Raw genomic sequence first — 56,013 nt, 5'->3', positions numbered from 1 at the left:
GGCGAGGATGAGCACGATCAGCACGACGAGCACCAGGCCCATCGCGGCGGCGTAACCGATCTCGCGGTTCTTGAAGGCTTCGAGGTAGATGAAGAGCACCGGGACCATCGTCTTGCCGCCCGGCCCACCGGCGGTGAGCACGTAGACCAGTGAGAACGAGTTGAAGTTCCAGATGAAGTTCAGCGACGTGATCGAGGTGACGATCGGGCGCAGGCTCGGCCAGGTCACCGCGGTGAACCGCCGCCACGCGCCCGCACCGTCGACAGAGGCCGCTTCGTGCAGCTCCGCGGGGATCTGCTGCAGGCCGGCCAGGAGCGTCACGGTCGTCTGCGGCATGCCGACCCAGACGCCGACGACGATCACCGCGGGCAGCGCGACCGAGAAGTCGCCGAGCCAGTTGATGTCGTCCGGGAGGCCGAGGCTGCCGAGGAAGGCGTTGAGCGGGCCGCCGTTGGCGGAGTAGATCATCTGCCACATGATCGCCACGACGACCGGCGGCATCGCCCACGGCACGAGCGCGAGCACCCGTGTCAGGCCTTGCAGCCGCAGGCCGGAGTTCAGCAGCAGGGCCAGGCCCATCGCGGCGGCCAGCTGGAGCACGGTGACCCCGACGGTCCAGATCAGGCCGATCCGCAGCGAGTCCCAGAACAGGTCGTTGCCGACGAGCTTCGTGAAGTTGTCGACGCCGGCGAAGCCGTAGTCCGGGTGGCGGACCAGGCGCGCGTCGGTGAAGGCCAGGAAGATCCCGACGACCAGCGGCGCCACGCTGAGCACGAGGATCGGGATCAGAGACGGCAGCACCAGCGCGATCGCCTCGCGCCGCCGGGTGCGCGCCAGCACCGGCTTCTTCTTGCCCGGCGCGGGCGCCGGGCGGGTCAGGGTCGCGGTCACGGGGCACCTCCGGTCGACTCGCGCACCACCAGCTCGGGGCCGACAGCGACCTGCTGGGCCTCGTGGTCCGGGTCGTCGGCGAGCTGGAGCATGATCCGGGCCGCCGCACTCCCGCGTTCGGTCGAGCCGAGGGAGACGCTGGTCAGGCTCGGCTGGAAGACCCGGCCGAGCTCGGTGTCGTCCATGCCGGTGATCGCGACGTCTTCGGGCACCGAGCGGCCGGTTTCGCGGACCGCCCGGATCGCCCCGATGGCGAGCAGGTCGTTCGCTGCGACGAGCGCGTCCACCGGTCCGCGGGCGAGCAGCGCCCGGGCCGCTTCGAGGCCGGCGGTGACGGTGAAGTCGGCGGCGATCTCCTGGTCCACCCGCTCGAAGGCGGTTTCCTCGATGGCGGCGTGGAAGCCACGCTGCCGGGACGCGCCGGGCGTGGTGTCGAGCGGGCCGTTGAGGAAGCCGATCCGCCGGCGGCCGATGGTGTGCAGGTGCGTCACGGCCGCGCCGATGCCGCCCGCGGAGTCGGTGGACACGGAGCTGATCCCCCGGCCGTCCATCGCCCGGCCGATCACCACGACCGGCACGGGGGCCTGCTGGATCTCGCGGATCAGCCGGTCGTCGGTGCGCAGCGGGCTGACGATCATGCCGTCGACGAACCCGCTGTTGAGGCTGCGGACCAGCTCGGTGGTCGAGGTCGCGGTGTCGCCGGTGGTCATCACGACGACGCGGTAGCCGTGCGGCTCGAGGACGGCGTGGATGGCCCGCATCATCTCGACGTAGACGGGGTTCCCGATGTCGGCGACGGCGAAGGCGACCTGGAAGGTCTTCTTCAGCCGCAGCGATCGCCCGATCGCGTCGGCGCTGTACCCGAGCTCGGCGGCCGCGGCGCGGACCCGCTCGACCATCGCCGGGCTCGCGCCGGTGCCGTGCAGCGCGCGGGAGGTCGAGGCCAGGGAGACCCCGGCGCGCTCGGCGACCTGGAGCAGCGTGGCGCGTGTGGACGTCATCGGCTTCCTCGGTGTGCGTTCTTGGAAACGTTTCCAGGTGCGGATGCGGCGGTTGGAAACGTTTCCAATCAGATTAATCCAGATACTTGCACCGGTGAGCGGGGCGTGTCAACACAGCACGGAACGCGCCCGGCCGGTCACCGGGAGGTCCCTCAGCCGGGATGAGCGCGTGTTCGGCGGCCGCCGGGGGCCGCCGGGCACATCTCCCGCATCCTGGTACGCACTCGCCGCGGTGGCCGCGAGTGCCGATAGTGGTCGGGTGCTCACTTCCCGCGCCCCGCTGACCCTGCCCCGGGCCGACCGGAGCGAGACGCGAGTGTCCTATCAGGACGCGTTGGTCGCGCCGCTGGCCGGCTACCGGCCACTGCTGCTGGACCTCGTCGTGCCGGTGGCCGCGCACCCCGTGCCCGTGGTGGTCTTCCTCTACGGCGGCGCGCCGGCGGCGGGGTCGCACAAGCACAGCCGCGTCGGCGACCAGGTGACGGAGTGGCTGCTGGCGGCCGGGTTCGCCGTCGCGCGGGCGCAGTACCGGCACGGGCGCGAAGCCCCGTTCCCGGCGCAGGTCCACGACGTCAAGGCGGCAGTGCGCTGGGTCCGCCACCACGCGGCCGAGCTGGCTCTGGACGCGGGCCGCGTCGCGGCGTGGGGGCACTCGGCGGGCGGTTACCTGGCGGCGATGCTGGCGGTGACGGCGGACGACCCGGCCCTCGAGGGCGACCTCGGCATCACGGGCCCGTCGAGCGCGGTGTCGGCGGCGGTGGCGTGGAGCCCGCCGACGGACTTCACGCACATCCCGCCACCACCACCGGGCTTCGCCCTGCACAACACGGGCCACGACCCGCACGACTGGCACCCCGGCCCGACGGCGAGCCCGCTGCTGCACGTGACGTCGTCGGCGGCCCCGCTGCTGCTGGCCCACGGCACCGACGACGTCGGCATCCCGATCGCCCACAGCGAGGCGCTGGTCGCGGCGTACTGGCGAGCGGGCGCGGACGCCGACCTGATCCGGCTGCACGGGGCGGGCCACTTCTACGGCGAGCGGAAGCTGCGGCAGGTGACCGAGGACGGGATCGCGTTCCTGCGGGGGCGCTCCGCCTAGCCGACCACGTCGATCTCGAAGGCCTCCGCCGCGCTGTACTCGACGTCCGCCCACAACGCTCCCGGCAGGTCGAAGCGGCGGTGGGACGTCATGCGGTCGTTGTAGTGCGGGTCCGACTTCGGGTTGTGGCCGACGCCGGTCTTGTCCGAGCCCCACGCGTAGATGTTGCCCACCCACATCGGCTTCGCCAGGCCCTCGCCGTTGATCCGCGGGCGGACCACCAGCGCGGCGCCGGCGCTGCCGGAAAGCGTGACCCGGACCGTGTTCTGTCCGGCGTTGGGCGGGGTGACGGTGATGCGTTCCATGATCTCCACTCCCGGTTGGCCGGCCAAGGGTGCCGCCGTGTCGACACCCGGCCAGAAGTCGGCGACGACGGAGATGTCGATTCCGGGCGCGACGTCGAGCAGGTACTGCGCGGCGATCGCGCCGGTGGGGATTTCGGGTCTGCCGGTGGCCGTGGCGATCCAGTACAGGGGCGGCTCGACGCCTTGGCGCGAGAACGCCGCCTTCACCTTCGGCCAGGTCGACCGGTTGCAGTAGACGACCGGGTGGGCGAACCCGGACCGGCGCCGCATGGCCGCCCAGCCCGGCGCCTGCTCGGGCGTCGCGTCGCCGGGCTCGACGTCGAGGACGTGCCCGTCGTTCGTGGACGCCTTCTTCACGATCCGCACGTGCAGGGAGTCCGGGAAGAGCGCCCAGTCGGCGGCGGTCCACGGCGCGAGCCTGATCCGGTCGATGTAGCCGGCCACCATCGCGGGCCGGCGGTCCTTCTTCAGGATGTTCCGCGCGGTGAGCGCGTCGTACATGGTGCGCATCGGCTGCCTCGGAATCGAAGATCGGGCGGATATCGGCTCCCCCACGATCTCGAGCCCCGGAATTCCCCGGAACGGCGGAAAGTGCGCCTTTCCGGGCACACTGCCGGTCACTCCTCCCGCAGCTGCTCGACGCTCGTGGTGCGCCACAACGCCGGCAGCGTCACGGCAGTGACGACCAGCACCGCCGCGGCCGCGGTGCCCGCGAGGGTCGCGATCGTCGCGACGTCGACGACCATCGGGCGGTGCACCACCAGCGTGAGCAGCAGCCAGTCGAGGCCGAGCCCGGCGAGCACGGCGACGGCCATCGCCACCGCGACCGGGATCGCCAGCTGCCACACCAACGACCGGGCGAGCACACCGCGCCCGACGCCGTTCGCGGTCAGCACCGCGAGGCTGCGCCGGCGTTCCCGCAGCTGCTCCCCCGCCGCGACCAGCAGGCTGCCCGCGGCGAGCAGCAGCACCAGGATCGAGCCCACCGACAGCACCCGGGTGATCAGCGCGTACGTCCCGTCGCGCTCGGTGCCCAGCGACGACACGGTTCCGTGCCAGCCCACGGTGTTCCGGATCCGCTCCAGCAGGTCCGGGCCGGCGGCGGGCAGCGTCACCGACAGGCTGAGCCCGGCACCCGACGTCGTCGCGAGCGCCCCCGGCGTGACCAGGATGCCGCCGCCGTGGTCGCCGGCGGGCGGCACGTCGCGCAGCGGCGGGACTGTCCACTGTGGTGGGACGTCCCGCACGCGCGAGAACCACACGCCTTCCCCGGCCACCGGCCGGAAGCCACCGGGATCACCCGCCACGAAGACGTCGCCGTCGCGGCAGCCGGCGAGCCGCCCGAACTCCCGCAGCTCGTCGCACGTCCCGACGGTGACCGACGTCCGGGCGCCGGCCGCGTTCTCGAGCAGGGCAGCGGTCCGCACCGGCAGGGCCGCCTGCCCGGGCAGCGCGTGGACGGCGTCGGCGAAGACCTGCCCTTCGGCGACGCTCGAGGCGAAGTAGCTCGCGAACACGCGGGCGTCCGGCGAGGCCGGCCGGTCGGCCTCGGCCCGGGCGTAGACGCCTTGCAGCGCAATGGATCCGGCCAGGACGACGGCGATGCCGCTGACCAGGCGTGCCGCCGTGGCGCTGTCCAGCTGGAGGCGGCGGACGGCCAGGAGCCACGCGGGCGACCCGCCGCCGAGCCGGCCCGCGACGCGTTCGACGAGCCACGGCAGCAGCAGCGGGACGGCGGCGAGCACCAGGACGACGCCGGCGATCAGCAGCGGGTCGCGGGTGTCTTCGCGGCCCATCCGCGCGACCAGCAACGCACCGCCGGCCGCGAAGGGCAGCAGCCGCCACCACAGCCGGCGTCGCAGGCGGACGCCCCGCCGCATGACACCAAGGGGCTCGATGACGACGCGTCGCAGCGCGAGCACGGCCGCCGCGCACGCCAGCATCGGCAGCACCAGCAGGGCCGGGACGCCGAGCCGCCAGTCGGGCACGATGTCGGCACCGAAGAGGCCGCCGCGGAAGGCGGTCACGGTGATCTCCGGGACCAGGACGCGCACGAGCAGGAACAGCCCGATCCCGATCACCAGGCCGGCGAGCGAGCCGAGGAGGGCTTCCCCGGCGGCGATCCGGCGCACCTGGCCGCGGTCGGCGCCGATGAGCCGCAACGCGGCGAGCCGCCGGTCCCGCGACGCCGCGGCGAGCCGGGTGCTGGTGACGACGAAGACGAACACCGGGACGAGGCACGTCGTCGCGCCGACCACGACCAGCAGCAGCTCGAGCGAATCGAGCCCCCGCCGGATCGGCGCGCCGCCGAACCCGCTCACCGGCGCGGCTTGGGGTTGCGCGGCAACGGAATCCGAGCCGAGGTAGAAGAAGAGCTCGTTCGGCCCGGTGAGCCCGGCCTCGCCGATGGTGCCGAGCACGCGCTCGGTGAACCGCGGGCGCAGCAGCTCGCCTTCGGGCGACTTCAGGAGTTCCGCCAGCGCCGGGGAAAGCACGGCTTCGCCGGGTCCGGGCAACCGCTCGACCCCGGGTGCGGCGGGCAGCCGCGGCCCGGTGGGCTGCACGAGGTAGCCCTGCACGCCACGGCCCCGGAACTCGTCTTCCCGGCCGACGGCGTACACGGGGTCGACGTCGGCGCCGGCCGGCCGCAGGTCGAGCATCCGCGCCGCGGCCCGGTCGTCACGAGCGCCGAGCAGGTGCGGCACGGAGGTGGCGGTGAGCAGGACGACCACCCCGAGGCCGACGCCGATCGCGGTGAGGCCGAGGCGCACCAACGCGGTTCGCGCGCCGCCGCCGCGGAGTGCGAGCCGCATGCCCAGCGCGAGGTCCGCGCTCCAGCGCCGGATCACCGAGCCACCGCCGGGCCGGCACCGCCCGGCACGCGGCCCGCGCGCCCGCGGCGGGTTTCACCGCCCAGCCCGGGACCGACCGCGGCAAGGTCGAGGCACCCCGGCACGAAACGCTTCGCCGGCCCGAGGCCCGCCGCCTGGCACCAGGCCACCGCCGACCCGGCACCGGCCGGCACGCGCCCCGCGCGCCCGCGGCTAGTTTCGCCGCCCAGCCCGGGATCGACCGCGGCAAGGTCGAGGCGCCCCAGCACGAAACGCTTCGCCGACCCAGGGCTTGCCACCGCCGGCCCGGCACCGGCAAGCATCCGACCGGACCACTGCTCTGTCCGGCTCCTGCGCATCCCCGGCACGAAACGCCCGCTCACCGGGTCACCTCCAGCTCGCGCGTCCGGCCGTCACGCACGACGACTTCGCGATCCGAGTACGCCGCCACCCGGGCCTCGTGCGTCACCAGGACCACCGCGGCCTGCCGCTCGCGGGCCGCCGTCGTCAGCGCGCCCATCACCTGCTCGCCGTTGAGCGAGTCCAGCGCTCCCGTCGGCTCGTCCGCGAAGATGACCCGTGGGCCCGTCACCAACGCACGGGCCACCGCCGCCCGCTGCCCCTGCCCACCCGACACCTCGCCGGGCCGCCGGCCGGCGATCGCGGTGAGGTCCAGCTCGGCCAGCATCTCCCGGGCGCGGCTCGTGGCGACGCGGCCGCGCTCGCCGTTCAACCGCAGCGGCAGCGCCACGTTCTCCAGGCAGGTGAGCTCCGGGACCAGCTGTCCGAACTGGAACACGAACCCGAAGTCCGTGCGCCGCAACGCCGATCGCGCGCGGTCACCCATCCCGGCCAGGTCCGCGCCCTGGTACCGGACCGTCCCCTCGTCCGGCCGGACGATGCCGGCCAGACAGTGCAGCAACGTCGACTTGCCCGCCCCCGATGGCCCCATCAGCGCGACGACTTCGCCCGCCACCACCCGGATGCTCGCCGCCGCCAGCGCGTCCGTCGGGCCGAACGACTTGCGGAGGCCCGTGGCTTCCAGCAACACGCTCACGAGATCTCCTCCGCCAGCCGGTCGAGCCGGGCCGCGGTCAGCTCCAGCCAGCGGAGGTCGGCCTCCAGGTGGAACAACGCGTGATCGCAGATCAGCTGGTCGACGAGGTCACCGCCGGTCTTGCGGCGGGTCAGCTCGCGCATCGCGTCCAGGTGGGCCGCCCGCTGGACGTCGAGAACGTCGGCCGCCGGGCGGCCGGACAGCAGGGCGAGCACCACCTTGGTGTAGAGCGTGTTGTGCAGGTAGACGTCGGGCTTCTCCGGCGTCGACAACCAGGAGCCGACGTCGGCGACCCCGGCGTCGGTGATCGCGTAGCGCTTGCGCTCCGGGCCGCCGTCGACCTCGACGCCGTCAGCCTCGACGAGCCCCTGCTTCAGGAGCCGGGCCAGCGTCGAATAGACCTGGCCGTAGTGGACCCGGCGGTCGTGCCCAAAGCGGTCGTCATAGGCGCGTTTGAGGTCGTAGCCGTGCCGCGGGCCGCTCTCCAGCAGCCCGAGCAGGGTCAGTCCGATCGACATGCCGAGGACTGTACACGGTGTGTATAGCCAGAGTTCATAGTGATCACTCGAGGAGCGATCGCAACGGCGTGGCCGGCCGTCCGAGCAGGTCTTCGAGGTCAGGCCCGGTGGTCGCGAACTCACCGCGACGCGCCGCGCGGAACATCCCGAGCAGCAGTTCGGCCTGCGCCGCCGGGACGCCGAGCCCGGCCGCCCACTCCTCGTCGTCGACGACCACCCGGCGCACGGGCCGGCCGCCGAGGTCCGAGAGCAGCCGGGCGACGTCGTCGAGGTCCAGCGCGACCGGCGCGGTCAGCGGCGGGGTCGGCCCGTCGAACCGGCCTTCGCCGGCGAGGATGATCGCCGCCGCTTCGGCGAGGTCGGCGTGCGCGGTCCAGGAAACCGGGCCGTCGGCGGGCGCCACGAGCTCGCCGGTTTCCCGTGCCCGGCCCAGCAGCAGCGGCACGGTGCTCGCGTAGAAACCGTTGCGGAGCGCGGTGAACGCCGGCCCCGACACCGCCAGGCGCCGCTCGGTCGCGGCGTGGTCGGGCATCGGCGCGAAGAGCGAATCCGCGGCCGCGCCCTGGTGGCTCGTGTACAGCACGCGCTTCACCCCGGCGTCGCGCGCGGCGTCGATCGCCGCGGCGTGCCCGGCGAGGGTCGCCTCGCCCGTCTGGTCCGTCGAGACGACGAGCACCTGCGTCGCCCCTTCGAACGCCTCGGCCAGGGAGTCCGGGTCGGCGAAGTCGCCCCGGCGCACGCGCACCCCGCGTCCGGCCAGGCCCGCCGCCCGGCCGGGGTCGCGCACGCTGACGCCGATCTCTTCGGCCGGAAGGCGGCGAAGCAGCTGGTCGACGACCTGAGAGCCGAGCTTGCCGGTGCCGCCGGTGAGCACGATCATGGTGGATCCCTTCGTTACGTTACCGCCGATATTAACCACGTTAGCACCACTGTTAGCAACCATGAGTTACCATCGGAACCATGAGCCGGGACGAGACACGCACGAAGATCGTCGACACCGCCGCGCGCCTGCTGCGCGAGGAAGGCGAGGTCACCATCCGCACGGCCGCCGCGGCCGCGGGCCTGCAGGCGCCCGCGATCTACCGGTTCTTCGAGGACAAGGCCGCGCTGCTGGACGCGGTCGCCGAGCACGCGTTCACCACCTACGTCGCCGAAAAGACCCACGCCGAGCCGGGCGACGATCCGGTCGCGGACCTCCGCGCGGGCTGGGACGCGCACCTCGGCTTCGGCCTGGCCCATCCGGCGCTGTTCGGCCTGCTCGTCTCCCCCGGCCGCGTTTCTCCGGCCACCGAAGCCGGGTTGGCGGTGCTGCGCGCCCGGGTCCACCGCGTCGCCGAAGCCGGCCGCCTGCGGGTGCCGGAGCGGCGTGCCGTCGACCTGATCCACGCCGCCGGCACCGGCGCGGTCCTGACGCTGCTCGCGCGCAAGCCCGAGGATCGCGATCCCGGTCTGGGCGAGGCGCTGCGCGAAGCCGTGCTGCGCGAAATCCTCACCGACTCCCCGGCGCCGTTCGCCGAAGTTCTGCCCCGGCTGACCGAGGCCGAGCGCGCGCTGGTGCGGGAATGGTCGAACCGCCGGTGAGTTATTCACTGCCACCGCGTTTGCGCGATCCGTGTGCACTTTCGCGTTGCGGTGTAACACCTTTCGGACTTCTCGCGCCATAGGGGACGCAGACCCTGTCCCCGCGCACCAGGAGTTCGTGTGATGCTTCCCGGATTGTTCCGAAGATCCCGACGTGCCCTCGCGACGGCGGTGGTCCTTCCACTGGCCGGTGCCCTCGCGGTGGCCGTCGTCGCCGCGACCCCCGCGGCCGCCGTGCCCACCGGGTTCGTCGACACCGTCGCGATCGGCGGCCTCAGCTCCCCGACCGCCGCGGCGTTCGCGCCCGACGGGCGGGTCTTCGTCGCCGAAAAGAGCGGCCTGGTCAAGGTCTTCGACTCCCTCGCCGACCCGACCGCGACGGTGTTCGCCGACCTGCGGACCGCGACCCAGGACTTCTGGGACCGCGGCCTGCTCGGCCTGGCCGTCGACCCCGCGTTCCCGGCCCGGCCGTACGTCTACGTCTCCTACACCCTCGACGCCGTACCCGGCGGCACCGCGCCGCGCTGGGGCGACACCTGCCCGACGCCGCCCGGCGCGACCGACCAGGGCTGCGTGGTGACCGGTCGGGTCTCCCGGCTCACCATGGGCCCGGACGGCACCGCGGTCAGCGAGAAGCCGCTGGTCACCGGCTGGTGCCAGCAGTTCCCCAGCCACTCGGTCGGCGCACTGGCCTTCGGCCCGGACGGCGCGCTGTACGCCGGTGGCGGGGACGGCGCCAGCTTCAACTTCGCCGACTACGGCCAGGTCGGAAACCCCTGCGCCGACCCGCCTTCGCCGGCCGGGACGAACCTCGCCCCGCCGAACGCCGAAGGCGGCGCGCTGCGGTCGCAGTCCCCGCGCCGCCCCGCCGGGGAGCCGGTGCTGCTCAACGGCACGCTGCTGCGCATCGACCCCGACACCGGGGACGGCCTGCCTGGCAACCCCTTCGCGAGCAGCTCGGACGCCAACGCCCGCCGCGTGATCGCCTACGGCGCCCGCAACCAGTTCCGGTTCGGCTTCCGGCCCGGCACGAGCGAGCTGTGGGCCGGCGACGTCGGCTGGAACACCTGGGAAGAGATCAACCGCGTCACCGACGCCGGCGACGCCGTCGCGGAGAACTTCGGCTGGCCCTGCTTCGAAGGCAGCGCTCGCCAAGCCGGCTACGACGGCGCCAACCTCGACCGCTGCGAGTCCCTGTACGCCGCGGGCGGCCAGACCGCGCCGTTCTACGCCTACAACCACAACGCGAAGGTCGTCGCGGGCGACCCGTGTCCCACCGGTGGCTCGTCGATCAGCGGGATCGCGTTCGAGTCCGGCAGCAACTACCCGGCCGCCTATGCCGGCTCGCTGTTCTTCGCCGACTCCTCACGCGGCTGTGTCTGGGCGATGCAGACGCTGAACGGCCAGCCCAGCCCGAGCCGCCTCGTGCCGTTCGTGACCGGGGCGAACACCCCGGTCCAGGTGCTGACCGGGCCCGGCGGCGATCTCTTCTACGTCGCACTGGGCAGTGGTGAGCTCCGGCGCGTGAGCTACCCCGGCGGCACCAACCGGCCGCCGGTCGCGGTGGCCACGGCGACGCCGTCGAGCGGGCCCGCGCCCCTCGCCGTCCGGTTCGACGGCACGGGTTCGACCGACCCGGACGCCGGGGACACCCTGTCCTACGCCTGGGACCTCGACGCCGACGGCGCGTACGACGACTCGGCGACGCCGAACCCGACGTGGACCTACACGGGCGCGGCCGCGGTCGACGCCGGGCTGCGGGTGACCGACTCCCACGGCGCGACGGCGACCACGACGGTGCGCGTGACGGTCGGGAACCCGGCCGGACTGGACCCGGTGCCGGTGATCGACACCCCGGCCGCATCCCTGACGTGGTCGGTGGGCCAGACCGTGTCCTTCTCCGGCCGCGCGATCGACGCCCAGGACGGCGAACTGCCGGCCTCGGCGTTGTCGTGGCGGCTGGCGATCCGGCACTGCGCGGCCAACGGCACCTGCCACACCCACAACGTCCAGGACTTCCCGGGCGTCGCGGCGGGCTCGTTCGTCGCGCCGGACCACGAGTACCCGTCGTACCTGCAGCTCACCCTGACCGCAACGGACTCGACCGGCCGCACCGGCAGCAAGACCGTCGACCTGCAGCCGAAGACGGTGACGCTGAACTTCACGTCCAGCCCGAACCAGGCGCTGCTCACCGTCGGCGGCACCCAGCAGCGCACGCCGTTCTCCCGGACGGTGATCGCCGGTTCGACGAATTCGCTCAGCGCCGACAGCCCGCAGAACCTGCCGCCGCTCAACCTGAAGTACGCCTTCACGAGCTGGGCGCACGGTGGGGCGCGGACGCAGAACGTCGTCGCGCCGGCGACGGGCGCGACGTATCAGGCGAAGTACCGGCTCTGCTGGCTGCTGCAGCCCTGCTGAGCGGGTGACCCGGCCCCGCCGCGGGGCCGGGTCATCCCTCGGGCTGCTTGGTCTTCTCGGCCTTCTTCGACTCTTTCGCCGCCTGCTTCGATTCCTTCGCGGCTTGCTTGGACTCCTTGGCGGCTTCCTTCGCGGCCTGCTTCGACTCCTTGGCCGCCTGCTTGCCGTCCGCCGCGGTTTCCTGCGCGGCCTCCGACTCCGCCGCGGCCGCCGCCGTCTCGTCCGGAGTGCTCACCGGGACCGACGTCAGCGCCGGGCCCGCGGTGCTCCCCTGGTCGCCGCCCGCGGCCGCCGCCCGCGTCGCCGGGGACGTGCCCACCGGCTGCGAGGTCGCGCCGTCCGCGCCCGTCGCCGGGGGCGGTGGCGCCACGTCCGACGTGCTCGCGCCGATGGTCACCGTCGTGACCAGCGCCGCGCTGGCGGCGGCCACCTTCGCCGCCGTGGCCCAGGAAAGCACGGACGCGCCGGTGCTCGCGGCCGCCCCGGACGAGGCGACCGTGCCGGTGGTGGTCAGCCAGTGCGCCGCGACCGGCAGGCCCAGGATCAGCGGGGCGACGGTGGCGGGCAGCTCCTGGTTGAGCTCGCGAAGGCCGGTGGCCAGCTTCCGGCAGTCCGCGCAGCGGTCCAGGTGGGTCGTGATCCGGTGCGCCTTGTGGTCCCCGACGCCGTCACGCACCCAGCGGGCGAGCTGACCGGACACGACCCGGCAGTTGCGCCGCCGGGCCTCCGGGACGTGCTGGTCGAGGTAGGCCTGCCGCAGCCCTTCGCGGGCGCGGTAGGCCAGCGCGGCGACGCTGTTCGGCGTCATCCCGAAGTCCTCGGCGATCTTGGCCGGCGACTGGCCCTCGATCTCGGTCCGCCACAGCACCGCCCGCCACCGCTCGGGCAGGCTGGCGAAGGCGTCCGCGGCGACGGTGCCGTGCAGCCGGCTGTCCACCGGCTCGTCGCTGCTCTCACCCGGCTCGACGTCGGGCACCTCGGCGACCGGCGAGACGGCCGAGTCGCGCCGGCGCCAGCTGATCATCGTGTTCCGGATCGTGGTCAGCAGGTAGGCGCGGAAATCCTCGTCCGGGCCCTCCCCGGCACGCAGGATCCGCAGCACGCGGGTGAACCCTTCGGCGATGAGGTCGTCCCGCTCCGCCTCGCCCGACGCGATCGCGGCCGCCACCCGGCGCGCCGCGACCAGGTGCCGGTCGTAGAGCCGGCCGTACGCGGCGATGTCCCCGCCGCGCACCGCCTCGATCAGGACCGCGTCGCTCGGGACGTCTGTCGTCCCGGCCATCGCCGGCGCCACCTCGGTCACCGCACCTCCCCTTTGCTCGTGCGCTTGCACGTGCAGAACGTCACGCGATAGTCGTCCAACGAGCGGCCACGCGCAAGGGTTCGGCCGGTAAACCCGAGTTCTTCCGGAGTGAGTGCCCCGGATCCGGCTCTTGTCAGGTACCTGAGCACTCCGGCGTCGTTTCGCCGGTGCGCCGCCGCCCGACCCCGTGTCCGAAGTGGACGGACACGGTTCTCCCCGCCGAACAGGTGATCCGGGGCAGTTCGGCGACCGGCCGCCTGTGCGAACGCTGTTCAACCGGCACATCGGAACTCGTTCCATCGGGAACACCCCTTGCGCCCGGCCGGTATAGTGCGCAGAACAGTAACGTGTTCTAGTTTTGTCGGAGAAGGGACCGGGATGGACGAGCAGGCGATGCGGTATCCGAACCACCTCGGGCATCTGGTCGTCTCCGCCCTGAAGCGCCACCGGGACGCGCCGGTGATGACGCTGGGCGAGACCACGATGACCGGCGGCCGCACGGCCGAGCAGGTCAGCCAGTACGCCCAGGCCTTCGAGACGCTCGGGGCCGGCACGGGCGCGGCCGTCGCGCTGCTGTCGCTCAACCGGCCCGAGGTCCTCCTCGTCATCGCCGCCGGGCAGATGCAGGGGTCGCGGCGGACGGCGTTGCACCCGCTGGGCTCGCTCGACGACCACGCCTACGTCCTGAACGACGCCGGCATCACCACGTTGGTCATCGATCCCGTGCCCGCGTTCGTCGAGCGCGCGCTCGGCCTGCTCGAGAAGGTGCCGGGCCTGACGCAGGTGCTCACGATCGGGCCGGTGCCCGAGCCGCTGGCGCACGTCGGCCAGGATCTGACGGCGGCCGCCGCCGGGTTCGAGCCGCGGCCGCTCGCGCCGGCGGACCTGCCGCCGGACCAGGTCGTCTCGATCACCTACACCGGCGGCACGACCGGGAAGCCCAAGGGCGTGATGGGCACCGCGCAGGCGATGGCGACGATGACGCAGATCCAGCTCGCCGAGTGGGAGTGGCCCGAGGCGCCGAAGTTCCTCATCTGCACACCGCTTTCGCACGCGGGCGCGGCGTTCTTCGCACCGACACTGCTCAAGGGCGGCTCGCTGGTGGTGCTGCCGAAGTTCGACCCCGCCGAGGTGCTGCGGATCATCGAAGAGCAGGGCATCACGGCGACCATGCTGGTGCCGACCATGCTCTACGCGCTGATGGACCACCCGGACTCGCGCACCCGCGACCTGTCGTCGCTGCAGACGGTCTACTACGGGGCCGCGTCGATCAACCCGGTGCGGCTGCGCGAGGCGATCGACCGGTTCGGCCCGATCTTCGCGCAGTACTACGGCCAGTCCGAAGCCCCGATGGCGATCAGCTACCTGGCGAAGGCCGACCACGACGACGCGCGGCTGTCGTCCTGCGGGCGCCCGTCGGCGTTCCTGCGCACGGCACTGCTCGACGCCGACGGCAACCCGGTGCCCCGGGGCGAGCCGGGCGAGATCTGCGTGGCGGGCCCGCTGCTGGCGGGCGGCTACTGGAACCTGCCGGAAGTGACGGCGGAGACGTTCCGCGACGGCTGGCTCCACACGGGCGACGTCGCCCGCGAGGACGAAGACGGCTTCTGGTTCATCGTCGACCGGGTGAAGGACATGATCGTCACGGGCGGGTTCAACGTGTTCCCCCGCGAGGTGGAGGACGTGGTGGCCGAGCACCCGGCGATCGCCCAGGTGGGTGTGATCGGCACCCCGGACGACAAGTGGGGCGAAGCGGTGACGGCGGTGGTGGTCCTGCGCCCGGACGCGCCGGCCGACATCGACCGCCTGACCGGCGAGATCCAGGCGGCGGTGCGGGAGCGGAAGGGGCCGGTGCACGTGCCCAAGCAGGTGATCGTCGCGGAGTCCCTGCCGATGACGGGGCTCGGGAAGCCGGACAAGAAGGCGCTGCGGGCGCAGTACGAGCCGAAGAGCGCGGCCGTGTAGGGCGTTATACGGCCGCGAGCTTCCCCGGGTTCATCTGCCACAGCACCTGGTCGATGCCCTCGGCCGACGCGGTCACGGTGAGCACCGTGAACACCTCGCCGTCGCGGGACAGCAGCATCGCGTGTGCGCCGTTGACCATCGACGGCGTCACCGTGACACCCACCCAGAAGCGGTCGTGGAACGCGCGGACGTACTTCGCCACCGTCGTCGCGCCACGGACCGGGATCCGGGACGCGCGGGCCACGCCGCCGCCATCGGAGTAGCTGATCACGTCCGCCGCGAAGAGCTCCTCCAGTGTCGACAAGTCGCCCGCCTGGGCCGCCGCGACGAACGCCGTGAGGAGGCGCTGCTGCTCGGGCAGCGGGGCCGGGGTCCGCCGTTCCGCCGCGAGGTGCTTGCGCGCGCGGCTGACCAGCTGGCGGGCCGCCACCTCCGACGTCTGCACGATCTCGGCGATCTGGCGGTACGGGTAGTCGAACGCCTCGCGCAGCACGTACGCCGCGCGCTCGGTCGGCGTCAGCTTCTCCAGCAGGAGCAGCACAGCCAGCTCCAGCGCCGCGCCGCGCTCGGCGCCCAGCTGCGGATCGGCCGAAGTGTCGACCGGCTCCGGCAGCCACGGCCCGATGTAGGTCTCGTGCCGGGCGTACGCCGTCTTGGTCGCGTTGATCGCCAGCCGCGTGGTCGTCGTCGCCAGGTAGGCCGCCGGGTTGAGCACCACCGCGCGGTCCGCCTTCTGCCAGCGCAGCCACACCTCCTGCAGGAGGTCTTCGGCGTCGGCGGCGCTGCCCAGCATCCGGTAGGCGATGCCGAACAGCCGGGGACGCACCTCGGCGAAGACGGCGGTCGCGTCGTCGAGGTCGGGGCGGGCCTCCATGCGTGCGGGATCCCTTTCGGCCGTGGGAGTTCGGGCGGCAGCCTACCCGCGGATCACGGCCGCGGCGCCCGCCGGTCCGCGGGATGCGGAACATCGTTCGGCGTGCTCGTGGATCGGCGGCGCGGGCGGTCGGCCGCCGCTGGCCGGCTGCGCACCGCGGACCGGCCGATCCGCGGTCGCGACGCGGCGGTGGTCGGCTGCGAAGCTGCCCCTTGTCACGAACGCGCCCACCGTCTTGTCCTAGTGGGGTGTGCAGCCATCCCGGGCCGGCCGGGGGCGCCGAGCGGAAGGAACCCAAATGAAGGTCGTCGTCATCGGCGGAACGGGGTTGATCGGGCGGACCCTGGTCACGCGCCTGACCGAACACGGCCACGAGGCGGTGCCCGCCGCCCCCAGCACCGGGGTGGACACGCTCACCGGCCAGGGACTGAAGGAGGTGCTGCAGGGCGCGGACGTCGTGGTGGACGTGTCGAACTCACCGTCGTTCGCCGACGACGACGTCATGGAGTTCTTCACCACCTCGACCGGCAACCTCGTCGCCGCGGCGAAGGAGGCCGGCGTCGGGCACTACGTGGCGCTGTCGGTGGTGGGCAGCGAGCGGCAGCCGGACGTCGGGTACTTCCGCGCGAAGGTGGCGCAGGAGAAGCTGATCACGGAGTCGGGGCTGCCGTTCTCGATCGTGCGCGCGACGCAGTTCTTCGAGTTCGCGGGCGGCATCGCGGACACCTCGACGGTCGACGGCGAGGTCCGCCTCCCGGGCGCGGGCGTCCAGCCGATGGCCGCGGCCGAGGTCTCGGCGGCGGTCGGCCGGGTCGCGGCCGGGCAGCCGGTCGGCGGGCTGACCGAGGTGGCAGGCCCGGAGGTGTTCGGGCTGGACGAGTGGGTGCGCCGCGTGCTGACGGCCCGCTCGGACGCGCGCGAGGTCGTGACCGACTCGAAGGCGCCGTATTTCGGCGCGGTGCCGGGGCCGAAGGACCTGCTGCCGGGCCCGGACGCCCACCTGGCGGAGACCACGCTCGACGGCTGGCTGGCCACCCGGTCGTGAGGGAGTTCCGCGGGCGGGGCGGCGGGTTTGCGCGGCACGCACACCCACCGGCGAGGTCGTGACCGGGCCGCACGGGTGGCTCGGTGTCACCCGTGCGGGCCCGGCTTCCACACCACCGCGGTCACCGTCGGCGGTGGACTCCGAGGTGCCGACGCGCAGCTCGTCGAACGAGCGAAAACCCGGTGCCCGTACACGAAACTGCTGAGCTAGACACCGTCGTGGTCGGGGTCGGCGTTCAGCACGATGCAGCCGACGTAGCCGTCGCGGGCCTGGGTCACCTTCAGCAGCATGCTCGGCTGGTAGATGGAATCGCCGTCGTTGAAGGTGTCCCGGCCGGTGCGCTGCGCGTACGGCTGCGTCGCCAGCACCCGCGCGTTCAGCGCCTCGTCGAACATCAGCTGCGTGGTCAGCGTCTTCTCGTTGCCCACGTGCACCATCACGTGGACGTGCACCGTCCGCCCGCGGTACCAGCCCGGCCAGATCGTGGTGAACTCGACGACCCCGCGCTGGTTGGTGACCTGGGCGCCGCGCAGGTACCGCTTGTCGTCGGTGGGTTCGAGGTCCTGGTCACCGCTGGGCGGCGGGCCGCCGGTGGGCGGGGTCCCGGTCGGCGGCGGGCCGGTCGGCGGCGTGCCACCGCCACCGGAGGCCGCTTCGGCGCCGGAGTACAGCCCGCCCGCGTCGCAGTGCCAGATCTCGACCACCGCGTGCGGGATGGGCCGGCACGTCTCACTGTCCTGCACCTGCAACGCGAGCCGCAGCTTGACGCCCTGCTTGTCCTCGCGGACGTCGCTGCGGATCTTGTCGGCGTCGAAGTAGTACGGGCCCTGCGTGGTGGACGCGGTGAGCGTGCAGGTCCGCGCGCCGGCGAACAAGGCGGTCAGGTCCGCGTCGGTGACCGCCTGCAGGGCGACCGTCTCCCCGGTCGACGTCGTCACCGCGTCGCCGCGGCCCGCGCACGCCGTGACCAGCGCGCCGAAGCCGACCGAGCTCACGCCGGCGAGGAGCCTTCGCCTGCTGACCCGCTGGCCTTCGTGATCGTGTGCCATGCCTGTCCTTCCGCAGTCGGGGTTCGGGTAAAGGCCGGTTGACTTCCGCCTGGTCCGACCTTGAGCCAGCGTGGCGAGTCCGGCTGTGGCACAGCTGTGGTGACGCTGTGGGTCGGCGAGCGGTACACTTCTACTCAACTAGTTGATTAGGTGAGGTGAGGCATGACCAGCTTCCGCAAGGCCGTCGAGGCCCGCGATCCCGACGCCATGGCCGCGACGCTGGCGGACAACGTCGTGTTCCGCAGCCCGGTGGCGTTCAAGCCCTACCCCGGCAAGGCGATCACCGCCGCGATCCTGCGTGGCGTCCTGCGCGTCTTCGAGGACTTCCACTACGTGCGCGAGCTCAGCGGCGGCGAAGGCCGCGACCACGCGCTCGTCTTCGAGGCCCGGATCGGCGACACGCGGGTCGAGGGCTGCGACTTCCTGCACTTCGACGAAGCCGGCCTGATCGACGAGTTCACCGTGATGGTCCGCCCGCTCTCGGCCGCGCACGCGCTGGCCGACGCGATGGCGAAGCAGTTCGACCAGATCCAACGCGAAGCACTCAACTAGTTGAGTACGGGACTGCGCCACGCGCTGCTGGCGACCCTGCTCGAGGGCGAGGCGTCGGGCTACGACCTGGCCAAAGGGTTCGACGCCTCGGTCGCGAACTTCTGGGCCGCCACCCCGCAGCAGCTCTACCGCGAGCTCGACCGGATGGCGGCCGACGGCCTGCTCCAGGCTCGCCTGGTCCACCAGGAACGCCGGCCGGACAAGCGCCTGTTCTCGCTGACCGAAGCCGGGCGTGCGGCGCTGCGCGAGTTCACCGCGAACACCCCGCGCCCGGGCGTGATCCGCGACGAGCTGCTCGTCCAGGTCCAGGCGGTCGACGCGGGTGACGAACCGGCCGTCCGCCGCGCGCTCGAGGAGCGGCTGACCCGGGCGAAGGACAAGATCGCCCGTTACGAGCGGCTGCGCGCCCGCCTGCTCGACGGCCGGTTCGAAGACGACTACCTCGCCGAGGCCGAGCGGGTCGGGCCGTACCTGACGCTGATGCGCGGGCTGTCGTTCGAGCACGAGAACCTGCGGTGGTGCGAGCAGGCGCTGAAGGTGCTCGAGCGCCGGTCGGCTAGCTGAGCCCGGCGTCGTGCACCAGGATCGCCACCTGGGTCCGGTTCGCCGCGTCCAGCTTGGCCATGATGTGTCCGATGTGGACCTTCACGGTCGACTCGCTGACCACCAGCGCCTTCGCGATCTCGGCGTTGCTCAGCCCGCGTCCGATGTGGACGGCCACGTCGTGCTCGCGCGGGGTCAGCTCCGCCAGCCGCGCGCGGGCCCGCGAAGACCCGCCGCCGGACGCGAAGTCCGTCAGCAGCCGCTTGGTGATCTTCGGCGACAGCATCGCCTCGCCGCGGGCCGCGACCCGGACCGCGTTGACCAGCTCCCGCGGCGGCGTGTCCTTCAGCAGGAACCCCGCCGCGCCGTGCCGCAGGGCCGCGTAGACGTACTCGTCCACGTCGAAGGTCGTCAGGACGACCACCGCCGGCGCCGCCGGGTGCCCGGCCAGCCGCTTGACCACCTCGATCCCGTCGACCTTCGGCATCTCGACGTCGGTGAGCACGACGTCGGGCCGGTGGCGGTCGGTCAGCTCCACCGCCCGCGCGCCCGTGCTGTCCTCGGCGACGACCTCGACGTCGTCGGCCGACTCCAGGATCATCCGGATGCCGCTGCGGACCAGCTCCTCGTCCTCCAGCAGCACGACCTTGACCGTCACTCGTTCTCCTCCACCGGAAATTCCGCCAGCACGCGGAACCGGCCGTCGCCGGTCGGGCCGGTGCGCAGGGCGCCGCCGGCCAGCTCCACCCGTTCCCGCATGCCCACCAGGCCGTAGCCGGAGCCCGGCACGGCGCTGCCGTGCGGGGTGAGCCGGTTGGTGATCTCGACCGCCAGCCCGTCGCCGGAGACGGCCAGCCGGACGTCGACCGCGGTGTGCGGCGCGTGCTTCCCGGCGTTGGTCAGCGACTCCTGCACCACCCGGTAGACCGCGCGCCCGACCTGGTCCGGCACGGCCGGCAACGGGTCCGGCAGGGTCAGCTCGATCCGCGCGCCGGTCGCGGTGACCTCTTCGACGAGGTCCTCCAGCGACGCGAGCACACCCGGGCTGATCTGCTCGGCCGGCGCGTCGTCGCGCAGCACCTTCAGGATCCCCCGCAGCTCGTCGAGGGCGGTGGCGCTGGTGGCCCGGATGGTTTCGGCGGCCTGCTCGGTCTGCTCGTCCGGCGCGCGCAGCGACAATGCGCCGGCCTGCAGCGCGACCGCCGTCACGCGGTGCGCGACGACGTCGTGCATCTCCCGCGCGATCCGCCGTCGCTCGGCGAAGACGGCCTGGTCGGCCAGCAGCGTCCGGGTGCGCTCGGCTTCGTCGGCGCGGTCGCGCAGCACGGCCAGCAGCGCGGCGCGCTGGTGCATCCACAGCCCGGCCAGCACCGGGCCCAGGACGAACAACCCCAGCACGATCACGACCATCATGATGTCCGCCGGCCGCCGCAGCAGGCCGAAGCCGTTCCCGGTGGCCGCGGCGATGACCGCCGCGGCGCCGGTGGTCCAGCCGACGCCGTGGCGGGCGGCGACCGAGTACGTGGCGATGGTCACCGGCAGCAGCGTCACGTCGGCCAGCAGGCACACCGCCGCGATCAGCAGCACCGGGAACGGCCACCGCCGCCGCGCGATCAGGGCCAGCCCCGAGAAGACCACGGCGGGCACGTAGAGCGCCGGGTGCTGGTCGCGCGGGTCGCCGCCGAGCAGGCTGAACGCGATCGTGGCCGCCACCACCGCGACGTCGAGCGCGAGCAGGACGACGCGGCCGTCCCACCACACCAGCCAGCGCTTCATCGAGATCAGGTTAGAGCCCGCCTGCTCAGGCGTCACGGCGAGCCAGGGTGAACGTCGTCGCACCCAGTGCGAGCGCGACGAGGGCCAGGTACACCGACGTCCCCGACCAGGCCGCCAACGCCGTGCCGCTGAAGGGCAACGTGGTCAACGGGACGTCGGCGAGCGCGGCCAGCGCCGTCTCGGCGACGAACGCCCAGACCGCGAACAACCCGACCGCGAGGCCGGTGTGCCGCAGCAGGCCGCCGAGCGCCACCCCGGCGAGTACGGAAAGGACGGTCAGCAACAGCACCGCCCCGGCCGCCCTGCCCGCCGCCCCCGCGTCGGCGGGCAGGGCGCCCCCTCCGGTCAGCACGCCGGCCGCGGTCGCCGCGACCATGAGCACGCCGCCCCCCAGCCCGAGCGCGGCGGTGACCAGCGCACGAGCGGTGACGATCCGCACCGGCGAGCGCAGCACGAGCCGCGTGGTGGCCAGCGTGCCGTGCTGGTGGTCGAGCCCGAACGCGGCGACGCCGATCGCCGCGACCAGCAGCGCGCCCAGCCGGTCGACCAGCCCGAACGCCGAGGTGAACGCGTCGAGGTCGCCGAGGTCGCGCTTGAGGCCCCAGTACAGCCCCGACGCGAACTGCAGCACCCCGGCGGCGGCCAGCAGCAGCCACGTCGAGCGCAGCGAGCGGACCCGGACCCATTCGTAGGCCAGTGCGTGCTTCACGGCAGCTCCCCTCGGTGCGCCACGGCGGCGGCGGTGGCGGCGAGGAAGGCGTCTTCCAGCCCGCTCTGCCGCACGAACAGCTCGCGCACGCCGACCCCGGCGCGACCGGCGACCGCGGCCACCCGTTCGGTGTCGGCGGTGTCGACGACCAGCTCGTTCGCCGCTTCCTGCCGCACGCGCAGGCCGTCGCGGGCCAGCGCGACCAGCAGCACGCCGGGGTTCTCCACGCGGACCACGACGTCGGCGTGCGCGTGCCGCCGGACGAACTCGTCGAGGGGCCCGGCCGAGACGAGCCGGCCGGCGCCGATCACGATCAGGTCCTGCGCGAGCAGCGACATCTCCGCCAGCAGGTGCGACGACGCGAGGATAGTCCGGCCCTCCCCCGCCAGCCGGCGCAGCAGGTCGCGGATCCACCGCACGCCCTCGGGGTCGAGCCCGGTGGCCGGCTCGTCGAGGATCAGGTACTCGGGGTCGCCGAGCAGCGCGGTGGCCAGGCCGAGCCGCTGCTTCATGCCGAGGCTGAACCGCCCGGCGGGCCGCTTCGCGACGGACTCGAGCCCGACGGTCGCGAGCACCTCCCGCACCCGCCGGGCCGGCAGGCCTCCGCCCGCGGCGACCATCCGCAGGTGCGACTCGGCCGGGCGCGCCGGGTGGATCGCGCTCGCGTCGGTGAGCACGCCCACCGTCCGCAGTGGACCCGGGACCTCGGCGTAGGGCCGCCCGCCGAAGGTGGTCCGGCCGCGGCCGTGGGTGAGGCCGAGCATCAGGCGGATGGTCGTCGACTTGCCGGCGCCGTTGGGACCGAGGAAGCCGGTCACCACGCCGGGGCGCACGGTGAAGGACAGGTCGTCGACGCCGGCGCCGCCCGGGTAGGTCTTGGAAAGCCCGTCCGCGACGATCATCGGCGCACCGGCGTGTACGCGTCGCGGCGGCCGAAGGCGAACCACAGCAGGCTGCCCAGGAACGGCGCGCAGAAGGCGAAGATCACCCAGACGAGCTTCATGCCGCCGGTCAGCCGCGAGCCGAGGATGCTGATCAGGGCGGCCAGGAACAGCACGACGAAGGCCAGCAGGACGGCGCCGGTCACGCCGAGCGCGAGCCACGACCAGACTTGCTCGTGACCTTTGATCAGGGCGGCGGGGTGCATCGGTGTTCTCCTCACGTCCGGTGTCTCGCTTCACGATCGCCGGTTTCGCGGGCCCGCACATCCGATCTTCGGGGACGGGTGGATAGGCGGAAAGTACTAGCCGGCCCGGCTCGCTTGTACGCCTCTTGTACGGCCGCCGCCGACGATCGCGGCACGGAATCCCTCTGGAGGAAAAGTGAGAACCACACTCAAGGCGGCGGTCGCGACCATCGGGCTGGGCGTCGCGCTGACCGGGCTCGCCGCCCCCGCCGCCCAGGCCGCCTCGACCTACCCGGTCACGACCACTGTGGACGGTCGGACGGTCAAGGACCCCGACGTCGCGGTGGGCGCGCAGCGCATCGCGAACATGTACGCCTCGGGCACGTCGGTGACCCTGGCGTGCCAGGACAGCGGCCCGGCCTACGGTGGCAGCAGCATCTGGGACCTGACCACGGACGGGCTGTGGATCCCGGACGCCTACGTCAAGACCGGCTCGACGTCGATGGTGGCGCCGCAGTGCACGACGCCGCACGCGTTCCCGGCGAAGGCGGACCTCAACGGCCGCGCGAAGAAGGGTGACGCGGCGGACGCGGCCGGCAGCGTCGCGGACAAGTACCTGAACGGCGCGTCGGTGCCGGTGGTCTGCCAGGCCACGGCGAAGGACGAGATCTGGGACTTCACCAGCGACAACCTGTGGGTGCCGGACGAGTTCGTCAAGACGGGCACGGAAGGCTTCGTCGCCGGTGTCCCGCACTGCGACACCGACGGCCTCAAGCCGGGTGGCTCGACCGACGCGGCCGACCCGCGGGCGAGCAGCGCGATCGCGTTCGCCAAGGCGCGGCTGGGGCACACGGACTGGAACAACCAGTGCGAGCTGTTCGTCGAGCGCGCGTTCGGCACCAGCGGCCGGTTCGCCAGCGCCACCACGCACTACCAGTGGCAGAAGAACAACGGCCGCATCCACAAGGGCTCGGTCGCGCCGGCCGGCACCGCGGTCTTCTTCACCAGCACCACGAGCAACGGCCACATCATGCTCGCCCTCGGCGGCGGTGTCGCGATCAGCACCGGCCCGTCGGTGTACCAGACGAGCACGTACGCGCAGCGCTCCGACTACCTCGGCTGGGCCTACGTCCCGTCGAGCTGGTGACCCGGCGCCCGCGGCGGGCGGGTCCCCGCCGCGGGCTCACCGGTCCTCGAGCCGGGCTTCGACGCGCTCGACGTCGCCCGCTCGCCGCTGCGCCTTCAGCAGCGGAAGCGCTTGCCGCCAAGCAGTTCGGGCGTCGTCGGCGCGGCCCAGGGCGGCCCGGGCCTGGCCGAGCCGGTCGAGGGCGTCCGCCTCGTAGTAGGTGTGGCCGAGTTCGTGCAGCAGGCTCGCGGCCCGCTCGTAGTGGGCCGCCGCCTGCTCGTGATCGCCGGTCTCGAACGCCGTGTAGCCCAGGTTGTGCACCGCGTGCGCCACACCCGCGCGGTCGCCGTGGCTTTCGCAGAGCGCCAGCGCGGCCCGGCAGTGCTCCTCCGCCCGCGCGTAGTGGCCCAGCCGCGCGGAAAACCAGCCCACCATGTTGTGGGTGTTCGCCGTCCGCACCGGTTCGCGGCCGGCCGAGAACAGCTCGAGCGCGCTGATCGCGTGCCGCAGGGCCGGCTCGAGGTCGCCGGTCGACTCGTGGGCGACGGCCAGCGCGCCGTGCGTGTCGGCCCGGGCGATCGCGTCGCCGGTGCGTTCGGCGATCGCGAGGGCCTCGGCCAGGTGGCCGAACGCGTCCCGCGTCCGCCCGGCGAAGGCGGAAGCGTTGCCCAGCAAGCGGTGCGCCAGGATCTCGATCCCGGCGTTCCCCGCGCGGGTGGCCGCGGCGAGCCCCGCCTCCCACGCGGCCAGCCTCGGCTCGCCGTAGCCGCGCCGCGCGTGGAACGTCTCGGTCGCCCAGGCCAGCTCCCACACGAACGGGTGCCACTCGCGTTCGCCGGCGGTCGCCTGCGCGGCGAGCAGGCACGCGTGCTCGGCCTCGAACCACGCCAGGGCGGCGGTGTGGTCCTCGAACGGTGTCGCGGGCTCGTCGGGCCTCAGCGGCGGCCGGCCCGGGGCGAGCAGGCGGTCGCCGGCGTAGGCGGTGTCGCGGTAGTGGCCGACGAGCCGCCGCAGCGCCGCGTCCCGCCGGCTCGCGTCGCGGGCCCGCTCGGCGGCGAACAGGCGCAGCAGGTCGTGCATGCGGTAGCGGCCCGGCCGGTGCTCGTGCAGCAGCGAAGTCTCGACGAGGGCGTCCAGGATCTCCTGCGCCGCAGGCGGTTCCAGCCCGCCGAGCGCCGCCGCGGCGGCCAGGCCGATGTCCGGCCCGGGCGCCAGGCCGAGCAGTGCGAAAAGCTCGGCCTGCGCCGGCTCCAGCGCGTCGGCGGACCACCCGAACACCGCCCGCAGGTCGACGCTCAGCTCGCCGCCGTCGAGGACGTCGAGCCGCGCGGACTCTTCCGCGACGCCCTGGACGAACGCGGCCAACGCCGTCCCCGGCCGCCGCGCGATCCGCGTGCCGACGATGCCCAGGGCCAGCGGCAGCCCACCGCACCAGCGCAGGAGCTCGCCGGTGGCCTCGGGTTCGGCGGCCAGCCGCTCGGCGCCGATGTGCCGGGCCAGCAGCTCGCGGGCCTCGGCCGCGGGCAGGACGTCCAGCTCGACCGGCTGCGCGCCGTGGCGCACGACGAGCCCGTTCAGCTGGCTCCGGCTGGTCACCAGCACCAGGCAGGCCTCGCCGCCCGGCAGCAGCGGGACGACCTGGTCGCTGTCCTTCGCGTTGTCGAGCACGAGCAGCATCCGGCGGCCGGCGAGCAGGCTGCGGTACAACGCGGCCCGCGCCGCGCCGTCCTGCGGGATCGCTTCCGCGCCCAGCGCCTCGAGGAACCCGCGCATCAACACCGACGTCGTCGCGGGCGTGCCGGAGGCGTCGAAGCCGCGCAGGTCCGCGTACAGCTGGCCGTCGGGGAACCGGGCCAGGTTCCGGTGGGCCCAGTGCAGGGCCAGCCAGGTCTTGCCGACGCCACCGGCGCCCCCGATGGCCGACAGCACGACCGCGCTCCCGAGCCCGGCTTCGTCCAGCCGGGCGAGCTCGGCCGAGCGGCCGGTGAAGGTCCGCGGCGCCGCCGGCAGCTGCCGCGGCACCCGTTGGGCGCCGGGCTGGTCCAGCGCGGGATCGTTGGCCAGGACCTGCTGGTGCAGCCGCCGCAGGGGCGGGCTCGGGTCGGCGCCCAGCTCGTCGGCCAGCCGGGCGCGGATCCCCTGGTAGTGCTCCAGGGCGTCGGCCTGCCGGCCGCTGCGGTAGAGCGCGAGCATCAGCTGCCCGGCCACCCGTTCGTCCCACGGCCGGGCCGCGGCCAGCGAAGTCAGCTCGGGCAGCAGGTCGCGGTGGGCGCCCCGCTCGAGCCGCGCGTCGATCAGCTCGAGGTCGACGGCGACGAGCTCCGCTTCGACGGCCGCCCGAACCGTGGTGATCCACGGCGTGTCGAGCCCGGCGAAGACCTCGCCACGCCAGAGCCCGCGGGCCGCTTCGAGCAGTTCGGCGCCCCCGCCGTCGCGAGCGCGGCCGACGAGGTCGCGGAAGCGGTGCAGGTCGACCGCGAGCGGGTCGATGGTGAGGACGTAACCCCCGGACCGCCGCCCGATCTCGATCCCGGGGTCGACGGCCAGCGCGCGCCGCAGCCGGGCGAGGTAGGTCCGCAGGGTTTCCTTGCCCCGCAACGGCGGCCGGTCACCCCAGACCCGGTGGACGAGCTGGTCGGCCCGCACGACCTCGTTGGCGTCGACGAGCAGGGCGACGAGCACGCAGCGCTGCCGCACCGGGCCGATGTCGAGCACCCGGCCGCCGAAGTACGCCTCGACGGTCCCCAGCAGCCTGAACTCCACGCTCACCCGATCACCCTACTCAGCCGGCGGTGACCAGCGGATTCAACGGTCCTGCTACGGCAGCGCGCCAGATTGACCACCAGGAGCGGGCGGTACGGGGAGGAGGGACGGCGATGCGGTGGTGCGCGGTCGCCTTGGTGGTGTTCCTGACCCCACCGGTCCCGGTGGCGGAAGCCGTCCCGGTGGCGGAAGCCGTCCCGGTGGGCAAGATCCGGGTGGTCCGCAAGCTCGAGACACGCACGCACATCCACTGCACCCACGCACGACACCTCACGACCTGCCACACCATCCGGGTCCCGAGCCCGGCGACCGTCACCTACCTCGGCTCCACCCCCTCCTCGACACCCGGGCGCACCAGCTGACGTCCCTCCGTCTCGACCACCCACCCGGCCGGCGCCAACACGCGGCGGGCGTGTTCGAGACACCCCTGGTGCTCCTCCGCCCCGGGTTCGAACTCGGCGTGCTCGGTCATCTGAACGGTCCCTTCGACTCGGCCGGCCCTGGTGAGCACAGCAGGTCCGGCGGCTCGCGCAGGTCTCAATGTGAGACGTCGCGGAGGATCGGGTGGATGGGGAACGGGCGGTAGCCCGTCAGGGGTGGGAGGTCGAAGTGGTCGAACCGGCCCGTCGGCAGGTGCCAGCGCACCAGCCGGGTGCGGCCGCCGCGCTCGTGGCTGAACACCATCGTCGACGGGGTCTCCCAGAACGGGGCCGCCGGGATCGCCGTGCTGAGGTCGCAGCCCTCGGGCAGCGGGTGCTCCTCCGGTTCGCCGTCCTCGATCAGCCAGACCGACGGCGGTGCGTACTGGAACGCGTACAGCCGCTCGCCGCCCGGGGCCAGCTCGTACGGGCGGTCGGTCGGGACCTCCCTGCGGGTGCCGTCCGGCGCGTGGTGGACCACGTCGGCCGCCGAACGCTCCAGCGTCGCGCCGGACAGCGGGTCGACCTGGGCGGCCGCGACCGGCACGGGCTCGGTGCCGGGCCGCCAGCGGTACGCCCCGCTGTCGTCCGCGTAGTACAGCTCGCCGTCCACCACCGCCAGCGCGCGGCGGGTCAGCCCCTCGGTCTGCGGCAGGCTCGCGACTTCGCCGGTCGTGACGTCCAGCAGGTGCGGCCGGTCCCACGACCGGCGGCCGACGTGGTGCTCGACGCCGGCGAGGTACCGCCCGTCGGCACTGCGCACCGGGTGGCTCCCGAGGTCGGCCGGCAGCCGTTCGGCGGTGCCGTCCCAGCGGAACAGCATCCCCGGGCCGGCCGACGTCGCCACCGTGATCCCGGTCAGCGTCTCGTGGGCGCGGTAGCGGTACTCGTCCGGGCTGTGCCCGAACACCACCGCCTCGCCCATGCGCCACACGACCACATCGCCGTTCCGGGCGACGACGCCCGCCCGCGGTGGCGCGCCCTCGAACGTGGCCGGGTTCGCCGCGCGGGGCCGCCGCACCACCGGGACCGGCACGGACACCGGCTCCGGCACGCGCCGCGGCAGTGCGGCAATCCCGCCTTCGACGTGGCGCACGAGCCCGGTCGACTCCGCGTACGCGAGCAACCCGGGCACGTCGCCCGGTTCGACGAGCAGCCGCTCGGCGAGGTCCTCGACCGGCGCGGGGTCGCCCCACGCGGCGACGCTGGTGAGGTCGGCCGCGGCCCACGTGTACCGGGCGTTCGCCGCCGCCCGCTCGACCTGGACCGACAGCGCGGCCGGCAGGTCCAGCCGCTCGGCGGCGAACGGCTGGGGCTCGGCGAAGCGGTGTCCTTCGCCGTCTTCGACCAGCACCCCGGCCGCGACCAGCAGTGCGACCGCGTCCCGTTGCGACGCCGGTTGCGCGACGCCCAGCTGCGCGCAGATCGCCGCGTCCGGCGGGTCGCCGCGCAGCGGTTCGTCGAGCCAGCCGGCCGGCCGGGGCGCGCCGGGGCCGGCGGCCGTCCACGCCGCCGACATCACGTGGTAGCCGAGCACCTCGTGCCAGCCCGAGCTCGGCGTGAGCACCGCCGGCCGGGTCCGGCGCACCCACCGGGGCGAGCCCGGGTCGGCCGCAGGCCAGAACTGCACCAGCCAGACGTCGCCCTCCTCCTCGTCCGCGGCCGCGCGGCGCGCGACCCGCACCCGGAACAGGCCGCGGTGGCGCAGCTCCAGCGTCTCCTGGCTCTCCCCGCCGGTGAGGTAGCCGAGGGCGACCCGGCCGCTGCGGCTGTGGAACGGCGACTCGACGACGTCCTCCCACTCCTCGAGCACGATCGGGGGTGGCTCGTCGTGCGCTTCGAGGCGCACCGCCTGGAACGGGTCGCCGGCGTGGCCGTGCACCCAGCCGTCGCCGGCCGTCGCGACCGTGCCCGAGAGCGCCTCGGTCGCCAGCTCGCCGAGCAGCTCGTTGGCCAACGGCGCCGACCCGGCGGCGTCGTAGCGGTCACGGATCACCAAAGTCCCGTACTCGGGCAGGTATTCGTCCTCTTCGAGGATCACCGGCATCGTCACCCCGCGACCGTAGCGGGCCCCACCGACAAGAACGCGGCTGTTGCGGATTCACCCACCGCGGGCCTAGCGTGTTCCCCGGGCATTGATCGGACTACTGGGGGTCTCATGTCACTGCGCCGTCCACTCACCCGTGCCGCTTCGGCGGCCGCGATCCTCGCGGGACTGCTCGTCGCGCCGGCGGCCGCCGTCGCCGCGGCCGGGCCGACCGCGTTGCCCGCGAGCCAGTACACGCTTTCCGCCGACTACCACCACTACGACGCCGTCAACAGCGCGCTCGTGTCGACGCTCGGGACCGCGGCCGTCCACACCGTGATGGACAACGCCAACCACGACCGCACCGCGCTGCCGTCGTCGTTCTCCGTCGCCGGGCTCTCGACCGGCTTCCGGTTCGACAGCGGCGACAACTCCGACTGCGCGAACTACCCGCAGGGCATCACCACCAGCCGCGACGCGGTGGGGACGGCCGACAGCGGCAACTACGACGGGCACCAGCTCGTGCTGGTCAGCTGGTACACGAAGGACGGCTGCGGCGGCGACCAGGCCCGCAGCCGGATCACCCTGGTCGACTGGGACGCGACCTACCCGAACAAGTACCGCAAGGTGCTGCTCGTCGAGCCGACCGGGACCGCGGCGGCGCCGGACTTCAAGGACATCCCGATCCACGCGGGCGGGGTCTCCTGGTACGGCGACTACCTCTACGTCGCCGACACCGGGCACGGCATGCGCGTGTTCGACATGCGCAAGATCCTCAAGACGAACACCGGCGGCACGGCCGGCCAGATCGGCCACCAGTCCGGCAGCGTGTACTACGCCCACAACTACGCCTACGTCCTGCCGCAGGTCGGCACGATCACGGCGAAGACGACCTCGGGCACGAACCTCGCCTGGTCGTCGATCTCGCTGGACCGGGTGAGCAAGTCGATCGTGATGGCGGAGTACACCTGCCAGTCGGGTTGCACGGCCTACCCGAACCGGGCGCCGCGGGCGGTCCGGTTCCCGTTCGCCGCGGGCGCCACGACGTTCGCCGCGACGACGACCGCGAGCCAGGCCCTGCAGCTGCCCTGGTACAACCTCAACGGCGTCGCGTCGCACAACGGCCGGTGGTGGTTCAACTCCTCCGGCCAGAAGAAGCTCTACTACTGGACGTCCTCGGGCGGGCCGGCCACGTTCTCCTGGGTGGGCAGCGGGGAGAGCCTCTCCTACTGGGAGGACGCCACGAGCGCCGACCTGCTGTGGTCGCTGCAGGAGGGCGCGGGCAGCCGCAACGTCTTCGCGGTCACCCAAGCCACCTACGGCGGTGGCTGAGGTAGCCTGACCACATCGGACGATACGGACAGCACCGCAACCCGAGGTGGCATCGCCGTCTCGGGTTGCTGCTTGCTGTCCTGCTCTTCCTCACCGGCGCGCCCGCGCTCGGCGCGTGGACGCCGGTCCCCGACGGCCCGGCTGTGGCCGCGCCGCAGACGCACGACGTCGTGTCCGGCCGCCAGGCCACCCCGCGCACGCCGGCGGCCACTCCGCTCCCGTGGGCGGTCACCCCGGCTTCGCCCGGCGCTCCCCCGGCCTCGTCGCGCTCGCGGGTCGAGCGCACCGCCGAGGCGCCACCGGCGATCGCGCCGCCGACCTCCCGGCACACCCGCGCACCACCGTCCTTCGCCAGCTGAACCCGTTCCCCGGCACCGGCCCCCCGGTGTCTGTTCACTGCTGCCCGAAGGACTTCCGTTGCTCCCTCATGTCGTGTTGGCCCTGCTCGCCGTCACCGCCGCCGCCGCGGTCGGCCTGTTCGTGAAGATGCTCCGCAAGGACGAGCCGTTGTTCGGCGGGCTGGGGCTCTGCCTGCTCGTCGGGCCCGGCGCGCTGCTGGCGTTCGCGCACGCCGGGCTCACCGAGTTCTAGCCCAGGTCGGCCTCCGGCCGGAGCTCGATCGTCGTCCCGGGCTGGTGCAGCTCGAGGACGACGACCGAGTTCGTCCCCTGGCGCCACAACGGCTTCGGCGCGTACAGCGTGCGCTGCGGACCGATCTTCCAGTACCGGCCCAGGTTGAAGCCGTTCAGCCAGACGATCCCCTTTTCCCAGCCGGGCAACGCGACGAACCCGTCCGCCGGGTTCGCCACTTCGGCGGCGAAGTGGTGGAACGAGGGTCCCGGAGCCGAGGCGGTGCCGAACTTCAGCCCGGACAAGTCGTCCAGGGGCAGCGGCCGGATCTCCCAGCCGAAGAGCTTCTGCTGGGTGCTCATCGCGACCCAGCCGTCGATGCCCTTCCGGTCGGCGAGGTACGGGCCGTAGTTCACCCGGCCCATCGCGTCGACCAGGATGTCCAGCCGCGTCGACGGCTTGCTCAGCGCGAGGTCCAGTGTTCCCGAGGGCTGGTTGCGGTCCAGCACGCCGAGCGGCGCGCCGTCGACGAACACCAGCGCGCGGTCGGCCAGCCCGTGGATGCTCAGCGGTCCGGCATGCGGTCCCTGCACAGTGGTCCGGTAATGGATGAGCCCGGTGGCCTGGCCCAGGCGTTCCATGGGGACCGGCTGCGCCGACCGGACCGGGTGGGACAGCACCGGCAGCGAGTCCAGCAGCGACACGGCGCCGGTCGCGGTCAGCGTCTGCGCGGGCAGCCGCGGGGACCGGCCGGGCGCCGGCGCGGTCGCCTTCGAGTACTTCGTGAGCACCGCCCGCAGCGCCGTGAACTTCTCGCCCAGGTCGCCGGCTTCGCCGACCGGCGAGTCGTAGTCGTAGCTGGTGACGGTCGGCTGGTAGGTCGTGCCGGAGGTGTTGGCGCCGCTGGTGAACCCGAAGTTCGTGCCGCCACAGGCCATGTAGAGGTTCACCGACGCCCCGGTGGCCAGCAGTGTGTCCACATAGGACGCCATCTGCGCCGCGTCCCGGGTGTTGTGCTGCTCACCCCAGTGGTCGAACCAGCCGTCCCAGTACTCGGCCATCATGACCGGCTGGCCGGGCTGGAACTTCTTGATCGCCTCGATCCCGCCCCGGGGATCGCCGTCGCCGGTGCCGACCTCCAGGGTGCCGGGCAGCGAGCCGAAGCGCATGAAGAACTCCGACGCGCCGTCCGCGGCGAACAGCAGACTGGTCAGGCCGCGGCTCCGGAGGCCGTCACGCAGGTGCGCGAGGTAGCTCGTGTCGTTGCCGTAGCTGCCGTACTCGTTCTCGATCTGCACGGCGACGATCGGCCCGCCGTGCCGGGCTTCCAGCGGCGCCAGGCGCGGGATCAGCTGGTCGTACCAGGTGTCGACGGCCTTGAGGTACGCCGGATCGGCGCAGCGCAGCTCGAGGTCCCGGTCGGCCAGCAGCCAGGCCGGCAGGCCGCCGAACTCCCACTCCGCGCAGATGTACGGGCTTGGCCGGACGATCACCTGGAACCCCAGCTCGCCCGCCGTGCGCACGAACTTCGGCAGGTCACGCCAGCCGGTGAAGTCGGCCCGCCCGGGGGTGGGCTGGTGGAAGTTCCACGCCACGTACGTCTCGATCGTGTTCAAGCCCAGTGCCTTCAGCCGCGTCAGGCGGTCCCGCCACTGGTCCGGGTGGATGCGGAAGTAGTGGATGGCGCCGGAAACTATCTGGAACGGCTTGCCGTCCAGGAGGAACTGCTCGCCGGACACGCTCAGCCCACGTCGTCCCGCCGCGCCGGCCGGGCCCGCGAGCACCGCGCTCGCCGTGATCGCGGCCGCGCCGCCGAGGAAGCCGCGCCTGCTCACCGACGTCATGCCTGCTCCCGAAGCTGTCCGAGAAGGGTGTCGAGGACGCCGTCGCCGACGAGCGCCTGGTGGATGCCCCAGCGGTTGGTGTTGCCGGTCTTGACCGCCGTCGCCCGGGTGACCAGGGTGTCGGCGGCCGACGTGAGCCGGTCGGCCTTCGCCTGGTCCCCGTGGGAGGCGGCGGCGAGGGCGTCGAGCCGGGTCACCAGGGCGGCGCCCCACAGCGCGGTGGCGTCCAGCCACGGCCCGGCGTCGGTGACGAACGCGCTCTGAACCCGGCCGTCGCGGATGACGTCGGCGGCGTCCCGGATCCGGACCGCGTACGCGCGCAGGTCGTACAGCGCGCGGTGGTCCCCCGCGTGCCAGCGCTGCCAGAAGTTGGCGGCCTTCGCGGCGAGGACCGGGGCCTGCGGCTGCCACGGCGTCGGTCCGAACGTCGGCGCCAGGTGCTCGAGGTCGGCGAACACCGTCAACGCCGCGGTCGCGCGCGGGTCATCGCCCGCGAGCCGCGCGAGGGCCTGCGGCCAGGACCGCTGCGGCGAGTAGCCGGCGTCGTTCCAGGCGAAGTCCGCGGCGCCGAACTCGGCGACCTCGCTGGCCGCCTCCTGGTTCATCGGGTTCGAGACGATCCCGTCGAGGTAGCGCGAAAGCCCGGCCTCCCGCTGGGCGTAGGGCGCGAGCAGCAGCCGGCCGGCCGACTGGCCGTAGTCGTTGACCGGGTAGTTGTCCCACAGGAACACCTTGCGGCCGTACACAGTGGACACCTGCGCGGCCTCGTCGGTGGTCACGCTCGGCGGGACGACGTCGGTCCCGGTCCACTGCACGACCACCGACGGGTCGAGGTGCGTCCGCAGCTCGGTCTTGTACGGCGAGTCCTTCAGGTCGCTGTACTCGGTGGGCACGGTCTGCAGCGGCCGGACGCCGTCGTGGGTCTTCGCGAACTTCTCGGTGATCGTGTTGAGCAGCGAAACCTGCGCCTGGCCCGCGGCGGCCTGCCCGGGGGCGCCGAACGCCGCCTGGTCGGCGTCGCAGTTCCACTTCGTGTAGGAGATGTCGTCGAACGGCAGCGAGAAGGACCGCACACCGAGGTCGTACACGGACTGGAACTTCGCCTCGACCGCGGCGACGTCGGCCGCCGACGAGAAGCAGATCGAGACGCCGGGTGAGAGCGCGTAGGTGAACTCGACGTGGTGCGCGGCGGCGGACCGCGCCAGCTGCCCGAGCGTGGCCAGCTCTTCGGCCGGGTACGGGTCGCGCCAGCGGGCCCGCAGGTAGGTGTCGTCCTTCGCGCTGTAGATGTAGGTGTTCGCCTTGACCTCGCCGAGGAACGCGATCTGCCGCAGCCGGTCGGCAGTCGTCCACGGCGGCCCGTAGAAGCCTTCGATGGACCCGCGCAACGGCATGTTCGGCCAGTCGCGCACGGTCGCGCCGCGCACCACCCGGCCGGCGATCAGCTGCCGCAGGGTCTGCACGCCGTAGTACTGGCCGGCGCCGTCGCGACCGGCGATGGTGATGCCCGCGCGGGACACGCTCAGCGCGTACCCCTCGGCCTGCTCCGGCACGTCCTTCCCGGCACTGCCGAGCCGGATCGTGAGCCCGTGGCGGCCGGGTGTGACGCCGTGCTCGCGCAGCACCGACGTCAGCAGGTCCTTGGCCGCCGGGTCGGTGCCGGCGTCGGTGACCAGCGTGACCGACGACGGCAGCGGGACGTCCGCGGACGTCCGGCCGATCTGTTGTGGCGTCGGGGAAACCGTGGGTAGCGTGCCGCTCGCGGCGGCGGGTCCGGCGGTGGTGAGGGTGGCGGCCACCGTGACGGCGGCGGCGAACAAGGCTCGGCGGCGGGTCATGTCTCCCTTTCAGGCGGCGGTGCGGTACAACGCGAAAGTGGCCAGGTACGGCGTGGCGCGGGACTGCGTGACGACGACGCGAAGGTGCGCGGCGGTCACCGGCGCGGGCAGGGTGACCAGGCGGGTGTAGCCGATCGTCGTGACGGTGGCGAGGGTCTGCCAGGTGCCATCGATCTCGGCCTGGACGTACGCGCCTTCGACGTGCTGCCCGCGCGTGATGTCCTCGCCGAGCCGGATCTGGTCGAACGTGACCGGCCGGGGCAGCCGGACGTCGAGCGGGCGGTCCAGCCGTTCCGCCGTGGTGACCGACGCATCCGTGACGGCACGGGGCGCACCGAGGGCGAAGTTGCGCGACTGCGTCCGGGCGATCGCCTGGCCGAAGCCGGCCAGCGCGGCGGTGTCGGCGGGCGCGATCCGGCCGTCCGGGCCCGGCGGGACGTTGAGCAGCAGCGACGAGTTGCGCCCGACCGTCTCGCGGTAGGTCTCGACGAGCCGGCCGGCGGACTTCGGTTGTTCGGCGGGGTGGAAGAACCAGCCGGGCCGGATCGAGACGTCGGATTCCGCGGGCGCCCACTGCAGGTACCGCACCGACGGGTCGGCCAGCTTCGTCCGCGACCCCAGGTCGGCGGCGGTCGCGCCGCCGAGGAACAGCTCCTCGTTGTGCGCGGTGTTCGGGTCGCCGGTCGTCGGCAGCGGGCTCCACTCGGTCTCGCGGGCCTGGCCGGCCTCGTTGCCGACCCAGCGCACCCCGGCGGGCCCGGCGAAGGTGACGGTGTCCGGCGACAGCGCGTGGATCAGCTTGAACCAGGTGGTGAAGTCGTAGGTTTCGCCGATCCCGTGGTCTCGCCAGGGGTTGGCGCCGTCCAGCCACAGTTCGTCGATCGGGCCGTACTGGGTGAACAGCTCGTAGATCTGGTTGAGGTAGTAGGTGTTGTAGTCGTCTTCGTCGACGGTGAACTCCGGCAGCTTCCCGGTGGCGAGCGCGCCCGCGCGGTCGTCGTGCGGCACGAGGGTCGGGATGGTCCGGCGGGTGACCGCGCTGTCCGTGCCGTAGCGGCCCTGGCCCTGCGGCGCGCTCGCGCGGTCTTCGTAGGTGGCCCGCTCTTCGATGCTGAGCGACTGCCCGGCGGCGACCTTGGCTTCGATCCGCCGCACTTCGTCGGCGAAGAACTGCTTCGGCAGCTCGGCGCCGTCGGCGGGCGAGAGGTAGACGCCGACCTTGAGCCCGGCCGCGCGGGCCGAGTCGACGTAGTCACGCAGGATGTCACCGCGCGGGTTGGCGCAGCGAGTGTTGCGCGTCTGCCAGTACGCGGACGGGTCCTCGGCGCGCTGGGCCTGCGCGGCGTCCCGGGCCGGGTCGGCGCAGCCGGGCGTGATCCACCACGGGCTCGCCACGACGGAGTGGTTCGTGTAGCGCGTCGGGTAAAGGACGAAGCCGTCGTGGTGCTTGGCGGTCAGCATCACCTGCGTGACACCGGCGGCCTTGAGCGACCGCATCCACTGGGCGGTGTCGACGGCCGGTGGCGCGAACCTCGACTCCTTCTCCGCGCCGGAACCCCATTCCCGGTCGGTGAAGGTGTTCATCCCGAAGTGCGTGAACGCGGTGACCGGCCGCTGCTGCCAGGCCAGCTGGCCCGGGCGCGGGACGAGCGCCGCGGCCTTGGCGACGATCCGCTCGGGGCTGTCGCAGGCGCGCACGGTCATGATGCTCGCCGGCCGGATCGGTCCGCCGCACCCCTCGGCGGCGGCGGGCGAAACCGCGGGCAGCGCGGCGGCGACCGTGGTGACAGCGGTGACGGCGACGAGGACCAGACCGCGAAACGTCATGACTCTCCTCGTGACGGACCGCGGCCACAGACCCGGCGGCGGCGGAACGGGGTGGACGGACGCCAGACTAGGTCGGCCAGCCATCGGATGTCTAGACCTGACTAGATGACAACGAATGTCGTGGACAAGCCACCTTCCCAACTTTCGGAGGAGATTGATCCGATGGGTCAAGGGAAAGCGTCCGGTCCGGTAGCCTGATGTCCGTGTTCACGAAGTGAACAGCCGTACCAGACTTCCGGCGGAGGCCCCCGTGACCAAACCGACGCGGTCCCCGGACGCCCGCGCGGACCAGGCCGACATCCAGGCCGTGAGCCGGGTCAGCCAGATCCTGTCGCTGTTCGACCCGGCCACCCCCGAGGTGACGGCCGGGGAGGTCGCCGAGCGGCTCGGGCTCAACCGCACCACCGCCTACCGCTACTGCACGTCGCTGGTCGCGGCCGGGCTCCTGGAACGCAGTGCCGACGGCGGCTACCTGCCCGGCGCGCTGCTGCTGCAGCTCGGCGCGTTCGCGATCGGGCACCGCCGCGTCGTGAACCTCGCGCCGCGGCACATGCAGGCGCTCTCGCGCGCCACGCAGACCAGCGTCGTGCTGAGCCTGTGGGGGCTGACCGGTCCGGTGGTCTCGCGGGTCGAGGAGAACCCGTCGACCATCGTCATCGTGTCCGTGCGCGTCGGCAGCCACCTGCCGCTGGACACCGCGCAGAGCAAGGTGTTCCTCGCCTACCACGCCGACCAGCTGTCGATGGAGCGGCTGATCGGCAACCTCTCCGGCACCGCCCGCGACGAGCTGCGCGCGGACGTCGACCGTGTGCGCGAAGCCGGCTATTGCTCGGCGATGAGCACGCCCGGGATCGTCGCGGTGGCCGCGCCGGTCTTCGACGAATACGGCATCTGCGCGACGATCGCCATCGTCGGCCCGGACAACACGCTGTCGATGGCCGACGACACACCCGAGCTGCGGGTGGTCGCCGCGACCGCGCGGGAGCTCACCCAGGAGCTCGGCGGCCACTACCGGCCCGACGACCTCCAGCGGGCGGTGTAGGGCAGCCACGCGGGCGAGGGCAGCGGCGGGACGTCCGCGTACTCGCGGGCACCCGCCAGCGCGCTGCCGACGAAGTCTTCGGACACGCCCGAAACACCGTCGACCAGTTCGCGGAGCACCGGCGGGCCACCGATCCACAACGCCGTGACGACTTCGACGGCCCGTGCGCCCGAAGCCAGGAACCGCAGCACGTCATCGACCGTGCGGGCGCCGTTCGTGCCGATCAACGGCGCGTCGAGGGCCGAGAACGCCTTGCTGACCCAGTAAAGGCTCATCGGGAGGCAGCCCGGTGAGCTCCACGCGCCCCACGAGCCGAGCACCGCGCCGCCGTCGAGGTCGGGCAGGAAACCCGGGTAGCGGCCGACCAGCCCGACCGCGTCCGCGCCGGCCGACCGGGCGGCCCGGGCGAGCGCGACGACGTCGGAGGCCTGCCCGGGCAGCTTGACGAACAGCGGCACATCCACGGCTTCGCGGACGACGCGCACCGCGGCGGCCACACCGTCCACTTCGGTCAGCTGGCGCACCGCGCGGGCTTCACGCCCGTGCGGTGCGCCGATGTTGAGTTCCACGGCCGGAACGACTTCGGTCATCGCACGAGCGATCCGCGCCGCGGCGGCCGGGTCGCCGAGGGTGATGCTGCCGACCACGGGACAGCCTCGCGCGGCGCCGTAGGACACCCCGTCGGCCAGTACCGCCAGCCAGTCGTCGAGTTCCACCTGGGCGAGGCCGGACCGGTTGAGCAGGCCGTCACCCGGCAGCCCCGACCCCGGCGGCCGCACCTCGCCGGCCCCGGAGACGAAGGCGTAGTCCGCGATGTCCAGCTGGAGCCGGGCCGCCACGCTTTCGTTCACCGACTTGGCCACCACCGCCCCGGCGCCCGCGTCGACGCACGCGGTGATCCCGTCCAGGGTCATGGTCAGCTCGGACGAGCCGACCCACACCGGGTTGGCGGTGACCAGTCCCCCGACCTCCACTTAGGACAGTGCCGGGATCGTGCTGTCGTCGGCCATGTCGACGTCCTTGGTCTCCGGGCCGAGGAAGCCGCCGAGGCTGATCAGCAGACCCGCCAGCACGATGAGGACGGCCGGGGCCAGGTGCGCCGGCAGGAAGCCGTCGAACCGCTGCAGGTAGAACTGGTAGAACGCCGGGGCGATGAGCGCGAGGCTGTAGCCGACGCCGTAGCCGGTCGAGCGGATGCTCGCCGGGAAGCGCTCGGTCAGGTACGCCGCGATCGGGCCGAACGTGCCGACGGTGAACACGCCGATCAGCACGCCGAAGCCGAGCGCCGCGCCGAAGCCGCCGTTCGAGGCCATCAGCAGCGTGTAGGAGCCGGCCCCGATCACGACCATCGAGAAGCCGTACCCGATGTAGAACCGGCGTCGCCCGATGCGCTGGGACAGCACCCCGAACACCGGGTAGGACAACGCGGCGGCCGCGTTGATGACGAGCATGGTCAGCGTGACCTCTTTGCTGGAGAGGTCCAGGTGCGCCTTCAGCTGCGCGGGTGTCACGGCGGCTTCCATGTTGGTCGCGAGCCACGTGCCGGTCATCAGGATGAACACCTGGCCCAGCGCCCGCGGGTACTTCTTGACCAGCCGGACGAACGGCAGCTTGTGCTTCTCCCCGGTCAGCTCGGCCGGCGGCTCGTGCACCTGCTTCTGGTAGTAGCGGAACAGCACGGCCGCCAGCAGCGCGCCGACGAAGAACGGGATCCGCCAGCCCCACTGGACGTACGCGCTGTGCAGGCCGGCCGACGGCAGCAGCTGCAGCATCAGCAGCGTGATCGCGGCGATCACCGCGTACGCGGCCGGTGAGGTCGAGGTGATGATCGAGGCGTAGAGGCCGCGTTTGTGCTTCGGGCTCCACTCCATCGCCAGCGGCACCGCGGTCGTGTACTCGCCGCCGAGGAAGATCCCGTCGACGAACCTCAGTGCGATGAGGATGCCGACCGACCACATCCCGATCGTCTCGTGCCCGGGCAGGCACGCGGTGATCAGCGTGATGACGCCGAACCCGCCGACCGCGACCAGCGTGGTGCGCTTGCGCCCGACGGTGTCGGCGAAGTGGCCGAAGATGATCGCGCCGAGCGGGCGGCCGATCAGCGTCGAGGCGAACACGAGCGAGGCCAGCACCGCCGTGGTGCTCGCGCTGAGGTTCGCCGCCTGGAAGTACACCGTCGCCGGCGCCAGCACGACGATCGGCAGGTAGATGTCGAACTGGTCGACGAAGTAGGCGAGCGTCCCGCCGCGGACCGCGGCCCGGACCTTGGTCATGTCCGGCCCGTGCGGGGTCCCGGGACGTGCGGACGCCTCTGCGGCGCTGGGCGGTGTGGACATCAGCGTCCTCCGTTGCTCCGAACTGAATGTTCACCAAGTGAACAGCAGACACTCTAAATATGCGTCCCTCGATACACAAGAGCGGTCACAGGGTTGACAGCCGGTCCTATAGTGAACTTTGACTTCATAATGTGAACCGAAAGGCCGCTCATGAGCTCGCGCCCCGCCATCGCCTCCGTCCTGGACGGCTTGGCCGACATGCACGTCCACTCCGGCCCCAGCCCGTTCCCCCGCCGCTTCGACCACGTCGAGGCCGCGCAGGACGGCGCGCGCATCGGGATGCGCGCGATGGTCGCGAAGTCCCACCACCACAACACCCAGATGGACATCCTCGCGATGAAGGGCCGCCTCGCCGACGTCAAGGCGCAGGCCTTCGGCGGCATCGCGCTGAACAGCACCGTCGGCGGGCTGAACGTCCACGCCGTGCGCATGACGCTGCGCATGGGCGGCAAGGTCGTCTGGTTCCCGACGATCTCTTCCGGCCGGCACATCGACTGCCACCCCGAGGACGGCGCGTTCCCGACCACGACCGTGCCGCTGACCCTGGAGCGCATCGACATCGTCGACGGCGACGGCGTCCTCAAGCCCGAGGTCATCGAGATCCTCGACGAGATCAAGGAGCAGCAGGCCGTCCTCAACGGCGGGCACATGTACCCCGAGTACATCAAGACGCTGTTCCAGGAGGCGCACGAGCGCGGCCTGAAGCGGATGGTCGTCAGCCACCCCGACTTCGTGATCGGCGCCGACCCGGCGTTGTGCCGTGAGCTGATCGAGCTCGGCGCGTTCATCGAGCACGAGGTCGGCATGTACGACCCCGAGGGCACCCAGAAGTGGGACCCGAAGAACCTGCTGACCTGGATCGAAGCGCTCGGCCCGGAGCACACCGTGCTCGCGTCGGACTTCGGCCAGAAGGCCAACCCGAAGCCGGTCGACGCGTGGCTGCGCGTCGGCGAGGCGCTGCTCGACCTCGGCCTGCCGGAGAAGGACCTGCGCCGGATGGTCCGCGACAACCCCGGCTACCTGCTGAACCTCGACGCCTGAAAGGACCCGTTGTGTACGAAAAGGACGATCCCCGCTCCGGCCTGGCCACCGCGGCCCGGCCCGACAACGGCGCCCGGATCACCGCCGCGCAGTACCTCGACCTGCGGGAGTCCCCGGTGGTGCGCGCGCAGAACGTCATCCTCATCCACACCGACGCCCACGACGGCGACGACCTCGACAACGGCGCCCTCGAGGGTGAGCTGGCGATCGTCGTCACCGACGCCTCCCCCGCGTTCACCGTGCTGACCGGCGACGGCGCGACCAAAGTGGACTCCCCCGGGCTCGTCGTGGTCCCGCCCGGCGCGTCACGGATCAGCGTGCACGGCGACGGGCCGCTCGTCCGACTGGTCGAGGCCACCGAACCGGCGTGGCGGGATCGTGTCGCCAACGCCGAGGCCTACGCGCAAGCCCACCCCCGGGTCACGCTGCTGGAGCGCTGGCCGGCGCCCGCCGAGGCGCGGGTCCGCTTCTACCCGCTGTCCGAGGTGCCGGACGACCCGAAGCGGTTCGGGCGGATCTTCCGGACGCGGTCGTTCATGGTGAACTTCCTGCCGCTGCAGGACGGCCCGCGCGACCCGCACAAGCTCTCCCCGCACCACCACGACGACTTCGAGCAGCTTTCCCTGGCCGTGCAGGGTGAGTACGTGCACCACATCCGCACGCCGTGGCTGCCCGACAGCAGCACCTGGCGCGACGACGAGCACGTGCGGATCGGGAGCCCGTCGGTGACGGTCATCCCGCCGCCGACCGTGCACACGTCCGAAGCGAGCGATCCGGGCGTGAACCAGCTGATCGACATCTTCAGCCCGCCACGCGTGGACTTCTCGGAGAAACCCGGCTGGGTCCTGAACGCCGACGACTACCCGATGCCGTGAGCGGCCGTACTGGCGGCGGGCTGTTCACCCGCCCGCATACTCCCGTCGGCACCTGGCTGAAGATCGCTTCGACCGAGCCTGCCGAGATCATGGCGTTCGCCGGCTTCGACTTCGTGGTCGTCGACCTCGAACACGCACCGCTGGACCTGGTGACCGCGTACCGGCTGATCAACACCGCGGCCGCGCTCGGCGTGACGCCGATCGTGCGGGTGCCCGACAAGACGCCGTCGACGATCCAGAAGATCCTCGACGCGGGCGCGATGGGCATCCTGGTGCCGCACGTCGACACCGTCGAGGAGGCCGCGGCGGTCGGGCGCGCGTGCCGGTTCCCGCCGCACGGCGTGCGCGGTGCCGGCGGCACCAGCCGCGCCGGTTCGTGGGGGCTCAAGCCGAACGCCGAGTACCTCGCCGCCGGCAACGACGACGTCCTCTGCATCCCGCAGCTGGAGAGCGTCGAGGCGATCAAGGCCGCGCCGGAGATGCTCGCGCTGGACACCGTGGACGCGGTGTTCGTCGGCGCGGCGGACCTGTCGATGTCGATGGGCTCGACGCCCACGTCGCCGGAGGTGCTGGACCTGGTCGCGTCGGCGATCTCGGCGGCCCACGACGCCGGGAAGAAGTGCGGGCTGGCGTTCGGCGGCGTCCCGGACCGGGCCGCCGAGGCGGTGCGTGACGGCTGCGACTTCGTCCTGCTCAGCAACGACACCACGATGCTGGCCGACGCCGCGCGCACCCTCGTTCGAGCGTTCCGGGACGCGACCTCATGACGCTGTCCCTGCCGCGCACCGCGCTGTCGATCGCCGAGCCCGACCAGCTCGACCACGACGGCGTGGTGCGCTTCGTGCGGGCGCTCGAGGAGTACGGCCACAAGATGGTCTGGCTCCCCGAGGTCGCCGGCCGGGAGGCGTTCACGACGGTGGCCCTGGTGTGCGCGTCGACGTCGACGTTGATCGTCGGCAACGGTGTCGCGCGGGCGCTGGAGCGGGTGCCGAAGTCCGCGGGTTCGGCGGCACGCGATCTCGCCGCCGGGTACCCCGGGCGGTACGTGCTGGGGCTCGGGGTCAGTGGCGCGGTCCGCGAACGCGGGGTCGGACCGCTCCCGTTCCTGCGCGAATACCTCGACGGCGTCGACAAGGTGGCGGCCGAGGTGCCGAAGGTGCTCGGCGCGTACTCACCCGGGATCACGAAACTGGCCGCCGAACGCGCCGACGGGCTCATCACGTTCCTCGTCACGCCCGAACACACCCGCTGGGCCCGCGAAACGATCGGCCCGGACCTGTTCCTGTCGGTCGTCCAGTGGGCGGTCGTCGGCCGGTCGCGGGCGGCGGCCCGGGAGGTCGCCCGGGACCGGCTCGCCTACTACCTGACGCTCCCCCACCAGATCGCCAAGCTGCGCCGGCTCGGCTTCACCGACGCCGACCTCGCGCCGCCGGGGTCCGACCGCCTGCTCGACGCGCTCGTCGCGTACGGCACCCCCGACCAGGTGCGTGCCGCCGTGCGGGCGCAGTACGACGCCGGCGCCACGCAGGTCGCGTTGTCGCTGGTCGGCCCGCTCGACGAAGCGAAGCTCGACGCCTACCGCGCACTCGCACCACAGGAGGACTGATGCGCCCGGCCGAGAAAGTCATCATCACCACCGCCATCACGGGCTCGGTGAACATCCCGTCGCAGAGCCCGCACCTGCCGCTGTCGGCCGACGAAGTCGCCGACGCCGCCCTGGAAGCCATCGAAGCCGGGTCGGCCGTCGTGCACCTGCACGCCCGGGAACCGAACGGCCGGCCGACCGCCGATCCGGAGGTCTTCGAGAAGATCGTCGGGCGGATCACCGCGGAGACCGACGCGGTCGTCAACATCACCACCGGCGGCGCGTCGTCGATGACGATGGACGAACGGCTCGCCGCCGCCCGGCAGCTGAAGCCGGAGCTCGCGTCGATGAACATGGGGTCGATGAACTTCGTCTACTCCGGCATCGCGGACAAGGTGCAGGAGTGGAAGCACGACTGGGAAGAGCCGTACGTGCGCAACACGTACTCGCACCCGTTCGTGAACACCTTCGACCGGATCGAGGACACGCTGCGCTCGCTCGGCGAGGCCGGCACCCGGTTCGAGTACGAGTGCTACGACATCGGGCACCTGTACTCCCTGGCGTACTTCGTCGAGCTGGGCCTGGCGAAGCCGCCGTTGCTGATCCAGGGCGTGTTCGGCGTCCTCGGCGGGATCGGCGCCGACCACGCCAACCTGGAGCACATGGTGCGGATCGCCGACAAGCTCTTCGGCGACGACTACTACTTCTCCGCGTTCGCCGCGGGCCGGGACCAGCTCGCCTTCGGCACGCACAGCGCGTGGCTCGGCGGGCACGTCCGCGTCGGGCTCGAAGACAGCCTGTGGATCGGCAAGGGGAAACTGGCCGAGAGCAACGCCCAGCAGGTCCGCAAGATCCGGGCCGTGGTCGAGGACCTCGGCAAGCCGATCGCGACGCCGGCCGAAGCCCGGGCGATGCTCGCCCTGCGAGGAGGAAACGCATGAGCCTGCTGACCGGCAAGGTGGTCCTGGTCGTCGGCGCCAGCTCGGGCATCGGCGCGGAGGCGGCGCGGGTGTTCGCCGCCGACGGCGCGTCGGTGATGCTGGTGGCCCGGAACGAAGAGCCGCTGGCGAAGCTCGCCGCCGAGCTGTCGGACCACGACGTCGCCTACACGACCGGTGACATCACGTCGGCGTCCGATGTGGACGCGTTCGTGGCGGCGACGGTGGCGAAGTTCGGCCGGCTCGACGGCGCGTTCAACAACGCGGCCATGGGCGGCGGCGGCCGCCTCGACCAGGTGAGCGAAACGGACTTCGACCGGATCATGGCGGTGAACGTGAAGGGCACGTGGCTGTGCCTGCGCGCGGAAGTCGCGGTCATGGAGTCGCAGGGGTCGGGGTCGATCGTCAACGTGAGCAGCATCGGCGGCCTGCGCGGCAGCTCCGGCATGGGCGCCTACCAGGCGACGAAGCACGCGGTGATCGGCCTGACCCGCACCGCGGCGCACGACTTCGGGCCGCTGGGCATCCGCGTCAACGTGATCGCCCCTGGTCCGACCGAGACGCCGATGCTGGACGAGCTGCGCCGCACGATCCCGGGCGGGGTGGAGGCCCGCATCGCGGCGACGCCGTTGCGCAAAGCGGGCACGGGCGCGGAAGTCGGCTCCACCGCGGCGTTCCTGCTGAGCGACCGGGCAAGTCACCTGAGCGGGGTGGTGCTCCCGGTCGACGGCGGCTTCACGGCGTAGGGTCAAGTCAGATCGGGGATCAGCTCGCCGATCAGCCGGATGCTCTTCATGACCTTGTCGTGCGGGATGCCGCCGATCTGCTGGAGGCACATCATCCGGTCGATGCCCAGTTCGGAGTAGGCACGCAGTTTCTTGCGACAGGTTTCCGGGCTGCCCACGATCAGCGAGTCCTGCGCGCTCAGCACCTCGAACACCTCGTCGTCCGGAACCTGCTCGCCCTGCAGGATCCGGGCGATGAGAAGGTTCGCCGCCGACGGCGCGTTCGCGGCCTCGCCACGCAGGAAGTCGCCCGTCAGGCCCGGGGACTTCACCAGTTCTTCGTTGCGGGCGTTGGCGCGCACGAACTCCGTCGCCGCTTCGAAGAACGTCAGCGCGGTCACCGTGTACCACGCCGCCGCGGCCGCCGCGCCGCCCCGCATGGCCTCCTCGTCGGTGTCCGCGCAGTGCACGAAGGTGAAGAAGGCGACCTGGTCGTTGACAAACGCCCCGACCGGCTCCGTGCACGCCGCGGCGGCGGCGCGGTAGAGGCCGACCAGGCGGCCGGCGCGTTCGAGGGACTCCCACATGGTCGTCCCGAGCACGCCCACGCCGCGGCGGCCGGCCTCCTCGAACGACGCCGGGCTCGCCGCCGCCTGCCACAGCGGCGGGTGCGGTTTCTGCAGTGGCTTCGGCCCGATCCCGACACCGTCGACGCGGTAGGCGTCACTCTCGTGGGAGAACCGTTCGGAGGTCCACATCTTCGGCACCATCTCGAACGCCTGCTGCGTCTGGGCGCGGGCGTCGTCCGGCTCGATGCCGAACAGCCGCCACTCCGGGATCGTCGAGCGGGTCAGCCCGAGCTCGACCCGCCCGCCGCTGAGGTGATCGAGCGTCGCCGCCCGCTCGGCGACGCGAATCGGGTGGTTGAACCGGCCCGGCGCGAGCACCGCGGCGTGCCCGAGCCGGATCCGGCTGGTGCGCTGGGAAAGCGCGGCCAGCATGAGCTCCGGCGCGGAGGAGAGGCTGAACTCCCCCGCGCCGTGGTGCTCGACCTGCCACCAGCAGCCGTAGCCGAGCTCGTCGGCGAGAACGGCCTGCTCGATCGCCTGGCGGAACCTGAGCTGCTCGTGCCCTTCGGGCCACGGCCGTGGATTCTGGATCTCGTTGAACAGGTCGATCTTCATCCACGGCCTCCGCTCATCGGGTCACCGACGAGTCAGTCTCCGTGAGCTACCGGTCCGTTACCGATGGTCACCCAGAAGGAGCAGTTGTGCTCCGCGGCGACGTCCACGGTGGCCGGCTTTCCCGGCGCCAGCGACTGGGCCGCGGTCCGCGGCCACTCCGGGCCGGGGTTCCCGGTGCGGGCGAAGGTCGTCCAGGAGCGGATCATCCGGTCGGCGAGGGCGCGCTGCCCGGCGTCGAGTGGCGCGGGCGTCCCGTTGAGGTCGAACAGGTACACCATCTCCGCGCCGTGGTAGGCACCCGAGGGCAAACCGGCCGGGAAGGGGAACTGCGGCGGCGCGGCCCGGTCGGCGAACTCGTAGCCGTAGACCGGCGCGTACCGGGCGAGGACGCGGCGGTCGGTGTCCTGGGCGCAGGACCACACGCGGTCGGTGGCCACCGTCGCCCACGCGACGGCCGAGGACTCGTAGGCGCCGGCCGGGTACTTCGCGGCGACCGCGGGCGCGTCGGCGCCGAACGCGTCGGCGAGGAGCTGCCGGTAGCCGTCCTCGGTGAAGGCCTGCGGCAGGAACGCGGTCGCGAGGCGCTGCTCGTCGAGGTTGGAGCCGGAGAGGACCGGGATCCGCGCGAACCGGCCCTCGGCGAGCGCCCGGTCGGGCCGCCACGGCAGCACGCGGTTGCCGTACGCGACCGCCGGCAGCGCGGCGCTCTGCGTCGCGGCCAGCAGCCGGTCCACCGGCAGTGCCCGCAGGCAGTCCACTTGCGACGGTCCGGCGCACCCGAGCGACGCGGCGAGCGCGACGCCCTGCGCGTCCGCGGATTCCTGGCTCTGCCAGGGCGAACCGGCCGGGATGCCGGGGTTGACGCCGTTGCGCGGCCAGGTCATCGAGCAGGAGCCGCTTTCCATGATCGCGCGCTGGAACAGCCCGCGGGCGGCGGGCGAGGTGAGCTGCGCGCAGACGTCGTAGGAGCCGGCGGACTGGCCGAACAGCGTGACGCTGCCGGGGTTCCCGCCGAACGCGACGGCGTTGCGGCGCACCCAGCGCAGGGCGGCCTGCTGGTCCTGCAGGCCGAAGGTGCCGGCGCCGTCGAGCCGCGGCAGGCCGAGGAAGCCGAAGACGCCGAGCCGGTAGTTCACGGTGACCACGACGACGTCCCCGGCTTCGGCGAGGCGTCGCGCGTCGTAGTCGCTGCCGGCGCCGTAGACGTTGCCGCCGCCGTGCAGCCACACCATGACGGGCTTGCGCCCGGGTGTCTTCGGAGCGGTGACGTTGAGGTAGAGGCAGTCTTCGGAGTCACTGGCGGGCCCGATGTTCTGCGGCTGCGCACACCGCGGCGCGGGTCTGGTGGCATCGCGGAGTCCGGTCCACCGCGCCGCGGGCCGCGGCGGCTGCCACCGCAGCGGCCCGACCGGCGGGGCGGCGTACGGAATGCCCTGGTAGGTGGTGCTGCCGCTGGTGACCGTGCCCCGCACCGGGCCGGCCTCGGTCACGGCCACACCGGGGTCGCGGGTTCCGGCATCGGCGATCCCGGCCGGCGCCAGCAGGGCCAGGGCGGTCAGCACTGTGGTCGTCACGCGCTTCATGTCGTCCTCCTCGGGTCGAGGAGGACAGCCTCACACCGACAAATTAATTTGTCAAGGCAGCCGGTGTTGTCGGATCACCCCGGTCCGAGATCAGCCGACAGCCAGTGCTCCGGCCGCATGAACACCGCCGAGTGCTCGCCCAGCTCCTTCCGCTCGAAAGCCAAGAACTCCTCGACCTTGCCCGCCGGCAGGTACCGAGCCGCCATCTCCCGCGCCCGCTCCGCGCCATCCGGCTCGACAGCCGTCACCGGCCCCTCCACCGACACGTACCGCACCGTCGGCGTGGTCCGGTGCGCCAGCATCGTGAACCGGCCCGCCGCCTCGATCGCGCGCGTCTTGCGGGACTGCGGCCCCGACCGGATCCACAGCAGGCCACCCGGCGTGTACTGGTACCAGATCGGCACCGTCAGCGGGGCCCGGTCCGGCCGCTCGACGACCGAGAGCGCCCCGACGTGCGGTTGGGCCAGGAATTCTTCGCGTTCCTCCTTGGTCAACACCATGCCGCCGAAGCTACGCGGGGGGACCGACAAAAACGTACGCTGAGGGGCCCAGGAGAGGCGGTGGCCGTGGCCGGAGCGCCGGGTGGGCCACGGCGGGCCGAGGTGCTCGCCGCGCTGTCGCTCGCCATCGATCTCGGGCTCGGGCAGCCCATGGAGCACATGCTGCGCTCCGCGCTGATCGCCACCCGGCTGGCCGGGCGGCTCGGGCTGGCCGCCGAACGGCGGGACACGACCTTCTACGCGACGCTCGTCGCCTGGATCGGCTGTCACGCCGACTCCCACGAGCTCGCCGCCTGGTTCGGGGACGACATCGCCTTCCGCTCGGCCACCTACCGCGTCGACTGGGCCGGCCTCCCGTTCCTGCGCCTGCTCGCCACGCACGCGGGCCGCGACCGGGCGCCGGTCTCGCGCGCGGTGCTCGCCGCCGCCTTCCTCGCCCGGACCCGTGGCCACCTCGCCGAGCTGATCCACTCCCACTGCTCCTCAGCCGCCCGGCTCGCCGACCGGCTGGGGCTGGCCCCGGCCGTCGGCGCCGCGCTCGCCGGCACCTTCGAACGCTGGGACGGCAGCGGCCTGCCCGCCGGCGCCCGCGGCGACCGGCTGCCGATCGAGGTGCGCGTGGTGCACCTCGCCGAGATCGCCGAGGTCCACCTGCGCCGCGGCGGGGTGACCGCCGCCGTCGCGATGGCCCGCGCACGCAGCGGCCGCCAGTTCGACCCCGCCGTCGTGACGGTGTTCGCCGACGCCGCCGAAGAGATCCTCGGCGGTCTGCTCGACGAAGACGTCTGGGCAGCCGCCCTGGCGCAGGCGCCCGAAGGCGACCGCACGCTCACCGAAGCCGAGCTGGACGACCTGCTCACCGCGATCGGCGACTTCGCCGACCTCAAGTGCCCGTTCGCCCTCGGGCACTCGCGCGGGGTCGCCGACCTCGCCGCCGAAGCCGCCCGGCTCAGCGGGCTGCCCGAGCCGGACGTCCGGCTCGTCCGGCGCGCCGGGCTGGTGCACGACCTCGGCCGGATGGGCGTGCCCACCACGATCTGGGAGAAGCCGGGCCCGCTTTCGGAAGCCGAATGGGAGCGGGTCCGGCTGCACCCGTACCTGACCGGCCGGATCCTCCGCCGCGTCACGGGGCTGGAGCAGGTCGCCCTCGTCGCCGCGGCGCACCACGAACGGCTCGACGGCTCCGGCTACCCGCTGGGCGCGGCCGGCGCGGCGCTGGCTCCGCACGCCCGGCTCCTGGCCGCGGCCGACGTCTACCACTCGCTGCGCGAGCCGCGGCCGCACCGCCCGGCGCGCGACGCCGTCGACGCGGCGGAGATCCTGCGACAGCAGGCGCGGGAGTCCCGGTTGGACGCCCACGCCGTCGACGCCGTGCTGCTGGCCGCCGGGCACCCGCGCCGCCGGCCCGCCCACCCGGCCGGGCTGACCGGTCGCGAGGTGCAGGTGCTGCGCCTGCTCGCGACCGGCGGTTCGAACCGCGAAATCGCGCGGACGCTGTCGATCAGCGAGAAGACCGTGCGCAACCACGTCGAGCACATCTACGCCAAGGCGGGCGTGACCAACCGGACCGGCGCCGGGCTGTTCGCCCTCGAACACGGCATCACCGGTCTCCCCGGAAGATGAGGCAGCCGCCCCATGCGCGGGCGGGCCGTCGCGACCGAGGCTGAGCTCCCGTCGAAAGGAGCTCACCATGCCCACCCGAGCCGTCATCAGCCTCACCACCGGACTCGAAGACCCGGAGAAGGTCACCGTCGCGTTCCTCGTCGCGGTCGGCGCCGCGGAAGGACACCGCGAAACCCTGATGTTCCTGACCAAGGAAGCGGTCCGGCTCGCGCTGGACGGCTTCGCCAAGGCGACGGCGTGCGAAGGCTGCCCACCGCTGGCCGAGCTGGTCAAGCGGTACGAGGCCGCCGGTGGCCGGTTCCTGGTCTGCCCGATCTGCTTCACCGCCCGCCACCTCGCCGACGACGGCCTGGTCGCCAACGCCGCCCTCGGCGGCACGGTGCCGATGTGGGAGTGGATCGGCGACGAACCCGTCACGACGTTCAGCTACTAGCCATGACCACCGCGGGAGAGAGGTTCGCCCACGCCCTCGCGGCCCGTGACTCCGCCGGGCTGCGCGCGGTGCTGGCCGGCGAAGTCGACTTCGCCGCGCTGACCCCGAGCCGGCACTGGCTCGCCACGGACCCGGCCGAGATCGTCGACGACGTGGTCTTCGGCCGCTGGTTCGGACCCGGCCGCGAGATCCTCGAGCTGTGCTCGGTGACCACCGCCCGGGTCGCGGACTGCGAGCACGTCACCTACCGGCTCCTGGTGCGGCGCGACGGCCTGGACCACCTCGTCGAGCAGCAGGCCTACTACACCACGTGCGACGGCACGATCGACTGGCTGCGCGTCCTGTGCTCCGGCTACCGGATCCTGGTTCCCGGCTGAGAATCCGATCACGTCGGCGTGGCTCACCGCGCCGCGGGGCCGTCCGCCTGCCATCCTGGGCCGTCAAGAAGGCAGGCGGACGGAGGCACCCGTGGGGATCATCGGCTGGATCGTGCTCGGGCTCATCGCGGGAGTGATCGCGAAGGCCCTCATGCCGGGCAAGGACCCGGGTGGCTGCATCATCACGATCCTGCTCGGCATCGGCGGGGCGTTCGTCGGTGGCTGGGTCGGCAAGACGTTGTTCCACACCGACCTCGGCACCTTCTTCGACCTCCGCACGTGGGGCCTGGCGGTCCTCGGCGCGCTGATCATCCTGGTGATCTACCGGATGGCCTTCGGCCGCAGCCGCCGCGACTGACGACGGCTCAGTTGAGGCTGACGCCGTACGCGCCGAGCGCCTCGCCGACCGGCTGGAAGAACGACGTGCCGGTGCCCTTGCCGGACGTGATGCCCAGGCCGACGCTGCCCGCGAACAGGCAGCCGCCCGAGTCGCCCGGGTTGACCAGCGCGTTGGTCTGGATCAGCTGGGACACCGAGCCCTCGGCGTAGTTCACGGTCACGTTCGTGCGGGTGACCGAGCCCGACGTCAGGTGCGTGGTGCTGCCGCTCTTGCTGATCCGCTGCCCGACCGTCGCGGTGCCGGCGGAGCTGATCCGCTGGGTCGAGCCGTTCCACAGGGTGACCGCGCCCGGCGCGCTGCCGGTGTTGTTGCGGATCAGGCCGTAGTCGTTGCCCGGGAAGCTCGACCCCTGCGACGGCCCGACGTTCCACGTCGACACCGCGCGCGTGCAGTGCCCGGCGTCGACGATGTAGTTCACGCCGCCGCGGTTGGTGTTGAAGCCGACCGAGCAGCGGGTGCCGCCGCCGGTGATGGCTTCGCCGTTGTAGATCGCCGTGTGCATCTCGCCCGCCACCCGCTCGACCCGGACGCGGTCGCCCAGCGCGGACGCCGCCGTCAGCAGCGCGTCGGTGCCGCGTGCGGCGTCGGCCACGGTCAGCACGACCTGGTTGGTCTTCGGGTCGAGGCCGATCGACGTGTGCGCGACCGCGGGCAGCGCCTGCAGGGCGCTCTGCGCACTCGCCAGCGCCGCGCCGGAGTGCTTGACGAGGCGGGCGTGCGCGCCGGCGGCACTCACCTGGTCGGCGGCGGCCTGGTCGAGCACGTTCACCACGGGTTTCGCGGCCGCGTCGAGGTAGCCGTCGACGGCGCGCGTGCCGAGCCCGGCGGTGACCCGGTGCAGGGTCTCCACGCTGGTGGCCTGCGTGCGCAGCAGCTGGACCGCGGCGGACTCGCTGAGTCCGGACTCGGCGACGAGGGAGGCGACGGCGTCGCGCTGGACGTCGGCCGAGTAGCCCTCGACGGTGGTGGCGGTGGCACTCGCCGGGCTCAGGAGGCCGACGACCGCGACGGCGGTGGCCACTGCGGTGGCGGAACGGGCGAGCAGAGGTCTGGTGCTCATGCCGGCAACTCGCTTTCACGGGGGACGGACCGGCGCGAGGGATGGCCGCGCCGGTCACGGTGGGTGGATCCGGTGCGCCCGAGGGTGATCCGCCGCGAAGCCCGGCGATACCGACTTTCGTCGGACAGGACAAAAGATAGGTACCGGACATTTCGCCGAAGTGGTCCGCGCGCACAGTAACCGCGCAGCGAAGCGGACCAGTCCCCCCGCGCGGTCCGCTCAGGAACGCTCGGGCCAAGCGACGTCGTCCACCGCCAGGAACGGCTCGGCCGCCACGTGCGCCGGGGTCGCCCCGGTGAACTCGCGGACCTCCCGGTGCAAGTAGGACTGGTCCGCGTAACCGCCCTCCGCGGCGACCCGAGCCGGGTCCTGGCCCGCGACCAGCCGGTGCACCGCGTGGTCGAAGCGGACGAGCTTCGCCACGCGCTTGGGTGGTGAGCCGGCCTGCACCCGGAACCGGGACCACAGGCGCTTGCGGCTCCAGCCGACCTCGGCCGCCAGGTGCTCGATCCGGACCCGGCCGCGGGTGCCGGCGAGCCGCCGCCAGGCCCAGACCACCTCCGGGTCCACGGGTGGGCCCGTCTCGGCGCGGCGGGCCAGCACCGCGTCCGTCAGCGAAAACCGTTGCCGCCACGAGGAAAGCTCGCTCAGCCGCTCCCCCAGGCGGCCCGCTTCCCGGCCCCAGAGGTCGTCGAGGGCCACCATCGCGCCGTCGAGCTCGCCCGGGCGGATCCCGAGCACCGCGCCCGCGACCACCGGGGACAGCCGCACCTGCACGCACTCGAAGCCGGCGGCCTGACGCACCCGGCTCGCGCCGAACCCGAGCCCGGCCACGATGCTCCCCCGGTGCTGCCGCCCGGACGCGTCGGCCACGGCGACCGTGCCGGCGCCGAACACCAGCGCCAGGGTGATCGCCGGCGGCGGGACGAGCCGAAGGCCGGCCGGGGTGACGCCCCGGTCGCGAAACCCTGCCATCGTGGCGCCGGCCAGCCGGCCGGGCCCCGCCGGCCGGGCGACGTCCCACAGCGCCACACCCATGAACCCAAGCTACGCGGAACATTCGTTCAAGCCACCGCGTACCGCGAGCGGCAAGAGTGCCCGCATGACTCCGGAAATCCACGTGCGGCAGGACGGCCCCCGCGACGCGCCCGCACTGCTCCTCATCCACGGCTCCGCTTCGTCGAGCCGGTCCTGGGACGCGCTGGTCCCGCTGCTGACCGGCGCCCACCACGTCATCCGGGTCGACCTGCTCGGGCACGGCCGGTCCGCCAAGCCCGCCGACGCCGACTACCGCATTCCGGCCCAGGCCCGCCGGATCGCCGCGGCGCTCGACCACCTCGGCGTCGCGACGGCCGTCGTCGCCGGGCACTCCACCGGTGGCTCGTCCGCGACCGCGCTCGCCGAAGAACGACCCGATCTGGTGACCGCCCTCGTGCTGCTCGACAGCGGCCCCAGCCTCGACACCTACATCGCCCCGCCCCTGGCACCGCCGTCCGGGGAACCGCTGACCGACGACGAGATCCGCGCGGCGATGGCCACCGCGTTCAGCCGCCCGGGCTACGAACCGCCGCAGGAACTCGTCGACGACGTCCGGGCGATGAGCTTCGCGTCCTTCGCGGCGTCGCTGCAGGGCGCGCGTGAGTACCTGACGGAAAAGCCGCTCCCCGACCGGCTGACCGCGCTCGGCACCCCGCTGCTGGTGCTCTTCGGCGAGGACGACCGGCGCTGGCGCCCGTCGAGTGCGCTGGCGGCCTACCGCGCGGTGCCGGGCGCGCGGGTCGAGCCACTGGCCGGCGTCGGCCACTCGCCGATGCTCGAGGATCCGCCGCGGACCGCCGCGCGCCTGCTGGCCTTCACGGCGCGGTCGGCGACACCGTGAGCAGGCACAGCTCGGCCAGGTTGCGCACGTAGCGGCTGGCGCGCAGGTCACTCGGCATGACGAGGGTCGGCCGCGGCAGGTCCTCGCCGTTGTAGCGCGTCGCCAGCAGGGCCGCGCAGTGGCCGAACTCGGGGTCGATCTCCGCCAGGGACAGCACCACGCGGAACCCGTCCTCGGACACGGCGAGCACCACCACGGTCAGGCCGGACATCTTGTGCCGCGGGTCGAGCGGCAGCGGGCCTTCCCGCAGCACGTCGTAGAGGTGCACGCCGTGCACCTCGTGGCGCTCGCGCTTGCGCCGGGTCACGTAGTCGACGTCGAGCCGGACCCGCGAACGGGCCCGCAGGTCACCGACGTCGATCAGGCGCGACGCGCACCCCGTGCCCGTGACCAGCAGCCGGCCCGCCGGTGGCGGGGTGCGCGCGGGGGACGGCTCCATCGCTCCACGCTAGGTCGGCCCCCGGGCCGCGCACATCCACCGATCAGGCACAGCTCGGTCGCGAATGCGGCACGATTCGCACCGGATCACCGCAGAAGCGGCGATTTCTCCCGGATCAGCCGGTCGCCAGCGAGATCTCGGTCGACTTGACCAGCGCGACCACCGGCGAGCCCGCTTCGAGGCTCAGCTCGGTGGCCGCCTCGCGGGTGATCGACGCGGTCAGCTCGCCGCCGTCGACCGCGACCTTCACCGTCGCCATGGCGCCGCCGGTCGCGACGGCCGTGACCCGGCCGGGCAGCTGGTTGCGGATGCTGATGCCGGTCACCGGCCCGGTCGCGAGCGACACCTCGGTCGACTTGATCAGCACGCGGACGGCGCTCCCGTCGGCGAGGCCCAGGTCCTCGACGGCTTCGCGGGTCACGGCGGCGGTGATCTCCTGCCCGCCGGACAGGCGTGTCTTGACGGTCGCCATCACCTCGCCCGGCGTGACTGCGGAGACCGTCCCGTCGAGCTGGTTGCGGATGCTCAGGCCCATGCCCGGGACAGTAGCCCGGCACCCGGATCAGCGCATTTCCGCTGTTCCCGCGCTCGCGCTCAGCCGCGGTGCTCGATCAGCCAGGCGGCCACCCGGTGCAGCTTCGTGCTGGACTTCTGCGACGCCTCCACCAGCATCCGGAACGCCTGGACCGGGTCGAGGCCGTGGCGCTGCATGAGGATGCCCTTGGCCATCCCGATCGTGTCGCGGCGTTCGATCGCGGCGCGCAGGTCGGCCTCGTGCTGCGCGCCGACGAGTGCGATGGCCGCGTGCGTCGCGAACACCCGGCCGTCCTGCGCGGTTTCGGCGCTGAACGCCCCGGGTGTCGTGGCGTAGACCAGTTCGCTCGTCGGGGCGACCGTGCGGACGCGGCCACCCTCCTCGACGAGGGAGATGCCCGCGTGCTCGGCGCCTTCGATGTGGTCGACGGCGGCCTTGACGATCGCCACCAGGGTCGCGTCGACGTCCGGCTCGGCCGTACCGCTGATCCGCGCGGACCGCTTGATCCATTCAGGCACCCATCGTGACTTCAGCTAACAGTTGCGCTAGGTAACGATTCGGGGATACACCGGTTGCCGCGTCACCCGGTCGGGTAGCAGTCCGCCGGGAGCAAGGTCGACCAGAGGAGCCGCACGGATGAGCACCGACACCGAGCAAGGCGGCCAAGCCGCCGTCGCCGGGGACGACACGAAGCTCAAGAAACACTTCGGGACCATCGGCCTGCTCTTCACGGCCGTCGGGTCGGTGATCGGCTCCGGCTGGCTGTTCGGGGCGATGAACGCCGCCGAGCTGGCCGGGCCCGCCGCGATCGTCTCGTGGGTGATCGGCGCGGTCATGTTCATCCTGATCGGGATGACCTACGCCGAGCTCGGCACGATGTTCCCGCATTCGGGCGGCGTCGCCCGGTTCCCGCACTACTCGTTCGGCTCCTTCGCCAGCTTCTCCATGGGCTGGGTCACCTGGATCGCCGCCGCGGCGGTCGCGCCGATCGAGGTGCTGGCCGTCGTCCAGTACGCGACGAACTACCTGCCGTGGCTGGAAACCCTCGACGCCGACAAGAACCCGACGCT

General features: G+C 72.8%; 56 protein-coding genes (1 of these 56 only partly in view). 25 read left to right on the top strand and 31 right to left on the bottom strand.

Annotation, left to right across the window (positions count from 1 at the left end):
• Both M8542_RS40570 and M8542_RS40565 read right to left on the bottom strand, forming a co-directional pair.
• On the bottom strand, nt 1–891 hold the 5' portion of the coding sequence (locus M8542_RS40570; protein ID WP_257925700.1) for a carbohydrate ABC transporter permease. It extends 54 nt beyond the left edge of the window; only the first 891 of its 945 coding nucleotides appear in the window; it begins with the start codon at nt 889–891; its stop codon lies off the left edge, out of view.
• Nucleotides 888–1,892 carry a LacI family DNA-binding transcriptional regulator gene (locus M8542_RS40565; RefSeq protein WP_257925699.1) on the bottom strand — a complete coding sequence of 335 codons (1,005 nt, stop codon included), beginning with the start codon at nt 1,890–1,892 and terminating at the stop codon, nt 888–890. The genes M8542_RS40570 and M8542_RS40565 overlap by 4 nt, the downstream gene beginning before the upstream one ends.
• A 259-nt stretch (nt 1,893–2,151) precedes the next feature.
• Between M8542_RS40565 and M8542_RS40560 the strand changes: the two genes are divergently transcribed.
• Nucleotides 2,152–2,991 (top strand): alpha/beta hydrolase, encoded by an 840-nt coding sequence (locus tag M8542_RS40560; RefSeq protein WP_257925698.1) that lies wholly within the window; start codon nt 2,152–2,154, stop codon nt 2,989–2,991.
• Here M8542_RS40560 and M8542_RS40555 read toward each other — a convergent pair.
• From M8542_RS40555 to M8542_RS40530, 6 genes are all read right to left on the bottom strand, one after another.
• Entirely contained in the window at nt 2,988–3,806 is an 819-nt protein-coding gene (locus tag M8542_RS40555) for a hypothetical protein (protein ID WP_257925697.1), read from the bottom strand. The genes M8542_RS40560 and M8542_RS40555 overlap by 4 nt on opposite strands.
• 107 nt (nt 3,807–3,913) lie before the next feature.
• Complete coding sequence (locus tag M8542_RS40550; protein ID WP_257925696.1) at nt 3,914–6,145, bottom strand: FtsX-like permease family protein; 2,232 nt, start codon at nt 6,143–6,145, stop codon at nt 3,914–3,916.
• Nucleotides 6,142–6,510 carry a hypothetical protein gene (locus tag M8542_RS40545; protein WP_257925695.1) on the bottom strand — a complete coding sequence of 123 codons (369 nt, stop codon included), beginning with the start codon at nt 6,508–6,510 and terminating at the stop codon, nt 6,142–6,144. Before M8542_RS40545 ends, M8542_RS40550 begins: the two co-directional genes overlap by 4 nt.
• Nucleotides 6,507–7,184, bottom strand: coding sequence for an ABC transporter ATP-binding protein (locus M8542_RS40540; RefSeq protein ID WP_257925694.1), 678 nt, complete (start codon nt 7,182–7,184; stop codon nt 6,507–6,509). The genes M8542_RS40545 and M8542_RS40540 overlap by 4 nt, the downstream gene beginning before the upstream one ends.
• Nucleotides 7,181–7,702 (bottom strand): PadR family transcriptional regulator, encoded by a 522-nt coding sequence (locus M8542_RS40535; protein ID WP_257925693.1) that lies wholly within the window; start codon nt 7,700–7,702, stop codon nt 7,181–7,183. The genes M8542_RS40540 and M8542_RS40535 overlap by 4 nt, the downstream gene beginning before the upstream one ends.
• Nucleotides 7,703–7,745: 43 nt before the next feature.
• Complete coding sequence (locus tag M8542_RS40530; protein ID WP_257925692.1) at nt 7,746–8,582, bottom strand: NAD(P)H-binding protein; 837 nt, start codon at nt 8,580–8,582, stop codon at nt 7,746–7,748.
• A gap of 80 nt (nt 8,583–8,662) precedes the next feature.
• Here M8542_RS40530 and M8542_RS40525 point away from each other — a divergent pair, with 80 nt between their 5' ends.
• Both M8542_RS40525 and M8542_RS40520 read left to right on the top strand, forming a co-directional pair.
• Nucleotides 8,663–9,283: a TetR/AcrR family transcriptional regulator gene (locus M8542_RS40525; protein WP_257925691.1), complete on the top strand. Its 621-nt coding sequence runs from the start codon at nt 8,663–8,665 to the stop codon at nt 9,281–9,283.
• 171 nt (nt 9,284–9,454) lie between these two features.
• A complete protein-coding gene (locus M8542_RS40520) occupies nt 9,455–11,701 on the top strand; it encodes a PQQ-dependent sugar dehydrogenase (protein WP_257925690.1) in 2,247 nt (748 codons plus the stop codon).
• A 31-nt stretch (nt 11,702–11,732) separates the two neighbouring features.
• On the opposite strand, the gene M8542_RS50170 is transcribed toward M8542_RS40520, so the two are convergent.
• A complete protein-coding gene (locus tag M8542_RS50170; RefSeq protein WP_308210325.1) occupies nt 11,733–13,004 on the bottom strand; it encodes a sigma-70 family RNA polymerase sigma factor in 1,272 nt (423 codons plus the stop codon).
• Nucleotides 13,005–13,382: 378 nt separating this feature from the next.
• Between M8542_RS50170 and fadD8 the strand changes: the two genes are divergently transcribed.
• Nucleotides 13,383–14,969, top strand: a complete 1,587-nt coding sequence (gene fadD8 / locus M8542_RS40510; RefSeq protein ID WP_257925689.1) for a fatty-acid--CoA ligase FadD8 — start codon at nt 13,383–13,385, stop codon at nt 14,967–14,969.
• A 4-nt stretch (nt 14,970–14,973) separates the two neighbouring features.
• Here the strand turns inward: fadD8 and M8542_RS40505 are convergent, their stop codons facing one another.
• Nucleotides 14,974–15,843 carry an RNA polymerase sigma-70 factor gene (locus tag M8542_RS40505; protein WP_257925688.1) on the bottom strand — a complete coding sequence of 290 codons (870 nt, stop codon included), beginning with the start codon at nt 15,841–15,843 and terminating at the stop codon, nt 14,974–14,976.
• 298 nt (nt 15,844–16,141) lie between these two features.
• On the opposite strand from M8542_RS40505, the gene M8542_RS40500 reads away from it, so the two are divergent.
• Nucleotides 16,142–16,888 (top strand): SDR family oxidoreductase, encoded by a 747-nt coding sequence (locus M8542_RS40500; protein WP_257925687.1) that lies wholly within the window; start codon nt 16,142–16,144, stop codon nt 16,886–16,888.
• 206 nt (nt 16,889–17,094) lie between these two features.
• Here the strand turns inward: M8542_RS40500 and M8542_RS40495 are convergent, their stop codons facing one another.
• Nucleotides 17,095–17,937, bottom strand: coding sequence for a peptidase associated/transthyretin-like domain-containing protein (locus tag M8542_RS40495; RefSeq protein ID WP_257925686.1), 843 nt, complete (start codon nt 17,935–17,937; stop codon nt 17,095–17,097).
• 162 nt (nt 17,938–18,099) lie between these two features.
• On the opposite strand from M8542_RS40495, the gene M8542_RS40490 reads away from it, so the two are divergent.
• Together M8542_RS40490 and M8542_RS40485 are read left to right on the top strand one after the other, a co-directional pair.
• Complete coding sequence (locus M8542_RS40490; protein WP_257925685.1) at nt 18,100–18,489, top strand: nuclear transport factor 2 family protein; 390 nt, start codon at nt 18,100–18,102, stop codon at nt 18,487–18,489.
• Nucleotides 18,490–19,053 carry a PadR family transcriptional regulator gene (locus M8542_RS40485; RefSeq protein WP_443642965.1) on the top strand — a complete coding sequence of 188 codons (564 nt, stop codon included), beginning with the start codon at nt 18,490–18,492 and terminating at the stop codon, nt 19,051–19,053.
• Here the strand turns inward: M8542_RS40485 and M8542_RS40480 are convergent.
• Genes M8542_RS40480 through M8542_RS40460 form a run of 5 tightly spaced genes read right to left on the bottom strand, consistent with a single transcriptional unit; the run spans nt 19,046 to nt 22,664 of the window.
• Nucleotides 19,046–19,690: a response regulator gene (locus M8542_RS40480; RefSeq protein ID WP_257925684.1), complete on the bottom strand. Its 645-nt coding sequence runs from the start codon at nt 19,688–19,690 to the stop codon at nt 19,046–19,048. The genes M8542_RS40485 and M8542_RS40480 overlap by 8 nt on opposite strands.
• Nucleotides 19,687–20,808, bottom strand: a complete 1,122-nt coding sequence (locus M8542_RS40475; RefSeq protein ID WP_257925683.1) for a sensor histidine kinase — start codon at nt 20,806–20,808, stop codon at nt 19,687–19,689. Before M8542_RS40475 ends, M8542_RS40480 begins: the two co-directional genes overlap by 4 nt.
• 25 nt (nt 20,809–20,833) lie before the next feature.
• Nucleotides 20,834–21,517, bottom strand: a complete 684-nt coding sequence (locus M8542_RS40470) for a hypothetical protein (RefSeq protein WP_257925682.1) — start codon at nt 21,515–21,517, stop codon at nt 20,834–20,836.
• Complete coding sequence (locus M8542_RS40465) at nt 21,514–22,419, bottom strand: ABC transporter ATP-binding protein (RefSeq protein ID WP_257925681.1); 906 nt, start codon at nt 22,417–22,419, stop codon at nt 21,514–21,516. Before M8542_RS40465 ends, M8542_RS40470 begins: the two co-directional genes overlap by 4 nt.
• A complete protein-coding gene (locus M8542_RS40460; protein WP_257925680.1) occupies nt 22,416–22,664 on the bottom strand; it encodes a PLD nuclease N-terminal domain-containing protein in 249 nt (82 codons plus the stop codon). The genes M8542_RS40465 and M8542_RS40460 overlap by 4 nt, the downstream gene beginning before the upstream one ends.
• Before the next feature lie 175 nt (nt 22,665–22,839).
• Between M8542_RS40460 and M8542_RS40455 the strand changes: the two genes are divergently transcribed.
• Nucleotides 22,840–23,790, top strand: a complete 951-nt coding sequence (locus M8542_RS40455) for a hypothetical protein (protein ID WP_257925679.1) — start codon at nt 22,840–22,842, stop codon at nt 23,788–23,790.
• A gap of 36 nt (nt 23,791–23,826) precedes the next feature.
• Here M8542_RS40455 and M8542_RS40450 read toward each other — a convergent pair whose 3' ends face one another.
• Entirely contained in the window at nt 23,827–26,538 is a 2,712-nt protein-coding gene (locus M8542_RS40450) for an AfsR/SARP family transcriptional regulator (protein ID WP_257925678.1), read from the bottom strand.
• A 107-nt stretch (nt 26,539–26,645) separates the two neighbouring features.
• Here M8542_RS40450 and M8542_RS40445 point away from each other — a divergent pair, with 107 nt between their 5' ends.
• Entirely contained in the window at nt 26,646–26,894 is a 249-nt protein-coding gene (locus M8542_RS40445) for a hypothetical protein (protein ID WP_257925677.1), read from the top strand.
• Between the two features lie 175 nt (nt 26,895–27,069).
• Here the strand turns inward: M8542_RS40445 and M8542_RS40440 are convergent, their stop codons facing one another.
• Entirely contained in the window at nt 27,070–29,004 is a 1,935-nt protein-coding gene (locus M8542_RS40440; RefSeq protein WP_257925676.1) for a hypothetical protein, read from the bottom strand.
• Nucleotides 29,005–29,109: 105 nt separating this feature from the next.
• Between M8542_RS40440 and M8542_RS40435 the strand changes: the two genes are divergently transcribed.
• The 3 genes from M8542_RS40435 to M8542_RS40425 all read left to right on the top strand — a co-directional run bounded on the left by M8542_RS40435 (nt 29,110) and on the right by M8542_RS40425 (nt 30,900).
• On the top strand, nt 29,110–30,309 hold the full coding sequence (locus tag M8542_RS40435; protein WP_257925675.1) for a hypothetical protein: 1,200 nt from the start codon (nt 29,110–29,112) through the stop codon (nt 30,307–30,309).
• 65 nt (nt 30,310–30,374) lie between these two features.
• Nucleotides 30,375–30,668, top strand: coding sequence for a hypothetical protein (locus tag M8542_RS40430; protein ID WP_257925674.1), 294 nt, complete (start codon nt 30,375–30,377; stop codon nt 30,666–30,668).
• A gap of 73 nt (nt 30,669–30,741) precedes the next feature.
• The gene (locus tag M8542_RS40425; protein WP_257925673.1) at nt 30,742–30,900 is read left to right on the top strand and encodes a hypothetical protein; all 159 of its coding nucleotides are present in this window, start codon (nt 30,742–30,744) and stop codon (nt 30,898–30,900) included.
• Here M8542_RS40425 and M8542_RS40420 read toward each other — a convergent pair.
• From M8542_RS40420 to M8542_RS40410, 3 genes are read right to left on the bottom strand one after another with little or no spacing between them, the layout of a single operon-like run.
• A complete protein-coding gene (locus M8542_RS40420; RefSeq protein WP_257925672.1) occupies nt 30,897–32,723 on the bottom strand; it encodes a beta-galactosidase in 1,827 nt (608 codons plus the stop codon). The two genes, M8542_RS40425 and M8542_RS40420, sit on opposite strands and share 4 nt — an antisense overlap.
• Complete coding sequence (locus M8542_RS40415) at nt 32,720–34,561, bottom strand: glycoside hydrolase family 84 protein (RefSeq protein WP_257925671.1); 1,842 nt, start codon at nt 34,559–34,561, stop codon at nt 32,720–32,722. The genes M8542_RS40420 and M8542_RS40415 overlap by 4 nt, the downstream gene beginning before the upstream one ends.
• A 9-nt stretch (nt 34,562–34,570) precedes the next feature.
• Nucleotides 34,571–36,388, bottom strand: coding sequence for an alpha-L-fucosidase (locus M8542_RS40410; protein ID WP_257925670.1), 1,818 nt, complete (start codon nt 36,386–36,388; stop codon nt 34,571–34,573).
• Between the two features lie 250 nt (nt 36,389–36,638).
• Between M8542_RS40410 and M8542_RS50495 the strand changes: the two genes are divergently transcribed.
• Complete coding sequence (locus tag M8542_RS50495; RefSeq protein ID WP_257925669.1) at nt 36,639–37,430, top strand: IclR family transcriptional regulator; 792 nt, start codon at nt 36,639–36,641, stop codon at nt 37,428–37,430.
• On the opposite strand, the gene M8542_RS40400 is transcribed toward M8542_RS50495, so the two are convergent.
• The gene (locus M8542_RS40400) at nt 37,397–38,404 is read right to left on the bottom strand and encodes a beta/alpha barrel domain-containing protein (RefSeq protein WP_257925668.1); all 1,008 of its coding nucleotides are present in this window, start codon (nt 38,402–38,404) and stop codon (nt 37,397–37,399) included. The two genes, M8542_RS50495 and M8542_RS40400, sit on opposite strands and share 34 nt — an antisense overlap.
• Complete coding sequence (locus M8542_RS40395) at nt 38,405–39,766, bottom strand: MFS transporter (protein ID WP_257925667.1); 1,362 nt, start codon at nt 39,764–39,766, stop codon at nt 38,405–38,407.
• A gap of 150 nt (nt 39,767–39,916) precedes the next feature.
• On the opposite strand from M8542_RS40395, the gene M8542_RS40390 reads away from it, so the two are divergent.
• Genes M8542_RS40390 through M8542_RS40365 form a run of 6 tightly spaced genes read left to right on the top strand, consistent with a single transcriptional unit; the run spans nt 39,917 to nt 44,951 of the window.
• A complete protein-coding gene (locus tag M8542_RS40390) occupies nt 39,917–40,807 on the top strand; it encodes a DUF6282 family protein (RefSeq protein ID WP_257925666.1) in 891 nt (296 codons plus the stop codon).
• An 11-nt stretch (nt 40,808–40,818) separates the two neighbouring features.
• On the top strand, nt 40,819–41,682 hold the full coding sequence (locus M8542_RS40385) for a cupin domain-containing protein (protein ID WP_257925665.1): 864 nt from the start codon (nt 40,819–40,821) through the stop codon (nt 41,680–41,682).
• Nucleotides 41,679–42,449, top strand: coding sequence for an HpcH/HpaI aldolase family protein (locus tag M8542_RS40380; RefSeq protein WP_257925664.1), 771 nt, complete (start codon nt 41,679–41,681; stop codon nt 42,447–42,449). Before M8542_RS40385 ends, M8542_RS40380 begins: the two co-directional genes overlap by 4 nt.
• Nucleotides 42,446–43,288, top strand: a complete 843-nt coding sequence (locus M8542_RS40375; RefSeq protein WP_257925663.1) for an LLM class flavin-dependent oxidoreductase — start codon at nt 42,446–42,448, stop codon at nt 43,286–43,288. Before M8542_RS40380 ends, M8542_RS40375 begins: the two co-directional genes overlap by 4 nt.
• Nucleotides 43,288–44,208: a 3,5-dioxohexanoate:acetyl-CoA acetone transferase gene (kce, locus tag M8542_RS40370; protein WP_257925662.1), complete on the top strand. Its 921-nt coding sequence runs from the start codon at nt 43,288–43,290 to the stop codon at nt 44,206–44,208. Before M8542_RS40375 ends, kce begins: the two co-directional genes overlap by 1 nt.
• Nucleotides 44,205–44,951 carry an SDR family NAD(P)-dependent oxidoreductase gene (locus M8542_RS40365; RefSeq protein WP_257925661.1) on the top strand — a complete coding sequence of 249 codons (747 nt, stop codon included), beginning with the start codon at nt 44,205–44,207 and terminating at the stop codon, nt 44,949–44,951. The genes kce and M8542_RS40365 overlap by 4 nt, the downstream gene beginning before the upstream one ends.
• 2 nt (nt 44,952–44,953) lie before the next feature.
• On the opposite strand, the gene M8542_RS40360 is transcribed toward M8542_RS40365, so the two are convergent.
• From M8542_RS40360 to M8542_RS40350, 3 genes are all read right to left on the bottom strand, one after another.
• Nucleotides 44,954–46,114, bottom strand: a complete 1,161-nt coding sequence (locus M8542_RS40360; protein ID WP_257925660.1) for an LLM class flavin-dependent oxidoreductase — start codon at nt 46,112–46,114, stop codon at nt 44,954–44,956.
• A gap of 32 nt (nt 46,115–46,146) precedes the next feature.
• Complete coding sequence (locus M8542_RS40355) at nt 46,147–47,697, bottom strand: carboxylesterase/lipase family protein (protein WP_257925659.1); 1,551 nt, start codon at nt 47,695–47,697, stop codon at nt 46,147–46,149.
• 74 nt (nt 47,698–47,771) lie between these two features.
• Nucleotides 47,772–48,197: a pyridoxamine 5'-phosphate oxidase family protein gene (locus M8542_RS40350; RefSeq protein WP_257925658.1), complete on the bottom strand. Its 426-nt coding sequence runs from the start codon at nt 48,195–48,197 to the stop codon at nt 47,772–47,774.
• 60 nt (nt 48,198–48,257) lie between these two features.
• Between M8542_RS40350 and M8542_RS40345 the strand changes: the two genes are divergently transcribed.
• From M8542_RS40345 to M8542_RS40325, 4 genes are all read left to right on the top strand, one after another.
• Nucleotides 48,258–49,820, top strand: a complete 1,563-nt coding sequence (locus tag M8542_RS40345; protein WP_308210324.1) for an HD domain-containing phosphohydrolase — start codon at nt 48,258–48,260, stop codon at nt 49,818–49,820.
• 67 nt (nt 49,821–49,887) lie between these two features.
• Nucleotides 49,888–50,253: a DsrE family protein gene (locus tag M8542_RS40335; RefSeq protein ID WP_257925657.1), complete on the top strand. Its 366-nt coding sequence runs from the start codon at nt 49,888–49,890 to the stop codon at nt 50,251–50,253.
• Between the two features lie 2 nt (nt 50,254–50,255).
• On the top strand, nt 50,256–50,630 hold the full coding sequence (locus M8542_RS40330) for a hypothetical protein (RefSeq protein WP_257925656.1): 375 nt from the start codon (nt 50,256–50,258) through the stop codon (nt 50,628–50,630).
• Between the two features lie 91 nt (nt 50,631–50,721).
• Nucleotides 50,722–50,988, top strand: coding sequence for a GlsB/YeaQ/YmgE family stress response membrane protein (locus tag M8542_RS40325; protein ID WP_257925655.1), 267 nt, complete (start codon nt 50,722–50,724; stop codon nt 50,986–50,988).
• 7 nt (nt 50,989–50,995) lie between these two features.
• Here the strand turns inward: M8542_RS40325 and M8542_RS40320 are convergent, their stop codons facing one another.
• The gene (locus M8542_RS40320; protein ID WP_257925654.1) at nt 50,996–52,090 is read right to left on the bottom strand and encodes a S1 family peptidase; all 1,095 of its coding nucleotides are present in this window, start codon (nt 52,088–52,090) and stop codon (nt 50,996–50,998) included.
• Between the two features lie 219 nt (nt 52,091–52,309).
• The gene (locus tag M8542_RS40315) at nt 52,310–53,128 is read right to left on the bottom strand and encodes a helix-turn-helix domain-containing protein (protein ID WP_257925653.1); all 819 of its coding nucleotides are present in this window, start codon (nt 53,126–53,128) and stop codon (nt 52,310–52,312) included.
• 64 nt (nt 53,129–53,192) lie between these two features.
• Between M8542_RS40315 and M8542_RS40310 the strand changes: the two genes are divergently transcribed.
• Complete coding sequence (locus M8542_RS40310) at nt 53,193–53,969, top strand: alpha/beta fold hydrolase (protein WP_257925652.1); 777 nt, start codon at nt 53,193–53,195, stop codon at nt 53,967–53,969.
• On the opposite strand, the gene M8542_RS40305 is transcribed toward M8542_RS40310, so the two are convergent.
• The 3 genes from M8542_RS40305 to M8542_RS40295 form a co-directional block, all read right to left on the bottom strand.
• Nucleotides 53,944–54,408 carry a molybdopterin-binding protein gene (locus tag M8542_RS40305; protein ID WP_257925651.1) on the bottom strand — a complete coding sequence of 155 codons (465 nt, stop codon included), beginning with the start codon at nt 54,406–54,408 and terminating at the stop codon, nt 53,944–53,946. The genes M8542_RS40310 and M8542_RS40305 overlap by 26 nt on opposite strands.
• A gap of 115 nt (nt 54,409–54,523) precedes the next feature.
• A complete protein-coding gene (locus M8542_RS40300; protein ID WP_257925650.1) occupies nt 54,524–54,943 on the bottom strand; it encodes a TOBE domain-containing protein in 420 nt (139 codons plus the stop codon).
• A 59-nt stretch (nt 54,944–55,002) separates the two neighbouring features.
• Complete coding sequence (locus M8542_RS40295) at nt 55,003–55,461, bottom strand: ANTAR domain-containing protein (protein ID WP_257925649.1); 459 nt, start codon at nt 55,459–55,461, stop codon at nt 55,003–55,005.
• Between the two features lie 118 nt (nt 55,462–55,579).
• Between M8542_RS40295 and M8542_RS40290 the strand changes: the two genes are divergently transcribed.
• A partial coding sequence (locus M8542_RS40290) for an APC family permease (RefSeq protein ID WP_257925648.1) occupies nt 55,580–56,013 on the top strand: 434 nt, incomplete at its 3' end.

The organism is Amycolatopsis iheyensis (genome assembly GCF_024703995.1).
Classification (GTDB): Bacteria; Actinomycetota; Actinomycetes; order Mycobacteriales; family Pseudonocardiaceae; genus Amycolatopsis; species Amycolatopsis iheyensis.
The sequence above is the reverse complement of the archived record's forward strand: the minus strand, read 5'-3'. Positions and strand labels throughout refer to the sequence as shown.

Bases quoted from the DNA above. Each gene is read 5' to 3' on its own strand.
- M8542_RS40360 (WP_257925660.1), bottom strand. From the start codon at position 46,114: ATGAAGATCGACCTGTTCAACGAGATCCAGAATCCACGGCCGTGGCCC.
- kce (WP_257925662.1), top strand. From the start codon at position 43,288: ATGCGCCCGGCCGAGAAAGTCATCATCACCACCGCCATCACGGGCTCG.
- M8542_RS40555 (WP_257925697.1), bottom strand. From the start codon at position 3,806: ATGCGCACCATGTACGACGCGCTCACCGCGCGGAACATCCTGAAGAAG.
- M8542_RS40435 (WP_257925675.1), top strand. From the start codon at position 29,110: ATGTCACTGCGCCGTCCACTCACCCGTGCCGCTTCGGCGGCCGCGATC.
- M8542_RS40475 (WP_257925683.1), bottom strand. From the start codon at position 20,808: ATGAAGCGCTGGCTGGTGTGGTGGGACGGCCGCGTCGTCCTGCTCGCG.
- M8542_RS40410 (WP_257925670.1), bottom strand. From the start codon at position 36,388: ATGACGTTTCGCGGTCTGGTCCTCGTCGCCGTCACCGCTGTCACCACG.
- M8542_RS40500 (WP_257925687.1), top strand. From the start codon at position 16,142: ATGAAGGTCGTCGTCATCGGCGGAACGGGGTTGATCGGGCGGACCCTG.
- M8542_RS40315 (WP_257925653.1), bottom strand. From the start codon at position 53,128: ATGGGTGTGGCGCTGTGGGACGTCGCCCGGCCGGCGGGGCCCGGCCGG.
- M8542_RS40300 (WP_257925650.1), bottom strand. From the start codon at position 54,943: ATGGGCCTGAGCATCCGCAACCAGCTCGACGGGACGGTCTCCGCAGTC.
- M8542_RS40330 (WP_257925656.1), top strand. From the start codon at position 50,256: ATGACCACCGCGGGAGAGAGGTTCGCCCACGCCCTCGCGGCCCGTGAC.
- M8542_RS40335 (WP_257925657.1), top strand. From the start codon at position 49,888: ATGCCCACCCGAGCCGTCATCAGCCTCACCACCGGACTCGAAGACCCG.
- M8542_RS40415 (WP_257925671.1), bottom strand. From the start codon at position 34,561: ATGACCCGCCGCCGAGCCTTGTTCGCCGCCGCCGTCACGGTGGCCGCC.
- M8542_RS40465 (WP_257925681.1), bottom strand. From the start codon at position 22,419: ATGATCGTCGCGGACGGGCTTTCCAAGACCTACCCGGGCGGCGCCGGC.
- M8542_RS40445 (WP_257925677.1), top strand. From the start codon at position 26,646: ATGCGGTGGTGCGCGGTCGCCTTGGTGGTGTTCCTGACCCCACCGGTC.
- M8542_RS40495 (WP_257925686.1), bottom strand. From the start codon at position 17,937: ATGGCACACGATCACGAAGGCCAGCGGGTCAGCAGGCGAAGGCTCCTC.
- M8542_RS40355 (WP_257925659.1), bottom strand. From the start codon at position 47,697: ATGAAGCGCGTGACGACCACAGTGCTGACCGCCCTGGCCCTGCTGGCG.
- M8542_RS40535 (WP_257925693.1), bottom strand. From the start codon at position 7,702: ATGTCGATCGGACTGACCCTGCTCGGGCTGCTGGAGAGCGGCCCGCGG.
- M8542_RS40310 (WP_257925652.1), top strand. From the start codon at position 53,193: ATGACTCCGGAAATCCACGTGCGGCAGGACGGCCCCCGCGACGCGCCC.
- M8542_RS40305 (WP_257925651.1), bottom strand. From the start codon at position 54,408: ATGGAGCCGTCCCCCGCGCGCACCCCGCCACCGGCGGGCCGGCTGCTG.
- M8542_RS40565 (WP_257925699.1), bottom strand. From the start codon at position 1,892: ATGACGTCCACACGCGCCACGCTGCTCCAGGTCGCCGAGCGCGCCGGG.
- M8542_RS40525 (WP_257925691.1), top strand. From the start codon at position 8,663: ATGAGCCGGGACGAGACACGCACGAAGATCGTCGACACCGCCGCGCGC.
- M8542_RS40505 (WP_257925688.1), bottom strand. From the start codon at position 15,843: ATGGAGGCCCGCCCCGACCTCGACGACGCGACCGCCGTCTTCGCCGAG.
- M8542_RS40365 (WP_257925661.1), top strand. From the start codon at position 44,205: ATGAGCCTGCTGACCGGCAAGGTGGTCCTGGTCGTCGGCGCCAGCTCG.
- M8542_RS40395 (WP_257925667.1), bottom strand. From the start codon at position 39,766: ATGTCCACACCGCCCAGCGCCGCAGAGGCGTCCGCACGTCCCGGGACC.
- M8542_RS40320 (WP_257925654.1), bottom strand. From the start codon at position 52,090: ATGAGCACCAGACCTCTGCTCGCCCGTTCCGCCACCGCAGTGGCCACC.
- M8542_RS40420 (WP_257925672.1), bottom strand. From the start codon at position 32,723: ATGACGTCGGTGAGCAGGCGCGGCTTCCTCGGCGGCGCGGCCGCGATC.
- M8542_RS40375 (WP_257925663.1), top strand. From the start codon at position 42,446: ATGACGCTGTCCCTGCCGCGCACCGCGCTGTCGATCGCCGAGCCCGAC.
- M8542_RS40490 (WP_257925685.1), top strand. From the start codon at position 18,100: ATGACCAGCTTCCGCAAGGCCGTCGAGGCCCGCGATCCCGACGCCATG.
- M8542_RS40530 (WP_257925692.1), bottom strand. From the start codon at position 8,582: ATGATCGTGCTCACCGGCGGCACCGGCAAGCTCGGCTCTCAGGTCGTC.
- M8542_RS40350 (WP_257925658.1), bottom strand. From the start codon at position 48,197: ATGGTGTTGACCAAGGAGGAACGCGAAGAATTCCTGGCCCAACCGCAC.
- fadD8 (WP_257925689.1), top strand. From the start codon at position 13,383: ATGGACGAGCAGGCGATGCGGTATCCGAACCACCTCGGGCATCTGGTC.
- M8542_RS40460 (WP_257925680.1), bottom strand. From the start codon at position 22,664: ATGCACCCCGCCGCCCTGATCAAAGGTCACGAGCAAGTCTGGTCGTGG.
- M8542_RS40390 (WP_257925666.1), top strand. From the start codon at position 39,917: ATGAGCTCGCGCCCCGCCATCGCCTCCGTCCTGGACGGCTTGGCCGAC.